Here is a 46,966-nt window from a genome sequence, read left to right on the forward strand (position 1 = left end):
TTTAAAAGAAAAATGGTGCTGGATATAACACCCAACACCAAGTTTGTCTACAGTCTGAGGCATCTAACAGATACAAATTCTGTCAGATGCTTTTTAGGTTCTTATTTAGTTGCCCTAATAGTATTCTTATGCGTTCTGTGCCTCTAACGCTGCGCGACAGGCTTTGGCAAGCTGATCACCACAGGAAGTCGGACGACCGGAACATGAAATACCGGAAAGTTTTTCTTCTACCTGTTCTACGGTAAGTCCCTGAACAAGTTTCGGGATTGCTTTCAGGTTACCGTTGCAGCCGCCGGTGAATTTTACATCTTTTACAACGTGTCCATCCAGCTCTACTTCGATCATAGTGGAACAGGTTCCTTTAGTTTTGTATAAATAACTCATAATGAAATCCTCCTTTTGTATATTCAATTGACAAGTATAGCATAAAGAAAGCAAATTTGTATACAAAAAACGGTTCGTTTATAAAAAGTTCACAAATCGTTTACTGCTTTGTGTATTGTGTGAAAATCTATTCAGTGGTAAAATAAGAGAGTATGTTTGACGGTTTTGACCGTAGAGAAAGAAAGGTACAGGATAAATACATGAGTATTATAGAAAAAATTTTTGGAACCCACAGTGACAGAGAGCTGAAGTCTGTCAATGCGATTGCTGACAAGATTGAAGCACTTCGCCCACAGATGCAGGCATTATCTGATGAGGAGCTGCGTGGAAAGACAAAAGAATATAAAGAAAGACTTGCAAAAGGAGAGTCTCTGGACGATCTGCTTCCGGAGGCATTTGCAACCGTTCGTGAAGCTGCAAAACGTGTGCTTGGTATGGAGCATTACCGTGTACAGCTCATCGGTGGAATCGTTCTTCATCAGGGACGTATCGCTGAGATGAAGACTGGTGAAGGTAAGACACTTGTTTCCACATCTCCGGCATATCTGAATGCGTTGGAAGGAAAAGGTGTTCACATCGTTACAGTCAACGACTATCTGGCAAAGCGTGATGCTGAGTGGATGGGAAAAGTACATGAGTTCCTTGGACTTACCGTTGGCGTTGTTTTAAATGATATGGATCATGATGAGCGTAAGAAAGCATATGAGTGCGATATTACTTACGTTACCAATAATGAACTTGGTTTCGATTATCTGCGTGACAACATGGTTATTTACAAAGAGCAGCTGGTTCAGCGTGATCTGCATTATGCGATCATCGATGAGGTTGACTCTGTTTTGATCGATGAGGCACGTACACCGTTAATTATTTCCGGTCAGAGTGGCAAATCCACAAAGCTGTACGAAGCATGTGATATTCTGGCAAGACAGATGAAACGTGGTGAGGCAAGTCAGGAATTTTCCAAAATGGATGCCATTATGGGTATTGAGATCGAGGAGACTGGTGATTTCATCGTAAATGAGAAAGATAAAGTGATCAATCTGACACAGGAAGGTGTCGAGAAGGTTGAGAAATTCTTCAAGATCGACAACCTTGCAGATGCAGAGAATCTTGAGATTCAGCATAATATTATCCTTGCCCTGCGTGCGCACAACTTAATGCACCGTGATCAGGATTACGTTGTTGCAGATGACCAGATCCTGATCGTTGATGAGTTTACCGGACGTATCATGCCGGGACGTCGTTATTCTGACGGTCTGCATCAGGCAATTGAGGCAAAAGAGCATGTAAAAGTAAAACGTGAGAGCAAGACACTTGCAACCATCACATTCCAGAACTTCTTTAATAAATATAAGAAAAAAGCCGGTATGACAGGTACTGCCCTGACAGAAGAAAAAGAGTTCCGTGATATCTATGGCATGGACGTTATCGAGATTCCGACCAACCGTCCGATCGCACGTATTGACAGAGAAGATGCTGTATATAAGACAAAACAGGAAAAATTCGAAGCTGTTGTAAAGGAAGTTGTGAAAGCGCATGCAACCGGTCAGCCGGTTCTGGTTGGTACGATTACCATTGAGACTTCCGAACTTTTAAGCAGAATGTTGAAAAAAGAAGGCATTCAGCACAGCGTATTGAATGCGAAATTCCATGAACTTGAGGCAGAGATCGTTGCTCAGGCCGGTGTACATGGTGCGGTTACCATCGCAACCAACATGGCAGGTCGTGGTACGGATATCAAGCTGGATGATGAGGCAAAAGCTGCCGGCGGTCTGAAGATCATCGGTACAGAGCGTCATGAGTCCCGTCGTATCGATAACCAGCTGCGTGGTCGTTCCGGTCGACAGGGAGATCCGGGTGAGTCCCGTTTCTACATTTCTCTGGAAGATGACCTGATGCGTCTGTTTGGATCTGAGAAACTGATCAACATGTTCAATGCCATCGGTGTTCCTTATGGTGAACAGATTGAGCATAAGATGCTTTCCAACGCGATTGAGAAAGCGCAGGAGAAGATCGAGGGTAACAACTTTGGTATTCGTAAAAACCTGCTGGAGTACGATCAGGTTATGAATGATCAGAGAGAGATCATTTACGGTGAGCGTCGTCGAGTACTGGATGGAGAAAACATGCGCAATGCCATCTACAAGATGATCACAGACCGTGTAGAAAATACAGTAGATCGCTGTGTATCAGATGAAGAGGATAAGAACTGGGATGTTGTAGAATTAAATGAATTACTGATCCCGGTAATTCCTATGCAGCCGTTAGCAGATGATGAGATCCAGAGCCTGAACGCAAATGAGTTAAAACATATGCTCAAAGAGCGTGCAGTAAAATTATACGAAGCAAAAGAAGCTGAGTTCCCGGAGGCAGAGATGATCCGTGAGCTGGAGCGTGTTGTTCTGCTGAAAACTATCGACCGTAAATGGATGGATCACATTGATGATATGGAGATCCTTCGTGAAGGTATCGGTCTGCAGGCTTATGGACAGAGAGATCCGCTGGTTGAGTACAAAATGGCAGGATTTGAAATGTTTGACGATATGACCGCAAGCATTCAGGAAGAAACGATTCAGATGCTGTTCCATGTAAAAGTTGAGCAGAAGGTAGAGCGTGAGGAGGTTGCCAAAGTAACCGGAACAAACAAAGATGATTCCACACAGAGAGCACCAAAGACACGTGAAGCGAAGAAAGTATATCCGAATGATCCGTGCCCATGCGGAAGTGGTAAAAAATACAAACAGTGTTGCGGAAGAAAAGCATAAATACATCGTTGCTTTGAGTGGCTTTTATACATCTGTAAATGATAGACAATAATAGATTGTTTTCAGAGTGAGTGCTAACAATGTGGCAGTTGTATGAACTGTATAAAATTGCAGAATAATATGTGAAATAGGAAAATGGCATCTGATAGTTGTATCATCAGGTGCCATTTTTGTGCGAAAACACAGGAAGCGTTACGCTCACGATAAATTGTTTTTCATCTGTTTGACGGAAAGCCAGTGTGCCATGATGCAGTTCGGCAATTTTTTCTGCACTTTTCAAACCGATCCGATTACTTTCAATGTCGGAATGAACCGGTTTTACCGCGTTAGAAAGTATGATCTGACAGGCGCTATTTCTCACAAAAAACTGCAAAGTAACCGGTTCTGATTTGTCTCCATATTTTAAGATATTGGAAAACAGATTTTGAAATAATCGTTTCAGGGATGTTTCGTCCCCATTAATTTGCCCGGATATGGGGGCAAAGGTTTCCAATGTCTGAAATCCTGCAAGGTGAAGAAAATCCAGATGTTCCGTGAGGGTAAGCTGAAGATCCGTGAGAGGAATCGGTGTCAAAACAGGGGATTGTGGTGGTTCATAAACCAGTGAGTATTCAAACATACGGTCAGTGAGCTGCTGGATGTCCTCTGTTTTTTGCAGACAGCGTCGGATGTATTCCGATTGCTGATCCGGATTGCGCCCAAGAGCCAGAATATCCAGGTAACCGTGCAAAATAGTCAGCGGTGTGCGCAAGTCGTGGGACATGGCGGTGATGAGATCCTGATTGGCACGGCGGCTTTCTGTTTCCTGCTGTATGTTGGTGTACAGCGTACTGCGCATCTGGTCCAGTTCCCGTGCCAGAATGCCAAGTTCATCATTTCCCATGGGACGGATTGGTTGATGTAAGTCACCACCGGACATTTGCAAAATGTGGTCTTTTAGAATCCCGATGTCCTGCACTTTTTTTCGTAAAAACAAAAGTGGCAGCAGCAACAGCAGAAAGAGAGCAACTCCGATGGAAAACAGGAACCATGGAATGGTCAGCTTGGAGTTATGGAAACTGGAAACATAAAGTTTGCCGGTTTCATTTTTGAAATCGATATCTATTTCGAAATAATCTTCAATCCCATTCAGTGGTACCACCTTTGCATAATTACTATATGTGATCTGAAAGATCATCTGGGTAAAGAAGTTCCAGTTTTTATTGTGAATGATGTCAGCGGTATGCTGTGTGCGAAAGTATTCGTCATCACTACCGTAAATGGCAATGCCGGTGTAGGAATCCAGAGAATCAAAAAATGATGCGAACGCATCCTGTTCCTGTTTATTGTTTTCGGAAGAGGGCAGATCATAGTTTTTTGCACGTTCTGTAAGATCTTTTTTCAGTGCATCCCGATCCAGATCCATACCAGGGATATGACGGACAATTTTCCATGCACAGGGCATCATATGCCAGGTCAGGGAGAATCCGCCAATTGCAAGCAGGAAGGAAAGCAGGATGGTTACAAGAAACTGCAGGCGGATCCGTGGAATTTTCCAGAGCGGATTTTTGTCGTGGAGGATAGAAAAATGGTTTGCATGAGATAGTATCTTTTTTCGGTTAACTTTCTTTGTCACAGCGGTAGCCCCTTCCCCAGACAGTTTTGATCAACGTTGGATTTTTCGGATCATCTTCAATTTTTCGCCGCAGATTTCGAATATGAACCATGATGACGTTATTTGCTCCATAGTAATAAGGTTCGTTCCAGATGGATTCGTAGAGATGCTCCGTGGAAAAAATCTGACCCTGATGCGTCAGCAATAAGCGCAGGATGGAATATTCCGTATCTGTCAAATCTACAGGAATCTCATTTTTCGTAACTTCCTGAGTCTGTTCTTTCAGTATCAGCTGCGCATACGTGATGGTGGAAGTCTGTGTGAGAACTGTTGGTTTTCCCTGATATACCTGATATCTGCGAAGCAGGGCTTTTGCACGGCTTACCAGTTCGGCATAAGAAAACGGTTTTGCCAGATAATCGTCGCCACCGCTGGAAAACCCAAGGGTTTTGTCACTTTCCTGTGTGCGGGCACTTAAGAAAAGAATCGGTGCATTGCTTATTTTGCGTATTTCCAGACAAGTCTGATAGCCGTTGAGTCCCGGCATCATAATGTCCAGAATGATCAGATCAAAAGAAGTCTGCCTTAATAACATAAGTGCCTGATGGCCGTTGGCAGCTTCGTGAACCTGATAGCCTTCACCGGAGAGGAGAATCTGTATGATTTCCCGGATTTCAGGATTGTCATCGACGATTAAAATATCTGCTTGTTCCATGATGGTAGTTGTCCTTTGAAAAATATTTTTATGTAATGGTTAAAATCAATAAGATAATTATAGCATAGTATAGGAGGACATCGTGTTTTCTTAAGAAAGATTCAGAAAAAAATGTCCTAGACAAGATAGCTGAAAATAGATAAAATAATAATTAGGTAAGACCAGCAGACCAAAAAACAAAATGTCAGCTGGCAAAAAGGAGAAAAGATTATGAGTGAAACTGTAAAATATGTAGCAAACGGCGGACAGACTTATCTGCCATGTCAAGACAATGTAAACGTACCCTTTGTAGCATACGAGAAACCGGAAAAACCAAACCCATTACTGCCGGAACTGGAATTAAATCAGGATGCCATTGACAAAGGTTATGTACTTCCGTCACAGAAGCAGCATTTTCTTCCGGGTATAACATCCGAGATGATGGACTGGTTCTGGGCAAACATGGAGAAAGGTTACTATCTGTGGGCTCCGGGTTCTCACAAGAAATTTACATGGGTAAAAACTCCGGTAGAGTATGGTATGGAAGCTTCTGTCCATATGATCTCTGAGGCATGTGAGCCGGGCGCAGCTGTATTTGGCGGCGAAGGCGTAGAGATTCACAGACTGGCATTGAAAGATTTCTTCCCATTTACTACATGTCTGAAACATGTAATCTGCGAGGGTGTATTCAATGATCTTGGTGAATTGGTAGATTCTACGGTTCATATGTGGGAAGATGTAGAAGGCGGCTGCGTACATATCACAGCAACAGTACAGAACTCCAAAGTATCTGCACCGCCATCATTTATCATTGATATTTTGAAAAAAGATCCGAATGCGAAGATCGTACCGAATTTCCTGACAGAGCATGAGGATTTTGAGGCAAGCCAGTGGCCGGTATTTTTACCGAAATTATATGATCTGTGGAAAAATCATCCGGATCCGTCCCAGAACGTACAGTGCTGTCTGGAAGTAGAGAAAACAGCAGAGGGATGGCGTTACATCAAAGAAAATGGTCCGGTGAAATTATAAAATATATCTGTAAAAATGCTTTTCTGTGGATATTTGAAGCCGTAAATGCTATAGTATAATTTAACCGAATCAAGTAAGTCCCCTGCTTCAATTGCGAAAAGCAATAAGCAGTGGGTGGGGACTTGCTTGTATCAGGAGGAGTGCATGCTCCTTCTGATAAACTGCGGAGCAGTTATTCGGTTATGAGCAAGTAGCGAAGCGGATTGCGAATATCCGCTTGACCAGAATGGAAAGAACATTATATAAACAGGATTGAGGCAGAATATGAGTGAAAAGCAGAAACGCACAGGATCAAATTGCGAATACTGTATGAATTATGAATATGACGAAGATTATGAGTACTATGTCTGTACCCAGGATCTGGATCAGGATGAGATGTATCGGTTCATCATCGGGCAGTTTCGGGAATGTCCGTATTATCGCCCGGGAGACGAGTACAGTATTGTAAGAAAACAGATGTAGTCCGAATAATAGTAAGGAATACAACGATATGTAAAAAATAAGACAGTTGTACGCTGAGAAATACTCAGTATACAGCTGTCTTTTTATATGATTTTGTTTGCTTTTTGTAGAAACAAATTTTATCATCCTGTTGTACTTATTAATCATGTAGTCATGATGAATGGCGTATGTTTTTTAAATTATATGCAGTACATGGATCAGCAGCAGCCATGCAAGTCCGTAGTAAGTAACAACGGCAACCAGATCGTTGACAGTTGTGATCAACGGACCGGAAGCAACTGCCGGATCGATTTTGATCTTGTGAAAGAACATCGGGATCAATGTGCCGACCATGCTGGAGATCACCATGGCTACCATCAGGGAAAATCCAACGCAGCCGGAGATCAGGAATGCATGTCCCATCGGATAATTTTTTAACACACAGATGTACAGACCGATGAATACGAAGGAGAGGATTCCAAGGAAAAGTCCATTTAAGAATCCGACTTTCATCTCCTTCAAAACAAGACCAAATTTTTGTTTTGCAGTTAATGTTTCATCAACCAGTACACGGATGGTAACAGCCAGAGACTGGGTACCAACGTTTCCAGCCATATCAAGAATCAGGGATTGGAAACACATAACGATCGGCAGTACAGCTACGACTGTTTCAAATACGCCGACCACGGAAGATACTGCCATTCCGAGAAAAAGCAGGATGATCAGCCATGGCAGACGTTTTTTGATACTGGTGGATGTTTTCTCATGCAGATCTTCTTCAGCAGTCAAACCAGCCAGTTTTGCGTAGTCCTCACCCATTTCATCATCGACTGCTTCTACGATATCCTGAGCAGTCAGAATACCGATCAGTTCTCCAGTTTCGGTCAGAACTGGCAGAGAATCTTCGGCGTAATCTTTAATCGTTTCGATGCAGTTTTCAATTTTTTCATGATCTGTTACATATGGATAAGAAGTACTGATGATGTCTTCCAGTTCATCGTTTTCTCTGGCGATGATCAGATCCTTCAGATCAATGGCGCCGTAAAATTTATCGGCATCATCTACTACGTAAACTGTGGAAATATTGTCATTTTCGCCTGCCTGTTCTACCAGTTCACGCATAGCCTGACGGACAGACAGTTCTTTTCTGATGGCAACAAAGTTCGTTGTCATCATACTTCCGATTTCATCCTCATCGTAGGAGAGAATCAAATGGATGTCATGACTGGAATCAGCATCCAGCAATTTTACGATTTTTTCTTTTGCGGATGCTTCCATCTGTTCCAGTACATCTACCGCATCATCAGAATCCATGTAGGATACGATTTTTGCAGCCTGATTGACACTGAGCTCTGACAGATACTGTGTCGGTGTCTCCAAGTAGGAAAAAATTTCCGCAAGACGTTTGGCACCAAGCACCGGATACAGTTTCTTGCGCTGCTGTGGTGACAGCAGTTCTAACGCATCTGCAATATCTCTTTCATGATAATCATTCAGCCGATCCAACAGGACCTCATTTTTTAACGGGCTCTGAATGATTTTCAGTAATTCTTCTGCGTAGTTTGGTTTGATGTTTAATGTTTTTTTCATCTCATTTCCTCCTGACAGCCCTCAGATACTTAGATACATTTGTCAACTTTTAAAGGCAAAATGGTAATGCACTGGTAATAAAGTTGTGTACCTCTGAAAAAAGGGCATAAAAAATCACCGCTTTACGAAAGTCCGAAAGCAAACGTTACAGTTACTACTGTGCAGTATAGGAATCCTTTGTGCGGTGGGAGTAAATTGAATAAAGTTATAGGGATTAATACGCAGTTCAAGTGAGAAAATGAATATGTAACATATATAAATTAAATTAAAATGAACTGACGTTCCGTATAGTTTTATATCAATCTTATATTCGGTTGGAAATGAAAATGCAGGGATCAGTGAATTACATGGAACAGCTGCATAATCAGTTTCCATTGTCTGCCACCGCAGATCATACTTCGTCCTGTACTATCACAATTGTCCATGATCACACCTCCTGTTAAAATTTCAGAATGTTTTCTGTGGATGATACCAGTGTTTATTTGCCTGTTTATTATGTGGCAAAATTGAACCGTGTTTTATAAAAAACTTTTAGAAAACATAAATCTGATGTATTATGAATCAAGGTTGTTTGAAAGGTCATCCTCTCAAAACCTTGGTCAGTTTAATACGAAAAAATGCATTCGTCAAGAGAAAAAAATAAATTTACGGAATTTTTACAACAATTTTAAGAAATGATGGGTATGAAAAAATTAAGATTGTTGAGATTGACTAAAAAAGAATTAGCAGACAGGAAAGGAAAAGAAAATGAGAAAGAAGAAAAGCAGAAAAAGATTAAAAAGGGCAAGTTTGATCGGCCTGATTGTGATAGTGGCTTTGGTCATCGTGTCCCTTGTTTATGTAAGCAATTATTATCATGTGCAGGATCGGCAGGCGGCGCTGGAGAGCACAGATGATGTAAAGGTAGAGGAAGCTGAGTACGGCTACTTTTTCGATGGACCGGGCAATGATACAGCCCTGATTTTTTATCCGGGAGCAAAGGTGGAAGATTTAGCGTACGCAAGTTTGCTGAAACAGCTGGCTGTGGACGGAATTGATTGTTATCTGGTGCATATGCCGGGCAATCTGGCGTTTATGGGGATGAATCGTGCAGATAAAATTATGGAAACTTACAGTTATGATCACTGGTATCTGGCAGGGCATTCTCTGGGAGGGGCGATGGCAGCCGTTTATGCAGATAAGAACAGTGAAAAGCTGGATGGACTGATATTTTTGGCTGCGTATTCCACAAAAGATTTGTCAGACACAGATCTGAAAGTGTTGTCTATTTATGGAAGCAACGATGGAGTTGTGAATATGGATAAGGTGACGGAAGGACGAAAGTTGATGCCGTCTGTTTATGAAGAATTCTGCATCCAGGGCGGTAATCATGCGGGATATGGAGATTATGGTGCGCAGAAAGGCGATGGAGAAGCGGATATTTCGGCAAAAGAGCAGCAGGAAGAGACTGCGGAGAAGATCGTGGAGTTTTGCGAGTAGAGTAGGTGGAATATGAGAAAAAAGTACAGAACAAACATTCGATTTGCTCTGTACTTTTTTCTATATGAATGATATACTAATCGGGTAACAGTACTAAGAAAGTAAAAACATGACAGCTATTTACGATATAAATCAGATTTACTCAGGAGGTCTGCATGGATCATTTTGAATTAGTCTCACAATACAAACCAACCGGCGATCAGCCGCAGGCAATCGCGGAACTGGTGAAAGGTTTCAAGGAAGGAAATCAGTTTGAAACCCTGCTTGGTGTCACCGGCTCTGGAAAGACATTTACCATGGCGAACGTCATTCAGCAGTTGAACAAACCGACGTTGATCATTGCACATAATAAGACATTGGCGGCACAGCTTTACGGGGAAATGAAAGAATTTTTTCCGAACAATGCCGTTGAGTATTTCGTCTCCTACTATGATTATTACCAACCGGAAGCCTATGTTCCGTCTACAGACACATATATTGCAAAAGATTCAGCAATTAACGAAGAAATTGACAAGCTGCGTTTGTCTGCTACAGCCGCACTGACGGAGCGCAGCGACGTCATCATCGTATCTAGTGTTTCCTGTATTTATGGTCTGGGAAGTCCGGTGGACTATCAGAACATGATGGTTTCCCTGCGACCGGGCATGGAGCGTGACCGGGATGATGTGATCCGTCAGCTCATTGACATTCAGTATATGAGAAATGATATGGATTTTCATCGTGGTACGTTTCGTGTGCGCGGCGATGTTCTGGAGATTTTTCCGGCAAACAATACGGATACGGCAGTTCGGGTAGAGTTTTTCGGAGATGAGATTGACCGAATCACGGAAATCGATGTGCTGACCGGAGAGATCAAGAGTCGACTGGAGCACTGCGCGATTTTCCCGGCTTCTCATTACGTTGTTCCACAGGAAAAAATCAATCAGGCAACGGTCGAGATTGAAAAAGAGATGGAAGAGCGTGTGCGTTATTTTAAAGGGGAAGATAAGCTGATCGAAGCACAGCGTATCGCAGAACGTACGAATTTTGATATTGAAATGTTACGTGAAACGGGATTTTGCAGCGGTATTGAGAATTATTCGAGACATTTGGCAGGACTGAAGCCGGGAGTTCCACCTTATACGCTGATCGACTATTTCCCGGATGAATTTCTGATCATTGTGGATGAGTCACATATTACGATTCCACAGGTGCGAGGCATGTATGCGGGTGACCAGTCGAGAAAATCGACGCTGGTTGATTATGGTTTCCGTCTGCCATCGGCAAAGGATAACCGTCCGTTGAACTTTGAAGAGTTTGAGAGCAAGATTGATCAGATGCTGTTTGTTTCCGCAACGCCGAATGTATATGAGAAAGAGCATGAATTGCTGCGTGCGGAGCAGATTATCCGTCCGACCGGTCTGCTGGATCCGTATGTAGAGGTTCGGCCGGTAGAGGGACAGATTGATGATCTGATTGGTGAGGTAAATAAGGAAACTTCGGCAGGTCATAAAGTTCTGATCACGACATTGACGAAGAAAATGGCAGAGGATCTGACGGATTATATGCGAGAAATCGGTATCCGTGTCAAATATCTGCATTCTGATATTGATACTTTGGAGCGTGCGGAGATTATCCGTGATCTGCGTCTGGATGTGTTTGATGTACTGGTGGGAATCAACCTTCTGCGAGAAGGACTGGATATTCCGGAGATTACGCTGGTAGCAATTTTGGATGCGGACAAGGAAGGATTCCTGCGTTCTGAGACATCTCTGATTCAGACGATTGGACGTGCAGCGCGAAACAGCGAAGGACACGTTATCATGTATGCGGATACGATCACGGATTCCATGCGTTTGGCTCTGGATGAAACGGAGCGTCGTCGTGCGATCCAGATGGCATATAATGAAGAACATGGAATTACACCGAAGACGATTCAGAAATCTGTGCGTGATCTGATCAGTATTTCTAAAAAGGTTGCTCAGGAAGAGGTACGGTTTAAGAAAGATCCAGAATCCATGAGTAAGAAGGAACTGGAAAAACTGATCAAAGATGTGGAGAAGAAGATGAAAAAGGCAGCAGCAGAACTGAATTTTGAAGCTGCCGCGCAGCTGCGTGATCAGATGGTGGATCTGAAGAAAATGCTTCAGAATGCTTAAGATTCCTAAAATACAAATAGTATTTTTGCAGAATTACATTTTATGAAACGAATTATGAGTAATCTATGAAAAATAGTTATGATACATGTAGCATAAAGAAATAAAAAACGTGAATACTAGAAAGCGAAAGAAAAGAGAACAACAACTATGGCACAACAATACATTAAGATCAAAGGAGCCAATGAGCATAACCTAAAAAATATTGATGTCACGCTGCCAAGAGATAAGTTTATCGTATTGACCGGTCTGTCCGGTTCCGGTAAATCCTCTCTGGCATTTGACACGATTTATGCAGAGGGACAGCGTCGCTATATGGAATCCCTGTCCTCCTATGCCCGTCAGTTCCTTGGACAGATGGAAAAACCGAATGTGGAGAAAATCGAAGGACTGTCTCCGGCAATTTCCATCGATCAGAAATCAACAAACCGAAATCCGCGTTCTACTGTTGGAACCGTGACGGAAATATATGATTACTTCCGATTACTGTATGCAAGAATCGGTATTCCGCATTGCCCAAAATGCGGAAAAGAAATTAAAAAACAGACCGTTGATCAGATGGCAGATCAGATCATGCAGCTTCCGGAACGGACGAAAATCCAGCTTCTGGCGCCGGTAGTTCGTGGCAGAAAGGGTACGCATCAGAAACTGTTAGACAGCATCAAACGCAGTGGTTATGTACGTGTACAGATTGACGGGAGTGTGTATGAACTGACAGAGGAGATCAGTCTGGATAAAAATAAAAAGCACAATATCGAGGTTGTAGTAGACCGTCTGGTAGTAAAGGAAGGCATTGAAAAACGTCTGGTGGATTCCATTGAAAATGTACTGGAACTGGCGGACGGACTGATGACCGTGGATGTGATCGGTGGAGAGCAGATCCAGTTTTCCCAGAGTTTTTCCTGCCCGGACTGCGGCATCAGTATTGGTGAGATAGAACCGAGAAGTTTTTCCTTTAACAATCCCTTTGGCGCCTGCCCGGAGTGTTTCGGACTTGGCTACAAGATGGAATTTGACGAGGATCTGATGATTCCGGATAAACATTTATCATTGGCAGAAGGTGCGATTCAAGTGATGGGATGGCAGTCTTCCAATGATCCGTCCAGCTACACTTACGCGATTTTGAAAGCATTGTCAGAAGAATATGATTTTGACCTGAATACACCATACGAGGAATTGCCGGAATCTGTGCGTAATGTGATCTTACATGGAACGGATGGAAAAAAATTAGTGGTACATTATCGAGGACAGCGCGGCGTCGGTGTTTATGATGTGGCATTTGAGGGACTGATCCGCAACGTGGAACGCCGCTACCGTGAGACCGGATCGGATCTGACCAAGCAGGAATATGAGACATTTATGCGGATCACACCGTGTAAAGCCTGCCATGGACAGCGTCTGAAAAAAGAATCTCTGGCAGTTACCGTTGCAGATAAAAATATCCATGAGATTACTTCCATGTCCGTAAAAGACCTGTGCGCATTTTTGGAAGATTTACAATTGACCGAGCAGCAGCATCTGATCGGTGACCAGATTTTAAAGGAAATCCGTGCCCGTGTTGGATTTTTGAAAGAAGTAGGACTGGAATATCTGACCTTGTCGAGAGCAACGGGTACTTTGTCCGGCGGTGAGGCACAGCGTATCCGTCTGGCAACCCAAATCGGTTCCGGTCTGGTTGGTGTGGCTTATATTCTGGATGAGCCGAGTATCGGTCTGCATCAGCGTGATAACGATAAACTGCTGGCAGCGTTGAAGAATCTGAAAGATCTTGGAAATACATTAATTGTAGTAGAACATGACGAAGATACCATGCGTGCGGCGGACTATATCGTGGATATCGGGCCGGGAGCCGGAGAGCATGGCGGAGAAGTAGTGGCAGCCGGTACGGTTGACGATATTATGGCATGTGAAAAGTCTCTGACGGGAGCGTACTTAAGCGGCAGACTGGTGATCCCGGTGCCGAAGGAACGTAAGCAGCCGACAGGATTTATCACAGTACGCGGAGCGCAGGAAAACAACCTGAAAAATATCGATGTAAAAGTACCGCTGGGCGTTATGACCTGCGTGACAGGTGTGTCCGGTTCCGGTAAAAGTTCTCTGGTTAATGAGATTTTATACAAACATCTGGCAAGAAGCTTAAATCGTGCAAGATGCATTCCGGGAAAACACAAAGGCATTGATGGATTAGAGCAGCTTGATAAAGTCATCTGCATCGATCAGTCTCCGATCGGAAGAACTCCGCGTTCCAATCCGGCAACTTATACCGGTGTGTTTGACCAGATCCGTGATCTGTTTGCGGCAACACCGGATGCTAAGGCAAGAGGATACAAAAAGGGCAGATTCAGCTTTAACGTCAAGGGCGGACGATGCGAGGCATGCTCCGGAGACGGAATTTTAAAGATTGAAATGCACTTTTTACCGGATGTGTATGTTCCGTGTGAAGTGTGCCAGGGGAAACGCTATAACCGTGAAACTCTGGAAATTAAATATAAAGGAAAAAGCATTTATGATGTGCTGGATATGACAGTGGAGGAGGCATTGACATTTTTTGAGAATGTCCCTTCCATTCAGCGTAAGATTCAGACGTTATATGATGTAGGACTTTCCTATGTGCGTCTGGGACAGCCATCCACAACGTTATCTGGAGGCGAGGCACAGCGAATCAAACTGGCAACAGAGCTGAGCAAGCGTAGCACCGGAAAGACCATCTACATTCTGGATGAGCCGACGACGGGATTGCATTTTGCAGATGTACACAAATTGATCGAGATCCTGCATCGTCTGACAGACGGCGGCAATACGGTGGTTGTTATTGAACATAATCTGGACGTGATCAAGACAGCGGATTATATCATTGATATGGGACCGGAAGGTGGCGATGGCGGTGGAACTGTCATTGCGGAGGGGACACCGGAGCAGGTGGCAGAAAATTCGATTTCCTATACCGGAAAATACGTGAAGAAATATCTGAAATAATAAACGAATAAATAAAATCAAGAAACTGTGCTGCCATATATTTTCGTAATGAAGACTTTAAACAGCACAGTTTTCTTGTTTGCGCGAGTATGATTGCGAAGCAATAATTTCTTTGCATGCGAGTATGCATAAAAAGGCACCGCGTTTTGCGGTGCCTGAACTTTCGGGGAGTACTTCCCGGACTTGGGGAATCCGGGAAGCTTGAGTTATGAAAAATTTATTATAAAAAGCAAAAGCCTTTTATAATCGATTACGAGTGTTAGTATAAAAAGAGAATGTGTCCATTCTGTGATTAAATTGCGAACATTTTAGAAAAAAAGAATTACTTTTCCTAAAAAACTATTAAGAATTGGTTAATTCATCGTGGATTTCTCTGAAAAGGAAAAAAAGGCTTTGAAAAATGCAATTATTTGTATATAATAAAAACACGTATGCCGGTTCATATTTCGAAAGACGATTTAGTTTGGTTAAATTAGAAATAGAACTTTATTATAGAGACAGATAAAATACGAGGATGAAAAGGGAAAGGAGACAAAAAGATGATTTCAACAGATATTGGAATTGATTTAGGTACAGCAAGTATTCTTGTTTATGTCAAAGGCAAAGGCGTTGTTTTAAAAGAGCCATCCGTTGTTGCATTTGACCGCGATACAAATAAAATTAAAGCAATTGGTGAGGAAGCAAGACTGATGCTTGGTAGAACACCGGGAAATATCGTAGCAGTCAGACCGTTGCGTCAGGGTGTTATTTCTGATTATACAGTAACAGAGAAAATGATGAAATATTTCATTCAGAAAGCAGTTGGCAAAAAGAGCTTTCGTAAACCACTGATTAGCGTCTGCGTACCGAGTGGTGTCACAGAAGTTGAGAAAAAAGCAGTAGAAGATGCGACATTTCAGGCAGGAGCAAGAGATGTAAAAATTATTGAGGAGCCGATCGCAGCTGCAATCGGAGCCGGAATCGATATTTCCAGACCATGTGGAAACATGATCGTAGATATCGGTGGTGGTACTGCAGATATTGCAGTTATTTCACTTGGCGGAACCGTAGTAAGTACTTCTATCAAAATTGCCGGAGACGATTTTGATGAAGCGCTGGTTCGTTATATGAGAAAGAAACATAACCTTCTGATCGGTGAGCGTACCGCAGAAGATATCAAAATTAAAATCGGTACATGTTATCCGCTTCCGGAGCCGATGACTCTGGACGTAAGAGGACGAAATCTTGTCACAGGTTTACCAAAGACCGTAACTGTTTCTTCTGAGGAGACAGAGGAAGCATTACGCGAGGCAACGATGCAGATCGTTGATGCAGTGCACAGTGTTTTGGAGAAGACACCGCCTGAGCTGGCAGCCGATGTTGCAGATCGTGGAATCGTCCTGACCGGTGGTGGAGCATTACTTCGCGGTCTGGAGGAATTGATTGAGTCACATACTGGCATTAATACAATGACAGCGGAAGATCCGATGACCTGTGTGGCAATCGGAACCGGAAAGTATGTAGAATTTCTTTCAGGTAAGAGAGACGAGCAGTAAGTAAGAGATAGAGAGGGAGACAGTCAGCAGGTGCAGACTGTCTCTTTTTAACCGAATCAAGTAAGTCCCCTGCTTCAATTGCGAAAAGCAATAAGCAGTGGGTGGGGACTTGCCTGTATCAGGAGGAGTGCAAGCTCCTTCTGATAAACTGCGGAGCAGTTATTCGGTTATGAGCAAGTAGCGAAGCGGATTGCGAATATCCGCTTGACCAAAATTGAGGAAGTCACCTGCTTTTATTGCGTAAAAATAAGCAAGCAGTGTGGACGGATTGCGAGTATCTTTGCCTGTAAAAAAGGAGAGTTATGGAGACAATTACCGGATTTGTGGAACACATTGTGTTTCGAAATGAAGAAAATGGATATACAGTTCTGAACCTTGCGGTAGAGGAAGATGAAGTGACCTGTGTCGGTGTGTTCCAATTTATCAGTGAGGGGGAAAGTGTGGAACTGAAAGGCGAATATACCGTACACCCTTCTTATGGACCGCAGTTTCAGGTGGAATCCTATGCCATCAAAGCACCACAGGATATTGTGTCGATTGAACGGTATCTTGGCTCCGGGGCAATCAAAGGAGTCGGCGCGGCTCTGGCAGCGCGGATTGTGCGAAGGTTCAAGGAAGATACCTTTCGTATTATAGAAGAAGAACCGGAGCGTCTGGCAGAGATTAAGGGAATCAGTGAGCGGAAAGCACAGGAGATTGCAGAGCAGACAGAGGAAAAAAGAGAACTGCGGCAGGCAATGATCTTTTTACAGAATTATGGCATTTCACTGACTCTGGCAGTCAAAATTTATCAGACCTATCAGCTTGATATGTACCGCATCATACAGGAAAATCCATACAAACTGGCAGAAGATGTAACCGGTGTAGGTTTCAAAATTGCGGATGAGATCGCACATAAAGTAGGAATTCATATGGATTCAGATTTTCGTATCCGAAGCGGTATTTTATATGTGTTGCAGCAGGCATCTTTGGAGGGGCATACGTATCTGCCAAAGGAATTGCTGACGCGGCGGGCATGTGAATTGCTGGAAGTAGATGCCGATGCAGTGGAAAAACATTATATGGATATGACAATTGACCGGAAACTGGTGATGAAACAGACCGAAGATCAGGTACAAATCTATGCATCTACTTTTTATTATATGGAATTAAATGTGGCAGTTATGCTGCGGGAATTGAATGTGAAATATGATTTTTCAGAAACAGCAGTAGAGCAGAGAATCCGTAAAATTGAGGAATTGTCTGACCTGAAATTAGATGAAATGCAGCATATTGCGGTGGTAGAGGCAGTGCGCAGTGGTCTGCTGGTTATTACAGGTGGACCTGGTACCGGAAAAACCACAACGATTAATACGATCATTCAGTTTTTTGAATCTGAAGGGATGGATATTTCACTGGCAGCGCCGACGGGACGTGCAGCAAAGCGTATGAGTGAAACCACAGGTTATGAAGCAAAGACGATTCACCGTCTGCTGGAACTTTCCGGTGGTATGGATGAGCATGCTGGTTTTGAACGGAATGAGCAGAATCCATTGGAGACAGATGTTCTGATCATTGATGAGATGTCTATGGTGGATATTACACTGATCCACAATCTGTTAAAAGCCGTTGTTGCGGGAACGAGAGTTATTTTGGTTGGTGATGTGAACCAGCTTCCGAGTGTCGGACCGGGATGTGTGTTAAAGGATATTATCGATTCCCATGCCTGCAATGTAGTGCGTCTAAATCGGATTTTTCGTCAGGCATCGGAAAGTGACATTATTGTCAATGCACATAAGATTAACCGTGGCGAGCCGGTTGTTTTAGATAATAAGAGCCGGGATTTCTTTTTTCTGAAACGGTATGATGCGAATGTGATCATCAGTATCTGTATTCAGCTGATCCAGCAGAAACTGCCAAAATATGTCAATGCGGAACCGTTTGATATTCAGGTGCTGACACCTATGCGAAAAGGATTACTTGGTGTGGAACGTCTGAATACGATCCTACAGCAGTATCTGAATCCACCGGATGCGAAGAAAGCGGAGCATGAGCATGGACAGACGATTTTCCGTGTCGGGGATAAAGTCATGCAGATCAAAAATAACTATCAGGCAGAATGGGAAGTGCGAAGCCGCTACAACATACCGATTGAAAAAGGTCTTGGAGTATTTAACGGAGATATGGGGCTTGTCCGTGAAATCAATACTTTTTCTGAGACCTTGACCGTAGAATATGAGGAAGGACGAATGGTGGAGTATCCATTTAAGGAACTGGATCAGCTGGAACTGGCGTATGCAATTACGATACATAAGTCTCAGGGAAGCGAATATCCGGCAGTCATTATTCCACTACTGACCGGTCCGCGGATGCTAATGAACCGGAATCTTTTGTATACTGCGGTGACCAGAGCACGCAAATGTGTGACTTTGGTAGGCGATGAGAAGGCATTTTACAATATGGAAGCAAATGTAAATGAACAGAAGCGTTACAGCGGTTTAAGAGACCGGTTGGAGGAGTTATAAGTTGGAGGAATTATAATTTGAATTGGGGGAAATGGTTAGATTATCTGTATCCGCCGCGCTGCCCGGTGTGCGACCGGATTTATGCGGATGGCATTTGTGCAGACTGCAGAAAAAAACTTTTTGTGATCACAGAAGATTTTTGTATGAAATGTGGGAAACCGCTGGAGGATACACAGCGGGAATATTGCCCGGATTGCAGCAGAAAGCGGCATGTATTCCGGCAAAATCGTGCGCTGCTGTCCTATCGGGGACCGGTAAAATTGTCATTGTATCGGATGAAATATGCAAACCGTCGGGATTATGCAGAAATTTACGGCAGGGAAATGGCAGTTCGACTGGGACCATGGATTCGCAGGTGCAAGATTACAAGGATCATACCGGTGCCGCTGCACAGAAAACGGCAGCGAAAACGCGGGTACAATCAAGCGGCAGTAATTGCGAAATCTATGGGGCGGGAATTACATCTTCCTGTAGATGAAAAAACGCTTTTTCGTGTGCGAAATACCGTGCCACAGAAAGCATTGAATGACAGAGAACGCCGCCGGAATTTGAGCGGCGCATTCCAGATTCGGAAAGGCGCAGAACTGCCGGAGGGAGAATGTGTATTGCTGATCGATGATATCTATACGACAGGGAGTACACTGGATGCAGCGGCACTGTGCCTGAGACAAAGCACAAAATGCACAGTGTATGCGGCATCGATTGCAATCGGAGGATAAAAAACTTTTCTTGCATGGTAATTTGTGATATACTTTTTCTGTAGTATGAGCAAAAATAGGTGGGTTATTATGATTAATCAGGACAGAGTACGGGAAATGAATAAGATGGCAATACTGGAGTCCGGTGCGGGAGAAAAAGAACTCAAGATCAGCACCTATCGACGGGCAGACTTTGTCATTTTACAGCTGGTAAAAGGATTTGTAGCCGGTACGGTTTGTTTTGCTGCGATCGTGATGCTTTGGCTGTGTTCCAAATGGGATGATTTAAACCAATATTTTGCAAATGTAGATTATATGCAGCTACTGAAACAGGCAGCAATTTTTTATATCATTTTTATGGCAGGGTATCTGGTGCTGTGTGCGTTGGTGGCAGTTTATCAGCATAAAAAGTGCAGAGAACGGCGGGATCAGTATCTGCGGTATCTGCATCGGTTAAATAAGTCTTATCTTGCGGAGGAGAAGGCGCGGGAGGACGCATAGAGTTTCTGCGGGACTGCACAGGCAGAAACGCCGGAAAAACAGGAGGTATGCATGGTTCAATTATTAAAAATAAAAGAACATATTTATCGGTTTATCGGTAAATATGAGATCTATACAATCGCTGTGTTCCGATTTTTAGTGGCATTTGCAGCATTTACACTGATCAATCAGAAAATAGGCTATATGGATTTGCTGAAGGAATATCCGATTCCACTGTTATTTGCATTACTGTGTTCCTTTTTGCCTTCCGGAATGATGCTGTTTTTAGGAGCAGTTCTGATCCTGCTGAACTGTTACGCATTATCATTGGAATTGTGCGGGATCGTGGCATTGATTTTTGTGATTCTTTTCTGCATCTATTTCCGTTTTTCCAGAAAAAAAGGAATGTATGCGGTGTTGACGCCGGTGCTTGGCGTGGCAGGAATCCCATACGTTGTTCCGGTGGCATCGGGACTGCTGAGCCGGGTGTACGCTGTTGTTTCTGTAGTATGTGGAGAGATGGTATTCTTTTTATTGAAGAATATCAATGAAAATGCAGCGTTATTTTCAGCGAAAGATGGAATTACTAAGAAAAGTGTTGTGACACTGGCAGTGACAGAGATTTTTACAGATAAGGAAATGTACATTTTCCTTGGTGGATTTGCAGCAGCAGCCATCGTTGTCTCCTGTATCCGAAAACTGACCGTGGATCATGGACGTACCATTGCAGCAGTGATTGGTATTGCCGTGGAGATGGGAATCATTTGCAGCGGTGAGATCTATATCGGTGAGAGCGGACGGATTGTTAAGGTGATTACAGGATGTATCATTTCTCTACTGATCGTTCTGGTATTGGATTTTATGACACTGAGCGTGGATTACAGCCGTGTGGAACATACACAGTTTGAAGACGATGAATATTATTACTATGTCAAAGCGGTTCCGAAGGCATTTGTACCGGTAGAAGATAAGCAGGTGAAAAAGATTAATGCAAAACGGGCAAAGAACCGCAAGATTACACGAGGAAAAAAGGTGAATTCAGTACATGTGGGACATCCGGATGATTCGGAAAAGGATGATTTGGAGACACAGATTATGAATGAACTTCATGACGATAAATAAGAAACGACTGTTTGAGAGGAAGTGAACAAATGCGGGAGATAGGATCAGCATTGTATGCCTTTATGGATAAATACCTTTCCTGGATAGACAAACCAAAGATCGGCGTTACAGACGTGATAGAGATCATCATTATTGCGTTTGTGCTGTACCATATCATGGTATGGGTTAAAAATACGCGTGCATGGATGCTTTTTAAAGGAATTATTGTTATTTTGATTTTTCTTTTGATCGCAGCTTTGTTCCAGATGAACACGATCCTATGGTTGTCGGGAAAAGTAGTAAATATAGCAGCCATCGCGCTTGTTATCATATTTCAGCCGGAGCTGCGGAATGCGCTGGAGCGACTGGGACGTAAGAATTTCCTGACGGCATTTTTTAGCTTTGATTTTCAGAAAGCAAGCACTGTTCGCTTTTCCGAAAAGACGATTACAGAGATTGTAAAAGCCTGCTATGAGATGGGAAAAGTAAAGACCGGTGCGCTGATCGTAATTGAACGTGATGTCATGCTGAATGAATATATCAGAACCGGAATCCCATTGGATTCTCTGGTTTCCAGCCAGCTTCTGATCAATATTTTTGAACATAATACGCCGTTACATGACGGTGCTATCATTGTGCGCGGAGACCGTATTGTGGCAGCCACCTGTTATCTGCCGCTGTCAGATAATATGGAGCTGAGTAAGGAACTGGGAACCAGACATCGTGCGGCGGTAGGTGTCAGCGAAGTGAGCGATTCCATGACGATTATTGTGTCGGAGGAAACCGGTGCGGTATCTCTGGCGGTAGAAGGAACTTTGTATCGTAATATTGATGCTGATTTCCTGAAAAGTAAACTGCGATTTGCGGCGAAATTGTCCCAGACCACAGAACCGTATTTGGAAAAACTGAAAAGGAGGCTAAAACATGTTACGAAAACTGACAAAGCGGATAACAAATAATTTTGGCCTCAAAATACTGGCAGCAGTATTTGCAATTATTTTGTGGATGGTAGTGGTAAATATTGAAGATCCGGAAAAGACAAAAGGATTTACGATACCGGTTACCATCGAAAATAATGAATATCTGTCAGATATGGGTAAGACCTATGAGATTTTAAACAATACTGACAAGATCTCGTTCACGGTTACCGGAAAGCGTTCGATCATCGAGGAATTGTCTGAATCAGATTTTACCGCTGTGGCAAATCTGGAAAATATTAATGATGATATGACAACGATACCGGTCAGTGTCAGTGCTTCCCGTTATGCAAGCCAGATTGAAATTAACAAGCGGGATGCTACGTTAAAGGTAAGTGTTGAAAATCTGCAAACGGAACGTTTCTCTGTGAAAGTTGCAACGAAGGGAACACCAGCTGCGTATTGTTATGTAGAATCGACTTCTTCTGCACCGGGTAAGATCACGGTTACGGGACCGGAGTCTGTAGTGTCTCAGATTAAGACGGCTCAGGCAGTGGTTGATATCAGTAATGCAGAAGAAAATGTGGCAACCAGCAGTCCAATCGTTTTGCTGGATGCAGATGGAAATGAGATACCTCAGGACCGGCTGAGCCTGAATCGGACATCAGTTGATGTGGATGTTGAGATTTCCATGGGAAAATCGGTTCCACTGAAATTTACTACGAATGGAACACCGGCAGACGGTTATCGTTTCGTGGAGGCAAAATGCAGTGAATCTACCGTAAAACTGACTGGCGACAGTGATCTGTTAAGCAGTATCAGTGAACTGGAGATTAGCGGATCGCAGATGAATGTTTCCGATGCAACTGCCGATGTGACAGCAAATATTGAACTGAGTAAATATCTTCCGGATGGAATAACACTTGCGTCGGATCAGTCTAAGCAGATCAGTGTGACGTTAGTGATCGAAGGGGAAAATTCCCGGGCATTTGCAGTTCCGGTTGGAAATATCACCGTAAAGAATCTGCCAGACAATTTGTCACTGGCATTTAATGCGGATACCGTGACGGTCAATCTGAAAGGATTTGATGAGGTACTAGCTGAGATCAATCCGAATGATATTACTGGCTCGATAGATGCTTCCAATTTTACGGCGGGAACTTTGACCGCAACTGTCACATTGGATGGTTCATATAAGACCGCCGACACAGTGACGACATCTGTTACCGTTACAGACAAAAACGGACAGACAACAAACGGTTCTTCAGGAACCGGGGGAGAAAATTCCGATGAAACAGATTCCTCTGAGAGTCAGAATTAAACGAGAAGCTGTTTCACAAGTAATAGAAATACCAAAGATGTATTTTGGAGGGGATACAACATGGTTTGTCAGAAAGTAAAAATTAAAAATCCTGCGGGACTGCATCTGCGTCCGGCAGGAAAGTTATGCGATGAGGCAATTAAGTACCGGGCAAAGATTTCATTCCAGAAGGGAAATGCAACGACAAATGCAAAAAGCCTGTTAAGTGTACTTGCAGCAAGTGTCAAGTACAATGATGAGGTGGAAATTGTCTGTGAAGGCGAGGATGAAAAGGAAGCACTGGAAGGAGTTGTGGCTCTGATCCAGTCAGGTCTGGGAGAATAACAGGAAAAGAGGACAAAAAATATGGATCACTTGGATGAACTGGAAGCAGAAGCGATATATATTATGCGGGAAGTGGCAGCACAGTGTGAGAAGCCGGTGATGCTTTATTCCATCGGAAAAGATTCTTCCGTTATGCTGCACCTTGCATTGAAAGCATTTTATCCGGAGAAACCGCCATTTCCATTCTTACATGTAAATACTACATGGAAATTCAAAGAAATGATTGCGTTTCGTGATAAAGTTGCAGAGAAATACGGCATTGAGATGTTGGAATATATCAATGAGGAAGGTGTTCGTCAGGGAATCAATCCCTTTGACCATGGAGCAGCCTACACGGATATTATGAAGACACAGGCATTAAAACAGGCTTTGAATAAATATGGTTTTACCGCAGCTTTTGGCGGCGGCAGACGTGATGAGGAAAAGAGCCGTGCCAAGGAGCGTATTTTCTCTTTCCGTAATGCAGAACATGCATGGGATCCGAAGAACCAGCGCCCGGAGATGTGGAAGCTGTTCAATACGGAGATCAATAAAGGCGAAAGTATTCGCGTATTTCCGATTTCCAACTGGACAGAAAAGGATATCTGGCAGTATATCAAGAGGGAAAACATTGATATCGTGCCGCTGTATTTTGCAGCAGAGCGCCCTGTCGTAGAGCGTGACGGTAATCTGATCATGGTAGATGATGACCGTATGCGGCTGCTTCCGGGAGAAAAACCGATGATGAAAAAAGTCCGTTTCCGTACCCTTGGATGTTATCCGCTTTCCGGCGGTGTGGAGTCCGATGCGGATACACTGGATGCGATCATTCAGGAAACCTTAAGTGCGGTATCTTCGGAACGTACCAGCCGTGTGATTGACAAAGATGGCGGTGCAGCCAGCATGGAGAAACGGAAAAGGGAGGGCTACTTCTAGATGAACGCATTATTGAAATTTATTACATGTGGAAGTGTGGATGATGGAAAATCCACCTTAATCGGACATATGCTCTATGATGCAAAATTATTGTTTGCGGATCAGGAGCGCGCACTGGAACTGGATTCCAAAGTTGGATCCAGAGGCGGGGCAATTGATTACAGCCTTCTTTTAGATGGTCTGATGGCAGAGCGTGAACAGGGAATTACCATTGATGTGGCATATCGTTATTTTACGACAGAACGCCGCTCCTTTATCGTGGCAGATACACCTGGTCATGAAGAATATACAAGAAATATGGCAGTTGGAGCTTCTTTTGCAGATCTGGCAGTCATTCTGGTAGATGCAAGTCAGGGAGTTCTGACACAGACAAGACGGCATACACGGATCTGTTCCCTGATGGGAATCAAGCATTTTGTGTTTGCTATTAACAAAATGGATCTGATTGATTATCAGCAGGATAAATTCAAAAAGATTCAAAAAGACATTAAAGTGCTACTGGCAGAATTTGACTACAGTACCGCACAGATGATCCCGGTATCAGCAACCGAAGGGGATAATATCACCAAACGGTCGAACCATATGCCATGGTATAAAGGCAAGACCTTACTGGATTATCTGGAGACCATCGATGTCAAAGAGAACCCGACAGAAACCGGATTTACGATGCCGGTACAACGTGTCTGCAGACCGGATCATACGTTTCGCGGTTTTCAGGGACAGATCGAGAGCGGCAGCGTGTCTGTGGGTGATACGATTCAGGTATTGCCAAGTGGAGAGACTGCGTCAGTAAAACTGATTTACGAAGGTGATAAAGAAGTACAGACAAGTTCTGTCGGTCATGCGGTGACGATTCAGTTAGATACAGAGATTGATATTTCCAGAGGATGCGTTTTAGTGGAGAATACGACGTTGAATGTAAATTCCATGTTTTCTGCAACGCTGCTTTGGATGGACGATACAAAACTGGTGGAAGGAAAGAATTTTCTGTTAAAGCTTGGAACGCAGAGTGTTCCGGCAACCATCATGAATATCAGATATAAAATTGATGTCAATTCCGGGGAGGAAGTTTATGCGGATGCAATTTATAAAAACGAGATTGCCCGCTGTGAGATTTCAACTGCTTCCAAACTGGTTTTCGATAAATTTGAGAAGAATAATGCGTTAGGTTCCCTGATTTTGATCGATCGTGTCAGCCACATGACTTCAGCATGTGGTGTAGTGGAGCAGACATTGAACCGTGAGCATCAGCTTACCTGGCATAATATGGACATTACCCGGGATTTCCGTGAAAAACAGTTAGGACAGAGTGCAAAGACAATCTGGTTCACCGGTCTGTCCGGTTCCGGCAAATCCACACTGGCAAATGAGCTGGAGAAACGTCTGGTGGCAATGGGCAAACATACAATGCTGCTGGATGGCGACAATGTCCGTATGGGCTTAAATAAAAACCTTGGTTTCCGTGAAGCAGACCGTATTGAAAATATTCGAAGAATTGCTGAAGTTTCCAAGTTGATGAATGATGCGGGATTGATCGTTTTAACATCCTTCATTTCTCCATTTGCACAGGATCGTCAGAATGCCCGTGAGATTATCGGAGATGCTTTTATGGAAGTATATGTAAGCACACCGATCGAGGAATGTGAACGCCGGGACATCAAGGGCTTATACCAGATGGCACGAAAAGGCGAGCTGGATTATTTTACCGGTGTGACAAGCCCATATGAAGCGCCGGAACATCCGGATGCGGTAATCGATACCAGTCAGCACAGTGTAGAAGAATGTGTAGATCTGATCCTGCAGCAGTTACAGGATAAGCTGTAAAACATTTGAAAAACAAAATTGTAATATACGGGAACACAAAGGTAGATTTTTAACTAGTCTACATAAAAATGGAAAGGAATTAGAATGGGAAGATATTTTGGAACAGACGGCTTCCGTGGAGAAGCTAACAAGAATTTAACAGTAGAGCATGCATACAAAGTAGGACGTTTTATCGGATGGTATTATCATCAGATTACAGGAAAAAAATGCAAAGTCGTAATTGGAAAAGACACAAGACGTTCCAGTTACATGTTAGAGTATTCTCTGGTTGCAGGACTGACTGCTTCAGGTGCAGATGCATACCTGCTTCATGTAACCACAACTCCGTCTGTATCTTATGTAACAAGAACAGAGGATTTTGACTGTGGTATTATGATCTCCGCAAGCCACAATCCATTTTATGATAACGGTATCAAACTGATCAATGGCAACGGCGAGAAGATGGATGAGAAAACCATTTCCTACATCGAGGATTACATTGACGGAAAATTAAATCTCTTTGGAGAAGAAATGGAAGATGTACCGTTTGCTGTCCGCGAGGAGATTGGATGCACGGTAGATTATGCAGCAGGAAGAAACCGTTATGTTGGATATCTGATCTCACTGGCTACCTATTCTTACAAAAATGTCCGTGTTGGTCTTGACTGTGCAAACGGAAGTGCATGGATGATCGCAAAGAGTGTATTTGATGCCCTTGGCGCAAAAACATATGTCATCAACGCAGAGCCGGATGGAACAAACATTAATAATCATGCAGGTTCCACACACATTGAAGTACTTCAGAAATTTGTAAAAGACAACAATCTGGATGTTGGATTTGCTTACGATGGAGATGCAGATCGTTGTATCGCAGTAGACGAAAAAGGAAATGTCATTGATGGAGATCTGATCTTATATATTTATGGTAAATATATGAAAGAGAGAGGAAAACTGCTGAACAATACGGTTGTAACAACAATTATGTCAAACTTTGGTCTGTACAAAGCGTTTGATGAAGCTGGCATCAACTACGAAAAAACTGCAGTTGGCGATAAATATGTATATGAGAACATGGTTCAGAATGGTCATCGTATCGGTGGGGAGCAGTCCGGACACATTATTTTCAGCAAATATGCAACCACAGGTGATGGTATCTTAACATCCATGAAAATGATGGAAGTTATGCTGGCAAAGAAACTGCCGTTAAGTAAACTGGCTGAGCCGGTGACCATTTACCCACAGGTACTCAAAAATGTAAGAGTAAAGAGTAAACCAGAAGCACAGAATGATGCTGATGTACAGCAGGCAGTAGCAAAAGTGGCAGAAGCATTGGGTGATACCGGACGTATTCTTGTTCGTGAGAGTGGAACTGAGCCGGTGATCCGTGTCATGGTGGAAGCAGAGACAGAAAGTCTTTGTGAGAAATATGTAGATCAGGTCATTGATGTGATCAAAGCAAAAGGACATACCGTATAAATATCATATAAGTATGTGAAAGAGAGACAGAAATGGATCCAACGCAGTTCTGGTTCATTTCTGTTGATTTATAGACAGGATGAAACATCCTGATCAAGAGAAAGAGGTGATTTCGGTGGTTGAATTAGACCAGTTCAAAACAACATTGAACGCATACAAACACCCGCTCCAGGAAGTAAGGGATTCACTTTGACCTCGCTAACAAAGAGCAGAGGATTCAGGAGTTAGAGCGGAAGATGGAGGAGCCGGATTTCTGGAATGATCCGGAGCGTTCCCAGGAGCTTATGAAAGAGCTCAAAAGTAAAAAAGATGATGTGGAGATTTATCGTCAGCTGACCTCCCAGATGGAAGACATGGAACTCATGATCGAGATGGGATATGAAGAAAATGATCCGGAAGTCATTCCGGAGATTCAGGAATTGCTGGATGAATTTGAAACAAGTTTTGAAAATATTCGTATGAAGACATTGCTTTCCGGCGAGTATGACAGAGACGATGCAATTGTGACGCTGCATGCAGGAGCAGGCGGCACCGAGTCCTGTGACTGGGCAAGCATGTTGTACCGTATGTATACCAGATGGGCTTCTTCCAAAGGATTTGAAGTGGAAGTGCTGGATTATCTGGATGGTGAGGAAGCAGGTATCAAATCTGTAACATTCCAGGTACATGGCGAAAATGCCTATGGTTACCTGAAATCAGAAAAAGGTGTCCACAGACTGGTTCGTATTTCTCCATTCAATGCGGCAGGAAAACGTCAGACTTCCTTTGTATCCTGTGATGTTATGCCGGATATCGAAGAAGATGTGGAAGTAGAGATCAACGACGATGATCTGCGTATCGATACCTACCGTTCCAGTGGAGCCGGTGGTCAGCATATCAACAAGACATCTTCTGCCATCCGTATTACGCATTTACCGACAGGTATCGTGGTGCAGTGCCAGAATGAGCGGTCTCAGCATATGAATAAAGATAAAGCAATGCAGATGCTGAAAGCAAAACTGTATTTGTTAAAACAGCAGGAAAATGCAGAAAAAGCGGCAGACATTCGTGGTGATGTGACAGAGATTGGTTGGGGAAATCAGATCCGTTCCTATGTTATGCAGCCGTATACGATGGTAAAAGATCATCGTACCAATGCAGAAACCGGAAATGTGGACAGTGTCATGGATGGAAATATCGATCTGTTTATCAACGCATATCTGAAATGGATCACATTGTCCAAAAACGACCAGGAAGCATAGAATTGTACGCTCAGTATTTTTTGTTTTGAAGATCTTGTTTTGGAGATTCTGAGCATACATAAAAGCAAAAAGGAGAAATTACCATGGGAATCATTCGAGCAGCAGTAAAAAGTATCAGTTCAGGTCTGGCAGATCAGTGGTTAGAAGTAATCGAACCGGCAGATATGGGCGCGCAGACATTGATGACACCGGGCGTTTTGATGAATAAAAAATCCCAGAACCGGAAAGGCAGCAGAAATGTGATTTCGGATGGTTCTGTCATTCATGTGTATGATAATCAGTTTATGATCCTGACCGATGGCGGCAAGATTATTGACTATACGGCAGAGCCGGGATATTTTGAAGTAAAAAATGACATGGAACCTTCTTTGTTTAACGGAGATTTTTCCAGTGCCATGGAGGCTACATTTGAGCGTATCAAATATGGCGGACAGTCCCCGACAGAGCAGAAAGTATATTATTTGAACCTGCAGGAGATGAAAGGCATCAAATTCGGTACAAGAAATCCAATCAATTATTTTGATAACTTTTATAATGCAGAGCTGTTTTTACGGACACATGGAACCTATTCCATCCGTATCAGTGATCCGCTGAAATTCTATGCGGAAGTAATTCCGCGGAATATGGCACAGGTAGAAGTGTCAGATGTAAATGAGCAGTTTCTGGATGAATTTTTAGAGGCACTGCAGTCAGCTATCAATCAGATGTCTGCGGACGGCACAAGAATTTCCTTTGTGACATCCAAAGGACGGGAACTTGGCAAATACATGTCCAATATTTTGGATGAGGACTGGAAGCAGAACCGTGGCGTGGAGATTGCATCCGTTGGTATTGCAAGCATTTCCTATGATGATGCATCTACAAAACTGATTAATATGCGAAATCAGGGCGCAATGCTCTCTGATCCGACGATCCGTGAAGGCTATGTACAGGGTTCCGTAGCGCGCGGAATGGAAGCAGCAGGTTCCAATGCAGCAGGTTCCGTATCCGGATTTATGGGCATGGGTATGGGAATGCAGGCAGGAGCAGGTGTCATGGGCGCTGCATCTGAGGCAAATATCCGCCAGATGGAGATGAATCGTCAGCAGGCACAGGCAGCACAGCAGAACACAGCTTCCAATGGCTGGACTTGTAGCTGCGGGGCAGTAAATACCGGAAAATTCTGTTCTGAGTGCGGCAAACCGATACCGACCACATGGACCTGTAGTTGTGGTGCAGTAAACAGTGGCAAATTCTGCACCGAATGTGGAAAACCGGCACCGGAAGCACCATGGACCTGTAGCTGCGGGGCAGTAAATACCGGAAAATTCTGCTCTGAGTGTGGCAAACCGAAAGCGTAAGAGGAAATATATGTCAACCATCAGTATAAAATGCCCCAATTGTGGCGGCGAGTTGATTTTTGACCCGAAAAGTCAGAAATATAAATGTGAATATTGCGGTTCCGATTTCGCTTTGGATGAGATCGAAACCGAAGATACTAAGGCGCAGGACACTTCGGATTCTGCACAGACTGCAGAATCCGGAGCTGGCACGGAAGCATTTGAACAGGCTGCTTCTGATGATGCAGAAGCGGCAGATCAGGGTGCGTCTGCTGTTGTGTATACCTGCCCAAGCTGTGGTGCTCAGATTGTAACAGATCAGACCACAGCGGCAACTTTTTGTTATTATTGTCACAATCCGGTGCTTCTCTCAGAACAATTGACGGGAGAATTTCATCCGGATCAGATCATTCCGTTTGAAATTGACCGGAAACAGGCAGAAGATCATTTCTTGGATTTTGTACAGAAAAAGAAATTTGTGCCGAATGCATTCTTTCAGAAGAACCAGATTGAAAAGCTGACCGGTATCTATTTCCCTTACTGGGTATACAATGCCGAGGTGGATGGTGCACTGAGTGCCGAGGGAAGTAAAATCCGTGTCTGGGTATCTGGAGACGAAGAATTTACGGAGACACGTATTTTCCGGATGGAACGGGAAGGAAGGGTTTCCCTGAATGAGATTACGAAGCATGCGCTGAAAAAATCAGATCAGGTGCTGGCAGAAGGCGTGTTACCGTATGATTTTTCCAAAGCGGAACCGTTTCATATGGGATATCTGTCCGGCTTCTATGCAGAAAAACGTGATATCGAGTATTGCGAATTGCAGGACGAAGTACGAGGTGAGGTGCAAAAATATACACGGGATATGCTGGAAGATACGATTCAGGGCTATACCGGTGTACATGTTCTGTCAGATCATATCCGCACGGTGGATGAACATTGGGCTTATACGCTGCTTCCGGTGTGGACTGTGACTTACAAAGGCGCCAATGGAAAGATTTATTACTATTCCATGAATGGTCAGAATGGAAAAACTTTTGGTGAACTTCCGATTGACCGTAAGAAAGTGTTATCCATCGGTATTTTGATCGGAGCAATTGTTTTTGTGATCATGCTTATTGTTGGTTATCTTTTCTTTACATAGCCTATAAAAGCAGGAAAAGGATCAGCACACAGGTAAGACAGGGGATGAAAATGAAACAGAAGCAGAATAGAAACAGAAAGTGGCGTTATGTACTGAGCGCAGTTTTTGGTGCAGTATTTTGCCTGACAACGCTGCATCCTGCCTATGCATCGGAACGACAGGTTTATGATGCTGCAGGAATACTGTCAGAGGATGAGATCGATGAGATCACAAAAGTGGCAGATGAGGTAGAAGATAAAACCGGATGGGATCTGATTATTTTGACGGTGAACGATGCATCGGTTACATCAGATCGGGATTATGCAGAGGAGCAGTTTAATGAATGTACGGAAAGTGATGACGGTATAGCGTATCTGCTCAACATGGATAGTCGGTCTTTTTACATCGCAACTGCTGGCGAAGCCTATGAGTATGTCGGTGACAGTCAGATTGATGAAATGCTGGATGATGCAGTAACGTATGCCGGAGAGGGCGACTATACACAGGCAATGATCGCAATGCTTGAAGATACGGAAAGCTATTATACTTCCAACACAGCGAAAAATATGACAATCTATGATGAGGATCAGGGCATTTACTATGCAAGCTCTACCAATCATCGTTTTCTTTCCTATGGAGAGATCGCGATTGCCGCAGTGCTTGGTGTGGCAGCATGCCTGATCTTCTGTCTGGTCATTACAGGAAAGTATCGGTTAAAATTTGGCAGATACCATTACAATGCCAGAGAGCATGCACAGATCAATCTGCGCAGAAATGAAGATCACTTTGTACGCCAGTTTGTGACCCGAAGAAAGATTCCGAAAGATCCACCGAAAAACGGTGGTGGAGGCGGCGGTACCAGTACCATTCATCAGGGAGCCGGTGGACGTTCCTTTGGCGGTGGTGGACGCAGTTTTTAGCATTTTAACAGGCACAGACAAATGAAAAATCTCCTGCTTCCTTTTCATGGAAACATGGAGAGTGGGAGATATGATCAGAAGTAAAATAATAAAGAGAAAGGTGTGTATTTGCGAGGAGCGAATACACACCTTTTTTGGGTAAGTGTTCTGCGAGGATGTGCATTGATTCTGAAAAGAATAAGTCAGTTTATGTGAGTTAGAATCATGCACTAAATTTTACAAGCATTCGATTTGAATTGTGCCATTCGTAAAATTGTGAAAAAAACTTCAAAGTCAGGCTTGCATACAATGTGCGATTATGATACTATATCCTTACTGTGAGAACAGATGTATCTCTGGGAAGAACACAGGAGGAATAAGATGGCAGAAAAAACAAAATATTTTGTCCTGAAGAAAAAGGCGGTACCGGAGGTTTTATTGAAGGTAGTTGAAGCAAAGAGACTGCTGGATTCAGGAAAAGCGGCTTCTGTTCAAGAAGCAGCAGAAAATGTCGGCATCAGCCGCAGCTCTTTTTATAAATACAAAGATGATATTTTTCCGTTCCATGATAATGCAAAAGGAAAGACGATCACCATGGTGATTCAGTTAGATGATGAACCGGGACTTTTGTCTGTGGTATTGCGTATTGTGGCGGACTATCATGCAAATATCCTTACCATTCATCAGAGTATTCCGGTCAATGGCATTGCATCATTGACACTCAGTGTGGATGTGTTAAACGAAACCGGTGATATTTCACAGATGGTAAATACGATTGAGGAACAGCAGGGCATTCATTATTTAAAAATATTAGCCAGGGAGTGAACAAACGATGATTCAAATTGCAGTATTAGGCTACGGAACAATCGGTTCCGGTGTAGTAGAAGTTTTAAAAGTAAACAAAGACAGTATCACAAAACGTGTAGGAGACGAGATTTCCGTCAAATATATCTTAGATCTGCGTGAGTTTCCGGGTGATCCGATGGAGGATAAGATCGTACATGATTATGCAGTGATCCAGAACGATCCGGAAGTTGCCATTGTGGTAGAAGCCATGGGTGGTGTAGAGCCTGCATATACATTTGCAAAACAGGCAATTGAGAGCGGCAAGCATTTTGCTACTTCCAATAAAGCTCTGATTGCAGAGAAAGGAGCGGAGTTGATCCGCCTTGCAAAAGAGCATAACGTGAACTGCATGTTTGAGGCAAGTGTAGGCGGTGGAATCCCGATCATCCGTCCGTTAAATTCCTGCCTGACCGCAGATGTGATCGAAGAAGTATCCGGTATCTTAAACGGAACCACAAACTATATGATGACAAAAATGTCTGAAGAAGGTTCCGAATTTGAAGATGTATTAAAGGATGCACAGCAGAAAGGATATGCAGAGGCAGATCCGACCGCTGATATCGAGGGACATGATGCCTGCAGAAAAATCGCAATCCTGACATCTCTGGTATGCGGACAGCAGGTTGATTTCCAGGATATCCATACCGAGGGAATCACAAAGATCACAGCAACTGATATCAAATATGCAAAAGCACTTGGAAGAAGTATCAAACTTCTTGCATCCAGCTATCAGACAGGTGACAGCTACTGTGCTCTGGTAGCACCGTTTATGCTGGAGCCGACACATCCGCTGTACAATGTAAATGACGTATTCAACGCAGTATTTGTACATGGAAATGTCCTTGGCGATGCAATGTTCTACGGCAGTGGAGCTGGAAAACTTCCGACCGCAAGTGCAGTTGTTGCAGATATCGTTGAGATCGCAAAACATCTGGATGAGAATATTCCGGTGGAATGGCGCAAGGAAAAACTGGAGCTTGCTGATTACAGACAGCTCAAAAATAAATATTTTGTCCGTACAACAGCAGACAAAGCTGCAATCGAGAAAGCTTTTGGAAGCGTTTCCTATGTACAGGCAGAGGGTGTGACAGGCGAGAACGCATTTGTTACAGCAGAAATGGATGGCTTTGCATATGATAAAGCAGAGGCAGAACTTGGTGAAGTGCTTCAGTGCATTCGTGTAAAATAAAAAACATTCTGTTTGCATGTGCAAATAAAATGTGAAAAAGTGTTTGTGAGAGTAAAAAAATAAAAATAAACAGAGGTAAAAAGTGATGAAATACGTGGTGGTTTTAGGAGATGGAATGGCAGACCGTCCGATCGCCGAACTTGGCGATCAGACCCCGCTTGCCTATGCAGAGACGCCGACAATGGATCAGCTGGCAGCAGTATCAGAGATTGGAATGGTACACACGATCCCGGATGGAATGAAACCGGGCAGTGATACCGCAAACCTCTCCGTACTGGGCTACAATCCGAGAATTTATTATTCCGGTCGTTCTCCGTTGGAGGCACTCAGCATTGGTGTGGATATGAAGGATACAGATATTGCACTTCGCTGTAATCTGGTCACCCTGTCCGAAGAGGAAGAAAATTATGAGGACCGTACGATCATCGATCACAGTTCCGGTGAGATTAGTACCGCAGATGCAGCCGTTTTACTGGATGCAGTCAGAGAAGGACTGGAAAATGAGACCTATAAATTTTATGTAGGAACCAGCTACCGTCATCTGTTGATCTGGGATCGCGGAGAAGTGGTAGAACTGACACAGCCGCATGATGTGCTTGGTCAGACGATTGGTCAGTATCTTCCGGAGGATGCCGTACTTCGTGAAATGATGAAGAAAAGTTATGACATTCTGGTAAACCATCCGATTAATGTGGAACGTAAGAAAAAAGGACTCAATCCGGCAAACTCCTGCTGGTTCTGGGGCGCAGGTACAAAACCGGCACTTTCTTCCTTTGAAGAGAAAACACATCTGAAAGGTGCGATGATCTCAGCAGTGGATCTGTTAAAAGGAATTGCAGTGGGCGCATCCATGAAAGTAATTGAAGTAGAGGGCGCAAATGGTGGATTGAATACAAATTATGAAGGAAAAGCACAGGCAGCGATTGACGTATTGACCAAAGAAGGGTATGATTTTGCATATATCCACGTCGAGGCTCCGGATGAGATGGGTCATCAGGGCAGCGTTGAGCGTAAGGTAAAAGCAATTGAGTATCTGGATTCCAGAGTCATTAAGCCGGTGAAGGAAGGACTGGAAGCAGCGGGAGAGGATTTCCGTATGCTGGTACTCCCGGATCACCCGACGCCAATCTGCATGCGGACACATTCATCCGACAGTGTGCCATATCTGTTATATGACAGCACAGATCTTCAGCAGCATGACTGGAAGTACAATGAAGCTGAGGGCGAGTCGAGTGGAAACTACGTGGCGTGTGGCCATGAAATCATAGATTACTTATTTGGGAGGAAGACATGCTAATAGTAAAGAAATTCGGCGGCAGTTCTGTAGCTGATAAAGAAAGAATTTTTAATGTAGCAAAAAGATGTATCGAAGATTATGAAGCAGGAAATGACGTGGTTGTTGTTCTGTCCGCAATGGGAAAGACAACAGATCATCTGATCGAGATGGCACATGACATTAATCCGAAAGCTTCCAAAAGAGAGATGGATATGCTTCTGGCAACCGGTGAGCAGACTTCTGTTGCACTGATGTCTATGGCAATGCAGGCACTTGGTGTTTCTGCGGTATCCCTGAATGCATTTCAGGTAATTATGCATACAACTTCTGCATATAGCAATGCAAAATTCAAACGTATCGATACCGAGCGTATTTTCAATGAGCTGGAGCAGCGTAAGATCGTTATCATTACTGGTTTTCAGGGTGTTAATAAATACGACGATATCACAACTCTGGGACGTGGAGGTTCTGATACCACTGCTGTTGCACTGGCAGCAGCCCTGCATGCAGATGCCTGCGAGATCTACACCGATGTAGAGGGTGTATACACAGCAGATCCGCGTGTGGTTCCAAACGCAAAGAAAATGAAAGAAATCACATACGATGAGATGCTTGAACTGGCAACACTTGGAGCAAAAGTTCTTCATAACCGTTCTGTTGAGCTTGCAAAAAAATATGGTGTGCAGTTAGTCGTACGTTCAAGTTTAAACAGAGCAGAAGGAACAGTTGTTAAGGAGGAAACAGAAATGGAAGGCATGCTTGTTAGTGGAGTAGCAGTAGATAAAAACGCAGCGAGAATCGCAATTATTGGTATTAAAGATGAGCCGGGAATGGCATTTAAGATTTTTGATCTTCTTGCAAAGAAGAACATCAACGTAGATATTATTTTACAGTCTATCGGTCGTGACGGCACAAAAGATATTTCCTTTACCGTATCCCGTGACCAGATGGATGAGGCAGTAAAAGTTCTGAAAGACAATGCAGCACGCGTAAAAGCACAGAAAATCGAGGCAGATCCGACTGTTGCAAAATTATCCATCGTTGGTGCTGGTATGCAGACACATCCGGGCGTTGCAGCAGGTATGTTTGAGGCACTTTACAATGTAGGTGTTAATATCCGTATGATCGGAACATCTGAGATCCGTGTAACCGTTCTGGTAGACGAGAAAGATGTAGATAAAGCAATGCGCGCAGCACATGATAAATTTATCGAGGACTAATCAGGAAAACAGGTTAAGAAGTTTAAGATAGAAAGAAGATATAAAAAACAGGACCGTTCGAAAGAATTGGTCCTGTTTTTATGCTTAGAAAATAGTTTATATAGCAGGGAACGCTGCATCTTACAAGTATTACATGTAAACATTCTGTTCTGTCTGCTGCTGTGTCAGATCCAGATAAAATTGTGTATTTGTCTGGGTCATATATGGAAGAATCCATAAGAGACCGATTCCCAGTGTCAGGCATCCTAACAGGATCCATCCGATGAAGGAAAGCTCCAGCAGAAAATAGCGCATTTTACGTCCCTTCATCAACCGCATACTTTCGCTCATTGCTTCGATCACACGCAGATTCGGATGATCGATCAGCAGATACAGAGACTGTGAAAGCGAAATCGTAAGAACAATCAGGATAATACAGCCGATTGCCAGTAAAGCCATTCCAACGATCAGTAACACGGAAATATCACTTGTTGTGTAAACTGCTGCAATGATGGATACAATTGTGCCCGGAAGGGTGCATACAAAGGAAATCAGAATCAGCAAAAACTGACAGCCAATGAATTTGTCCGGACGGTTTTTAAATGGAAACAGAAGATCTGCAAGCACAGGTCTGTTATTTTTTGCTGCTTTTACATGCATGTACATTGTTCCAATGGTAAATAATGCACCGACCAGACTGACAAAGACCATACCGGTATATCCCCAGATGATGCGGATGAAACGGGTGTAATAGACACCTTCCTGAAGCATTCTGGAAAATGGCGTTTCAAGCAGGGCGGAGATCAGCCAGCTGATCAGACCGGCACCGATCAGGGTGCTGTAGCGTCCAAGCAAAGCAGCTCTGGCATTTGCTTTTAAATCTGCAAAAGATTTCATATTGATATCATGCTCCAATCTGTTAAAATAGTGAGAGAACAAGGAGGAAGCACATATGAAGAAACAGGAAACAACGTTAGAAACCCAGTTATATCACTGGGGATGGATCGTACTGATTACAGTAGCAGCGTTAATCGCTGGAAAACGTATCTTTTTTCCTGATTTTTCTATTTCCGGGCAGATGCCCCCATGTGTTTTTCATCGCCTGACCGGATATTTTTGCCCGGGGTGCGGTGGAACCAGATCTGTGAAAGCACTGCTTTCTGGCAGATTTCTGGTATGTGCCGTAGATTATCCGATGGTTTTTTATGCGGTGGCAGTATATTTCTGGTTTATGTTCAGCCAGAGTGTTGACCGGATCAGCCATCATCGGATTCCCATTGGGATGAAGTATCGGCATGCATGGATTTATGCTTCACTTGTTATCGTGATCATACATTTTATATTAAAAAATCTGTTTTATATGAAAACGGGGATTGAACCGTTTTTATAAAGCTTCCTGTGAACCATTCAGGTCAAAAATGGAATCACTTCCGGAATTATTATTACCGTTATCTGTGTTGGAATCGCTTCCATTCGGGTTCAGATCGATGCCGAAGTTGTGTTCCAGCGTGTAAGTATAACGTTCCAGAAACTTGTCAAAGCCACCATACTGACGACTGACAGAGATAAAACTTCCGATTGTGATCACTACACTGATGAGAACACCTGCGGTGCCCAGCAACAATGCGGTACGAGCTGGTCCGGCAGCTTTTTTTCTGGAGCCTCTGGAGAGCAGGGCAAAAATAATTGCCAGTCCGCCAAAGACGAAAGCACCGTACAGGCAGCAAACGGATACAATACTCAGAATGGAACAGATCAGTGCAGCCACAGCCAGTCCGTTGGATGCATTTCCCGGTGCGGGATTGCGGCGAAACGGTTCCTGTTGATTCTGCTGGTTTTGCGAATCGTTCCAGGGATTTTCATTTTGTTCGTACATATTATAATTTGCCTCCTTTAAGACATGATTCTAACATGTGCATCAGAAAATGACAACCGGAAGAATGTATGATATGATACGATAGAAAATGACGCGAAGTTACAGATATGTCCAGAATGGATGTTTTGCAAATGGAGCGTGTGAGCTGTAACGAGATAGCGCGTATGAGCGGAGAAATATAAAAAAGATAGAAAGGATCACCGAATATGGATATCATAAAAAAACTTGCGGAGGAATTACAGATCCGTCCGGGGCAGGCGCAGGCAGCGGTCAAACTGATCGATGAGGGAAATACGATTCCATTCATTTCCCGTTACCGAAAAGAAGCCACCGGCGCATTGAACGACGAAGTACTCAGAAATCTGTATGAACGGTTAAATTACCTTCGCAACTTAGAAGAAAAGAAGAAACAGGTGCTTTCTTCCATTGAAGAACAGGGAAAACTGACCGAGGAACTGAAAAAACAGATTCTGGCAGCAGATACCCTGGTGGCAGTGGATGATCTGTACCGTCCGTACCGTCCGAAACGCCGTACCCGTGCAACAATTGCGAAAGAAAAAGGACTGGAACCGCTGGCAAATCTGTTGTCCTTGCAGCAGTTAGATCATTCTGCCGAGGAAGAAGCAGAAGCTTATATTTCTGAAGAAAAAGGTGTCGCATCCGCCGAGGAAGCGTTACAGGGAGCCATGGATATCGTGGCAGAAGCAATTGCGGATGAGGCAGATTACAGAACTTATATCAGAGAAAAGACGATGAAAAAAGGTACACTGACTTCCACTGCAAAAGATGAAAAAGCGGAATCCGTGTACGAAATGTATTATAATTTTGAAGAGCCTGTGGCAAAACTGGCAGGACACCGGATTTTAGCGTTAAACCGTGGAGAAAAGGAAAAAATTCTGACAGTGAAGCTGGAAGCCCCGGAGGAGGAAATTATCCGCTATCTGGAGAAAAAGACGATCCGCAGAGAAAATCCGTATACAACTCCATATTTAAAAGAAGCGGTAGCAGACAGTTATCAGAGACTGATCGCACCGGCAATTGAGCGTGAGATTCGAAACAGTCTGACAGAGGAAGCGCAGGAAGGTGCGATTCGTGTCTTTGGAAAAAATTTGGAGCAGCTTCTGATGCAGCCGCCAATTCGTGGACAGGTGGTGCTTGGATGGGATCCGGCGTTCCGTACAGGATGTAAGTTAGCTGTGGTAGATGCCACCGGCAAAGTGCTGGATACGGTGGTAATCTTCCCTACTGCGCCACAGAATAAAGTGGCAGAAGCCAAAGCTGTTTTGAAGAAACTGATCGCAAAATACCATATTACACTGATCTCTGTTGGAAACGGAACTGCTTCCAGAGAGTCGGAACAGGTGATCGTGGAACTGCTCAAAGAACTTCCGGTTCCAGTACAGTATGTGATCGTGAATGAAGCCGGAGCAAGTGTATATTCTGCAAGTAAACTTGCAACAGAAGAATTCCCGAACTTTGACGTGGGACAGCGAAGTGCCGCATCTATTGCAAGACGTCTGCAGGATCCGCTGGCAGAACTGGTAAAAATAGATCCGAAATCTATCGGTGTTGGTCAGTATCAGCACGACATGAACCAGAAACGTCTGGGAGAAGCACTGGAAGGTGTCGTAGAAGATTGTGTAAACAAAGTAGGTGTGGATCTGAACACCGCTTCGGTACCGCTTCTGGAGCATGTGTCCGGCATTAATAAGACCATTGCAAAAAATATCGTTGCATATCGGGAAGAAAATGGTATATTTAAGAATCGAAAAGCATTATTAAAAGTTGCAAAGCTTGGACCGAAAGCATTTGAACAGTGTGCCGGTTTCCTGCGTATCAGCGACGGTACTCAGCCGTTAGATGCTACCAGTGTACATCCGGAGAGTTACGGAGTGGCAGAAGCCTTATTAAAACGTTTGGGTTATTCTGAGGATGAATTGAAAAAAGGTGCAATTCCGGGACTTCATAAGAAAATCAGTGATTATAAGAAACTGGCAGAAGAACTTGGAACCGGAGAACTGACACTGCGTGATATTGTGAGCGAACTGGAAAAACCGGGCAGAGATCCGCGTGAGGACATGCCAAAACCGATCCTTCGTACCGATGTACTTGAGATGAAGGACTTAAAACCGGGCATGATCCTGAAAGGTACCGTTCGAAATGTTATTGATTTTGGCGCTTTTGTGGATATCGGTGTGCATCAGGACGGTTTGGTACACATTTCACAGATCTGTGATCGCTTTATCAAACATCCATTGGAGGCAGTATCTGTTGGAGATATTGTGGATGTGCAGGTACTCAGCGTGGATGTGGCGAAAAAACGAATTGCGCTGACGATGAAGATTCAGGACCAGAATCAGTTAGCAGAAAAGCAGAACAAAAATGTTCAGAAGAAAAAATAACTTGCGGATTTTATGAAAATGTAATCTGCAGGTTGATCAATAGTCTGAAGTTTTGTTAAGAAGATAAGCTGTAGAAGATAAACAATTTAAAATGCTACACGCAGACTGACAAATTAATTGAGGAACATGAATTATGAATATGAAGATAGAGTCGTTTTCAGCAGAAGAAACCTATGAATTAGGAAAAAAACTAGGAAGCGAGGCAAATCCGGGAGATGTGTTAACACTCATCGGTGACCTTGGAGTCGGAAAAACTGTATTTACCCAGGGATTTGCAGATGGACTTGGAATTACGGAGCCGATCAGCAGCCCGACATTTACCATTGTGCAGGTATATGAGGAAGGCAGACTGCCATTTTATCATTTTGATGTATACCGCATCGGCGATATCGAAGAAATGGATGAGATCGGTTACGAGGACTATTTTTACGGAAATGGTGTGACCATGATCGAGTGGGCGAATCTGATCGAGGAGATTCTGCCGGAGACATATCGGGAAGTTCAGATTGAAAAAGATCTGGAAAAAGGATTTGATTATCGTACAATAACCATCAGGGAGGTGCATCGCGCATGAAAATTTTAGCCTTAGACAGTTCAGGGCTTGTTGCCAGCGTAGCCATCGTGGAAGATGACAATATGCTGGGAGAATATACCGTAAATTATAAAAAGACACATTCACAGACACTGCTTCCGATGTTGGATGAAGTGGCAAAAATGATCGAACTGGATCTGAACAGCATCGATGCCATTGCGGTTGCAGCAGGACCGGGTTCTTTTACCGGACTCCGTATTGGTTCCGCTACCGCAAAAGGACTTGGACTGGCGCTGGACAAACCGCTGATCCATATTCCGACCGTAGATGCCTTAGCCTGCAATCTGTGGGGACATCAGTCTTTGATCTGTCCTTTAATGGACGCGAGACGGCAGCAGACCTATACCGGTATTTATGAATTAAAAAATGGTGCACTGGAAATTTTACAGCAGCAGTGTGCGGTTGGAATCAATGAAATAATTGCGCAGATCAATGAAATTGGCAGACCGGTAACATTCCTTGGAGATGGTGTGGCAGTATTCCATGATTATATCGAGGAAAATTGTACGGTGGCACACGATTATGCGCCGGCACATATGAACAAACAACGTGCAGGTGCTGTGGCATGGCTTGGTCTTCAGTACGCAAAAGAAGGAAAATTAGAGACAGCAGCGGAGCATTGCCCGGATTATCTGCGTCTGTCACAGGCAGAGCGTGAGCGTCAGGAAATGCTGGAGAAGCAGAATGCCGGAAAATAATATGGATCATGCTTTGAAAAATATGGTAAAAAATGCTGACTTACTTGATAAAAAGGATGGTATTTCCGGGAATGCAAATGGAGAAGAACCGAAGCATGGGATTTCCGAAAGTGTAGATGGAAAAGAACAAAGGTTTGGTGTTCCTGAAGTAGGAAGTGGCAGAGGCCAGAAACTCATTATTCGTGAAATGCAGCCGGAAGATGTCCCTGCGGTAGCTGCGTTAGAAGCAGCGTGTTTTTCAGAGCCATGGAGTGAGCAGGCATTTCTGGATGCGCTAAAGCAGCCGGAAGCACTCATGATGGCAGCCATCGGTATGGGTAACAATCCAATGGGTTACTGTGGAATTTATCTGTCGGCAGACGAGGGCGAGATCACAAATGTGGCAGTGCGCCCGGATCACAGAAAAAAGGGGATTGCCGATGCAATTTTGACAGATGTGCTATCAGAATCGCAAAAGCGTGGCGCTCGGACCATTTATCTGGAAGTGCGGGAGAGTAATCTGCCTGCGCAGAAGTTGTATGAGAAACATGGCTTTGTATCCTGCGGCATCAGAAAGAATTTTTACCGGAAACCGACAGAGCATGCCATTGTGATGAGCTGTGATCTGACACGGAGGATAAGCGAGTGAGAAAAGCAGGCGTATTATATTGTAATTGTTGTGGAAAAACGATTTCAGAGAGCTGTGGAGCTGATCGGGAAGAATTTTTTCATTTTGAAAAGACTTGGGGCTATTTTTCGGAAAAAGATGGAACCAGTCAGACTGCGGATATCTGTGAATCCTGTTTTGAACAGTGGATGTCACAGTTTCGAATTCCGCCACAGACCGTGGAAAGGACGGAAATATTTGAATGTTAGATGTATGTTTACTAGGTACGGGAGGCATGATGCCATTGCCGTATCGAAAATTAACTGCGTTGATGACACGATATAACGGAAGTAATCTGCTCATTGACTGCGGAGAGGGCACACAGGTTGCCATCCGGGAAAAGGGATGGAGCGTGCATGATCTGGACGTGATCTGTTTTACGCACTATCATGCAGACCATATCAGCGGTCTTCCGGGACTTTTGCTGACCCTTGGGAACGCAGACCGCACAAAACCGGTGCACATGATCGGTCCGAAAGGACTGGAGCGTGTGGTAAATGCCCTGCGCACCATTGCGCCGGAACTGCCGTTTCCGATTGAATATCATGAAATAACAGAAAAAGAGCAGGATTTTGAGATGAATGGATATTGTATCCATGCCTTTCGTGTAAATCACAATGTAACCTGCTACGGCTATACCCTGGAAATCAAACGTCAGGGCAGATTTGACGTGGAGCGTGCCCGTAGACAGGAGATTCCACAGAAATTCTGGAGCCGTCTGCAAAAAGGAGAAATCATCGAGGATGGAGACCGTGTGCTGACACCTGAAATGGTACTTGGTCCGCAGCGAAAAGGGATCAAGCTGACCTATTGCACGGATACCAGACCAGTTCCGATCATTGCAGAATGCGCGAAACATGCGGATCTGTTTATCTGTGAAGGCATGTATGCGGAAAAAGAGAAAGAAGCAAAAGCCCGTCAGTACAAGCATATGACTTTTTATGAGGCAGCAGATCTTGCAAAGAGAGCGGAAGTGACAGAAATGTGGTTGACACATTACAGTCCGTCTCTGACCAGAGCCGAGAGCTATATGGATGAGGTGCACAAGATTTTTCCGGCAGCTTCCCTTGGAAAAGACGGACGCAGCGTAGAACTTGAATTTGAAGAAGTCTAATAATAGAACATATGAAAGTAGTGCAGACAGATTGAAAATGTTTGTTTGATCTATATTAAGTTTGGAAAATAGATAAATGCCGTATGGAATACGGTAGATGGGAGAATATTATGGCAGAGAAAGATGTACTGATTCTTGCAATTGAAAGCTCCTGTGATGAGACAGCAGCAGCTGTCGTAAAAAACGGCAGAGAGGTATTGTCCAATGTGATTTCATCACAGATTGCATTGCATACATTATATGGGGGCGTTGTTCCTGAGATCGCCTCCAGAAAACATATTGAGAAGATCAATCAGGTTATTCAGGAAGCGTTAGACGAAGCGCATGTGACCTTAGATGACATTGATGCCATCGGTGTAACTTACGGCCCGGGATTAGTAGGTGCCCTGCTGGTTGGCGTAGCAGCAGCCAAAGCCATCAGCTATGCGAAAAAGATTCCGTTGGTAGGAGTGCATCATATTGAAGGACACATCAGTGCCAATTATATTGAAAACAAAGACCTTGAACCGCCATTTTTATGCCTTGTGGTATCAGGCGGTCACACACACCTTGTAAAAGTGGCAGATTACGGAAAATACGAAATCCTTGGAAGAACCAGAGATGATGCAGCCGGGGAAGCTTTTGATAAAGTAGCCCGTGCCATCGGCCTTGGTTATCCAGGCGGCCCGAAAATTGAAAAAGCAGCCCGGGAGGGAGATCCTATGGCAATTCCGTTCCCGAAAGCAAAAGTCAACGATAATCCGTATGACTTTAGTTTCAGTGGCGTAAAATCCGCAGTATTGAACTATATCAACGGATGCAAGATGAAAAATATTGAGATCGTGCCGGAAGATATCGCTGCATCTTTCCAGAAAGCAGTGACAGACGTGCTGATCGCACATGCTATGCATGCGGCAGAAGAATTTAAAATTGATAAACTTGCGATTGCAGGCGGCGTGGCTTCCAACAGTGTGCTGCGGGAAGGTATGAGAGCAGCATGCGAGAAACGCGGAATCTCTTTTTATCATCCGTCACCGATTTTCTGTACAGACAACGCGGCAATGATCGGTGCAGCAGCATATTATGAGTATCTGGCAGGAACCCGTCACGGATGGGATCTGAATGCAGTTCCGAATCTGAAACTGGGAGAACGCTGATATGAGTGAAAAGAAACGGCATGCAGCCATTGTGCTGGCAGCAGGAAAAGGTTCCCGGATGAAAAGCGATGTTCCGAAGCAATACCTGATATTAAATGGAAAACCGGTGCTGTATTATGCACTCCGGGCATTTGAGGACAGTTTTGTGGATGAAATCGTGCTGGTGACAGGTGCAGGTCAGGAGTCCTATTGCCAGAAAGAGATTGTAGAAAAATATGGATTTCAGAAAGTGACGCATGTCATAGCAGGTGGAAAAGAGCGCTATGATTCTGTCTATCGGGGAATCTGCGCGCTGGATGGGGCAGATTATGTCTATATCCATGACGGCGCACGTCCATTTATTGATGATGCCCTTTTATTAAGAGCAAAAGAAAACGTGGAGCAGTATCACGCATGTGCAGCCGGTATGCCGAGCAAAGATACCATCAAAATCGTAGATAAGGATGGCTTTGTGGCAGACACACCACAGAGAAAGTATACTTGGATGATACAGACGCCACAGGTGTTTGACTATCTATTGATTCGTGATGCTTATGAACAGCTGTATCAGCATATGCCTGAAGTACAGATCACGGATGATGCTATGGTAGTAGAGACGATGCTTCAGACTCCAGTTAAGTTATATGAAGGAAGTTATAATAATATAAAGATTACCACACCGGAAGATCTGGTGATTGCAGAGTCTTTTCTTCATGTATAGACAGCTTTTTTGTCTGCTTATGTAAGAGAGAAAGATACATATATAGCCCTGCTAATTGAACATGTGAAAAAAATGTAAAAAAATGAAAAAAACTTGTTGACAAGGCAGGGGGTTATATGTATAATAATCCTTGCGCTGGTCAAATAGCGCAAAACAAAATTGGAGAGATATCGAAGTGGTCATAACGAGGCGGTCTTGAAAACCGTTTGTCCGCAAGGGCGCGTGGGTTCGAATCCCACTCTCTCCGTTATCGACTAAGTCGATGATCATATATTATTTTAATTCGGAGAAGTACCCAAGCTGGCCGAAGGGACACCCCTGGAAAGGGTGCAGGTCGTTAACAGCGGCGCGAGGGTTCAAATCCCTCCTTCTCCGTTCGCAGTTATAAAAAATGAAAAAAGTTGTTGACAAGCACTTGAATACATGATAATATAACTGAGCTGTTGAAAAAACAGCAAGAAAAAAATTGTTGACAAAGCCGATCGCCGGTGATAAGATAAACAGGCTGTCGCTTGAAACGACAACAAAGAAAAATAAAAAAGTTGT

At 43.7% G+C, this 46,966-nt stretch carries 40 protein-coding genes and 2 tRNA genes; 36 read left to right on the top strand and 6 right to left on the bottom strand.

Annotated elements, in window-relative coordinates; all coding sequences use genetic code 11:
- Positions 1-126 precede the first annotated feature (126 nt).
- The gene (locus tag DXB15_RS13830) at positions 127-384 is read right to left on the bottom strand and encodes a TIGR03905 family TSCPD domain-containing protein (protein WP_109215326.1); all 258 of its coding nucleotides are present in this window, start codon (positions 382-384) and stop codon (positions 127-129) included.
- Between the two features lie 200 nt (positions 385-584).
- On the opposite strand from DXB15_RS13830, the gene secA reads away from it, so the two are divergent.
- Positions 585-3,149: a preprotein translocase subunit SecA gene (gene secA, locus DXB15_RS13835; protein ID WP_109215328.1), complete on the top strand. Its 2,565-nt coding sequence runs from the start codon at positions 585-587 to the stop codon at positions 3,147-3,149.
- Between the two features lie 157 nt (positions 3,150-3,306).
- Here secA and DXB15_RS13840 read toward each other — a convergent pair whose 3' ends face one another.
- On the bottom strand, positions 3,307-4,764 hold the full coding sequence (locus tag DXB15_RS13840; RefSeq protein ID WP_118703284.1) for a HAMP domain-containing sensor histidine kinase: 1,458 nt from the start codon (positions 4,762-4,764) through the stop codon (positions 3,307-3,309).
- Positions 4,748-5,458 carry a response regulator transcription factor gene (locus DXB15_RS13845; RefSeq protein ID WP_118703285.1) on the bottom strand — a complete coding sequence of 237 codons (711 nt, stop codon included), beginning with the start codon at positions 5,456-5,458 and terminating at the stop codon, positions 4,748-4,750. The genes DXB15_RS13840 and DXB15_RS13845 overlap by 17 nt, the downstream gene beginning before the upstream one ends.
- 210 nt (positions 5,459-5,668) lie before the next feature.
- Between DXB15_RS13845 and DXB15_RS13850 the strand changes: the two genes are divergently transcribed.
- Complete coding sequence (locus DXB15_RS13850; RefSeq protein WP_118703286.1) at positions 5,669-6,469, top strand: glycogen debranching protein; 801 nt, start codon at positions 5,669-5,671, stop codon at positions 6,467-6,469.
- Positions 6,470-6,733: 264 nt separating this feature from the next.
- The gene (locus DXB15_RS13855; RefSeq protein ID WP_109215329.1) at positions 6,734-6,931 is read left to right on the top strand and encodes a DUF6472 family protein; all 198 of its coding nucleotides are present in this window, start codon (positions 6,734-6,736) and stop codon (positions 6,929-6,931) included.
- Positions 6,932-7,105: 174 nt separating this feature from the next.
- On the opposite strand, the gene mgtE is transcribed toward DXB15_RS13855, so the two are convergent.
- Positions 7,106-8,500 (bottom strand): magnesium transporter, encoded by a 1,395-nt coding sequence (mgtE, locus tag DXB15_RS13860; RefSeq protein WP_118703287.1) that lies wholly within the window; start codon positions 8,498-8,500, stop codon positions 7,106-7,108.
- A gap of 747 nt (positions 8,501-9,247) precedes the next feature.
- On the opposite strand from mgtE, the gene DXB15_RS13865 reads away from it, so the two are divergent.
- From DXB15_RS13865 to DXB15_RS13970, 22 genes are all read left to right on the top strand, one after another.
- A complete protein-coding gene (locus DXB15_RS13865) occupies positions 9,248-9,979 on the top strand; it encodes an alpha/beta fold hydrolase (RefSeq protein WP_118703288.1) in 732 nt (243 codons plus the stop codon).
- 155 nt (positions 9,980-10,134) lie between these two features.
- On the top strand, positions 10,135-12,117 hold the full coding sequence (gene uvrB, locus DXB15_RS13870; protein WP_118703289.1) for an excinuclease ABC subunit UvrB: 1,983 nt from the start codon (positions 10,135-10,137) through the stop codon (positions 12,115-12,117).
- A gap of 147 nt (positions 12,118-12,264) precedes the next feature.
- Positions 12,265-15,090: an excinuclease ABC subunit UvrA gene (gene uvrA / locus DXB15_RS13875; protein WP_118703290.1), complete on the top strand. Its 2,826-nt coding sequence runs from the start codon at positions 12,265-12,267 to the stop codon at positions 15,088-15,090.
- A 539-nt stretch (positions 15,091-15,629) separates the two neighbouring features.
- On the top strand, positions 15,630-16,625 hold the full coding sequence (locus DXB15_RS13880; protein WP_021740650.1) for a rod shape-determining protein: 996 nt from the start codon (positions 15,630-15,632) through the stop codon (positions 16,623-16,625).
- Positions 16,626-16,927: 302 nt separating this feature from the next.
- On the top strand, positions 16,928-19,129 hold the full coding sequence (gene recD2, locus DXB15_RS13885; protein ID WP_118703291.1) for an SF1B family DNA helicase RecD2: 2,202 nt from the start codon (positions 16,928-16,930) through the stop codon (positions 19,127-19,129).
- Between the two features lie 17 nt (positions 19,130-19,146).
- Entirely contained in the window at positions 19,147-19,848 is a 702-nt protein-coding gene (locus tag DXB15_RS13890) for a ComF family protein (protein ID WP_243115656.1), read from the top strand.
- 69 nt (positions 19,849-19,917) lie between these two features.
- On the top strand, positions 19,918-20,328 hold the full coding sequence (locus DXB15_RS13895) for a hypothetical protein (protein WP_118703293.1): 411 nt from the start codon (positions 19,918-19,920) through the stop codon (positions 20,326-20,328).
- A 51-nt stretch (positions 20,329-20,379) separates the two neighbouring features.
- Positions 20,380-21,429, top strand: a complete 1,050-nt coding sequence (locus DXB15_RS13900) for a hypothetical protein (protein WP_118703294.1) — start codon at positions 20,380-20,382, stop codon at positions 21,427-21,429.
- 29 nt (positions 21,430-21,458) lie between these two features.
- Positions 21,459-22,367, top strand: a complete 909-nt coding sequence (gene cdaA, locus DXB15_RS13905) for a diadenylate cyclase CdaA (RefSeq protein ID WP_109215338.1) — start codon at positions 21,459-21,461, stop codon at positions 22,365-22,367.
- Positions 22,333-23,646: a CdaR family protein gene (locus tag DXB15_RS13910; protein ID WP_118703295.1), complete on the top strand. Its 1,314-nt coding sequence runs from the start codon at positions 22,333-22,335 to the stop codon at positions 23,644-23,646. Before cdaA ends, DXB15_RS13910 begins: the two co-directional genes overlap by 35 nt.
- Positions 23,647-23,706: 60 nt before the next feature.
- Entirely contained in the window at positions 23,707-23,970 is a 264-nt protein-coding gene (locus DXB15_RS13915) for an HPr family phosphocarrier protein (protein WP_109215340.1), read from the top strand.
- Positions 23,971-23,991: 21 nt separating this feature from the next.
- The gene (cysD, locus tag DXB15_RS13920; RefSeq protein ID WP_118703296.1) at positions 23,992-24,885 is read left to right on the top strand and encodes a sulfate adenylyltransferase subunit CysD; all 894 of its coding nucleotides are present in this window, start codon (positions 23,992-23,994) and stop codon (positions 24,883-24,885) included.
- Positions 24,886-26,709, top strand: a complete 1,824-nt coding sequence (gene cysC, locus DXB15_RS13925) for an adenylyl-sulfate kinase (protein WP_118703297.1) — start codon at positions 24,886-24,888, stop codon at positions 26,707-26,709. It begins immediately after the preceding gene.
- Between the two features lie 84 nt (positions 26,710-26,793).
- On the top strand, positions 26,794-28,164 hold the full coding sequence (gene glmM, locus DXB15_RS13930; protein ID WP_109214933.1) for a phosphoglucosamine mutase: 1,371 nt from the start codon (positions 26,794-26,796) through the stop codon (positions 28,162-28,164).
- A gap of 115 nt (positions 28,165-28,279) precedes the next feature.
- Positions 28,280-29,405, top strand: a protein-coding gene (gene prfB, locus DXB15_RS13935) for a peptide chain release factor 2 (RefSeq protein WP_109214934.1) whose coding sequence is annotated in 2 segments (ribosomal slippage) — positions 28,280-28,354 and positions 28,356-29,405 — 1,125 coding nt in all. Because the reading frame shifts where the segments join, the coding sequence is not laid out codon by codon here.
- An 83-nt stretch (positions 29,406-29,488) separates the two neighbouring features.
- A complete protein-coding gene (locus DXB15_RS13940; protein ID WP_118703298.1) occupies positions 29,489-30,745 on the top strand; it encodes an SPFH domain-containing protein in 1,257 nt (418 codons plus the stop codon).
- Positions 30,746-30,755: 10 nt separating this feature from the next.
- On the top strand, positions 30,756-31,868 hold the full coding sequence (locus DXB15_RS13945; protein ID WP_109214936.1) for a TFIIB-type zinc ribbon-containing protein: 1,113 nt from the start codon (positions 30,756-30,758) through the stop codon (positions 31,866-31,868).
- Positions 31,869-31,918: 50 nt separating this feature from the next.
- On the top strand, positions 31,919-32,767 hold the full coding sequence (locus DXB15_RS13950; RefSeq protein WP_158582277.1) for a TPM domain-containing protein: 849 nt from the start codon (positions 31,919-31,921) through the stop codon (positions 32,765-32,767).
- A 360-nt stretch (positions 32,768-33,127) separates the two neighbouring features.
- Positions 33,128-33,571, top strand: a complete 444-nt coding sequence (locus DXB15_RS13955; protein WP_109214938.1) for an ACT domain-containing protein — start codon at positions 33,128-33,130, stop codon at positions 33,569-33,571.
- A 7-nt stretch (positions 33,572-33,578) separates the two neighbouring features.
- Complete coding sequence (locus DXB15_RS13960) at positions 33,579-34,781, top strand: homoserine dehydrogenase (RefSeq protein WP_187119662.1); 1,203 nt, start codon at positions 33,579-33,581, stop codon at positions 34,779-34,781.
- 85 nt (positions 34,782-34,866) lie between these two features.
- Positions 34,867-36,078 (top strand): cofactor-independent phosphoglycerate mutase, encoded by a 1,212-nt coding sequence (locus DXB15_RS13965; protein ID WP_118703299.1) that lies wholly within the window; start codon positions 34,867-34,869, stop codon positions 36,076-36,078.
- On the top strand, positions 36,072-37,277 hold the full coding sequence (locus tag DXB15_RS13970) for an aspartate kinase (RefSeq protein WP_109214940.1): 1,206 nt from the start codon (positions 36,072-36,074) through the stop codon (positions 37,275-37,277). Before DXB15_RS13965 ends, DXB15_RS13970 begins: the two co-directional genes overlap by 7 nt.
- A gap of 129 nt (positions 37,278-37,406) precedes the next feature.
- Here DXB15_RS13970 and DXB15_RS13975 read toward each other — a convergent pair whose 3' ends face one another.
- Positions 37,407-38,153, bottom strand: a complete 747-nt coding sequence (locus tag DXB15_RS13975) for a DUF975 family protein (RefSeq protein ID WP_109214941.1) — start codon at positions 38,151-38,153, stop codon at positions 37,407-37,409.
- Positions 38,154-38,208: 55 nt separating this feature from the next.
- On the opposite strand from DXB15_RS13975, the gene DXB15_RS13980 reads away from it, so the two are divergent.
- The gene (locus tag DXB15_RS13980; RefSeq protein ID WP_109214942.1) at positions 38,209-38,646 is read left to right on the top strand and encodes a DUF2752 domain-containing protein; all 438 of its coding nucleotides are present in this window, start codon (positions 38,209-38,211) and stop codon (positions 38,644-38,646) included.
- On the opposite strand, the gene DXB15_RS13985 is transcribed toward DXB15_RS13980, so the two are convergent.
- A complete protein-coding gene (locus DXB15_RS13985; RefSeq protein WP_109214943.1) occupies positions 38,641-39,132 on the bottom strand; it encodes a DUF4190 domain-containing protein in 492 nt (163 codons plus the stop codon). The genes DXB15_RS13980 and DXB15_RS13985 overlap by 6 nt on opposite strands.
- A 206-nt stretch (positions 39,133-39,338) precedes the next feature.
- Here DXB15_RS13985 and DXB15_RS13990 point away from each other — a divergent pair, with 206 nt between their 5' ends.
- The 10 genes from DXB15_RS13990 to DXB15_RS14035 all read left to right on the top strand — a co-directional run bounded on the left by DXB15_RS13990 (position 39,339) and on the right by DXB15_RS14035 (position 46,795).
- Positions 39,339-41,534, top strand: a complete 2,196-nt coding sequence (locus DXB15_RS13990; RefSeq protein ID WP_118703300.1) for a Tex family protein — start codon at positions 39,339-39,341, stop codon at positions 41,532-41,534.
- A 139-nt stretch (positions 41,535-41,673) separates the two neighbouring features.
- A complete protein-coding gene (tsaE, locus tag DXB15_RS13995) occupies positions 41,674-42,108 on the top strand; it encodes a tRNA (adenosine(37)-N6)-threonylcarbamoyltransferase complex ATPase subunit type 1 TsaE (RefSeq protein WP_109214950.1) in 435 nt (144 codons plus the stop codon).
- Positions 42,105-42,824 (top strand): tRNA (adenosine(37)-N6)-threonylcarbamoyltransferase complex dimerization subunit type 1 TsaB, encoded by a 720-nt coding sequence (gene tsaB / locus DXB15_RS14000; RefSeq protein WP_109214945.1) that lies wholly within the window; start codon positions 42,105-42,107, stop codon positions 42,822-42,824. Before tsaE ends, tsaB begins: the two co-directional genes overlap by 4 nt.
- Positions 42,811-43,452: a ribosomal protein S18-alanine N-acetyltransferase gene (gene rimI, locus DXB15_RS14005; RefSeq protein ID WP_242979795.1), complete on the top strand. Its 642-nt coding sequence runs from the start codon at positions 42,811-42,813 to the stop codon at positions 43,450-43,452. Before tsaB ends, rimI begins: the two co-directional genes overlap by 14 nt.
- Complete coding sequence (locus DXB15_RS14010; protein ID WP_118703301.1) at positions 43,449-43,679, top strand: hypothetical protein; 231 nt, start codon at positions 43,449-43,451, stop codon at positions 43,677-43,679. The genes rimI and DXB15_RS14010 overlap by 4 nt, the downstream gene beginning before the upstream one ends.
- Complete coding sequence (locus DXB15_RS14015) at positions 43,673-44,584, top strand: ribonuclease Z (protein ID WP_109214946.1); 912 nt, start codon at positions 43,673-43,675, stop codon at positions 44,582-44,584. Before DXB15_RS14010 ends, DXB15_RS14015 begins: the two co-directional genes overlap by 7 nt.
- A gap of 110 nt (positions 44,585-44,694) precedes the next feature.
- Entirely contained in the window at positions 44,695-45,720 is a 1,026-nt protein-coding gene (gene tsaD, locus DXB15_RS14020; protein ID WP_109214947.1) for a tRNA (adenosine(37)-N6)-threonylcarbamoyltransferase complex transferase subunit TsaD, read from the top strand.
- Position 45,721: 1 nt separating this feature from the next.
- A complete protein-coding gene (ispD, locus tag DXB15_RS14025; RefSeq protein WP_118703302.1) occupies positions 45,722-46,420 on the top strand; it encodes a 2-C-methyl-D-erythritol 4-phosphate cytidylyltransferase in 699 nt (232 codons plus the stop codon).
- Positions 46,421-46,581: 161 nt separating this feature from the next.
- Positions 46,582-46,667 (top strand) — tRNA-Ser (locus DXB15_RS14030).
- A gap of 38 nt (positions 46,668-46,705) precedes the next feature.
- Positions 46,706-46,795: transfer RNA gene (locus tag DXB15_RS14035), tRNA-Ser, on the top strand.
- Positions 46,796-46,966 lie beyond the last annotated feature (171 nt).

Source organism: Roseburia sp. OM02-15, from assembly GCF_003481835.1.
GTDB lineage: Bacteria > Bacillota > Clostridia > Lachnospirales > Lachnospiraceae > Eubacterium_I > Eubacterium_I ramulus_A.

What these genes read in the sequence shown, in the direction of transcription:
- DXB15_RS13830 (WP_109215326.1), bottom strand. Translation starts at nt 384, where the DNA reads ATGAGTTATTTATACAAAACTAAAGGAACCTGTTCCACTATGATCGAA.
- secA (WP_109215328.1), top strand. Translation starts at nt 585, where the DNA reads ATGAGTATTATAGAAAAAATTTTTGGAACCCACAGTGACAGAGAGCTG.
- DXB15_RS13845 (WP_118703285.1), bottom strand. Translation starts at nt 5,458, where the DNA reads ATGGAACAAGCAGATATTTTAATCGTCGATGACAATCCTGAAATCCGG.
- DXB15_RS13850 (WP_118703286.1), top strand. Translation starts at nt 5,669, where the DNA reads ATGAGTGAAACTGTAAAATATGTAGCAAACGGCGGACAGACTTATCTG.
- DXB15_RS13855 (WP_109215329.1), top strand. Translation starts at nt 6,734, where the DNA reads ATGAGTGAAAAGCAGAAACGCACAGGATCAAATTGCGAATACTGTATG.
- mgtE (WP_118703287.1), bottom strand. Translation starts at nt 8,500, where the DNA reads ATGAAAAAAACATTAAACATCAAACCAAACTACGCAGAAGAATTACTG.
- DXB15_RS13865 (WP_118703288.1), top strand. Translation starts at nt 9,248, where the DNA reads ATGAGAAAGAAGAAAAGCAGAAAAAGATTAAAAAGGGCAAGTTTGATC.
- uvrB (WP_118703289.1), top strand. Translation starts at nt 10,135, where the DNA reads ATGGATCATTTTGAATTAGTCTCACAATACAAACCAACCGGCGATCAG.
- uvrA (WP_118703290.1), top strand. Translation starts at nt 12,265, where the DNA reads ATGGCACAACAATACATTAAGATCAAAGGAGCCAATGAGCATAACCTA.
- DXB15_RS13880 (WP_021740650.1), top strand. Translation starts at nt 15,630, where the DNA reads ATGATTTCAACAGATATTGGAATTGATTTAGGTACAGCAAGTATTCTT.
- recD2 (WP_118703291.1), top strand. Translation starts at nt 16,928, where the DNA reads ATGGAGACAATTACCGGATTTGTGGAACACATTGTGTTTCGAAATGAA.
- DXB15_RS13895 (WP_118703293.1), top strand. Translation starts at nt 19,918, where the DNA reads ATGATTAATCAGGACAGAGTACGGGAAATGAATAAGATGGCAATACTG.
- DXB15_RS13900 (WP_118703294.1), top strand. Translation starts at nt 20,380, where the DNA reads ATGGTTCAATTATTAAAAATAAAAGAACATATTTATCGGTTTATCGGT.
- cdaA (WP_109215338.1), top strand. Translation starts at nt 21,459, where the DNA reads ATGCGGGAGATAGGATCAGCATTGTATGCCTTTATGGATAAATACCTT.
- DXB15_RS13910 (WP_118703295.1), top strand. Translation starts at nt 22,333, where the DNA reads ATGTTACGAAAACTGACAAAGCGGATAACAAATAATTTTGGCCTCAAA.
- DXB15_RS13915 (WP_109215340.1), top strand. Translation starts at nt 23,707, where the DNA reads ATGGTTTGTCAGAAAGTAAAAATTAAAAATCCTGCGGGACTGCATCTG.
- cysD (WP_118703296.1), top strand. Translation starts at nt 23,992, where the DNA reads ATGGATCACTTGGATGAACTGGAAGCAGAAGCGATATATATTATGCGG.
- cysC (WP_118703297.1), top strand. Translation starts at nt 24,886, where the DNA reads ATGAACGCATTATTGAAATTTATTACATGTGGAAGTGTGGATGATGGA.
- glmM (WP_109214933.1), top strand. Translation starts at nt 26,794, where the DNA reads ATGGGAAGATATTTTGGAACAGACGGCTTCCGTGGAGAAGCTAACAAG.
- DXB15_RS13940 (WP_118703298.1), top strand. Translation starts at nt 29,489, where the DNA reads ATGGGAATCATTCGAGCAGCAGTAAAAAGTATCAGTTCAGGTCTGGCA.
- DXB15_RS13945 (WP_109214936.1), top strand. Translation starts at nt 30,756, where the DNA reads ATGTCAACCATCAGTATAAAATGCCCCAATTGTGGCGGCGAGTTGATT.
- DXB15_RS13950 (WP_158582277.1), top strand. Translation starts at nt 31,919, where the DNA reads ATGAAACAGAAGCAGAATAGAAACAGAAAGTGGCGTTATGTACTGAGC.
- DXB15_RS13955 (WP_109214938.1), top strand. Translation starts at nt 33,128, where the DNA reads ATGGCAGAAAAAACAAAATATTTTGTCCTGAAGAAAAAGGCGGTACCG.
- DXB15_RS13960 (WP_187119662.1), top strand. Translation starts at nt 33,579, where the DNA reads ATGATTCAAATTGCAGTATTAGGCTACGGAACAATCGGTTCCGGTGTA.
- DXB15_RS13965 (WP_118703299.1), top strand. Translation starts at nt 34,867, where the DNA reads ATGAAATACGTGGTGGTTTTAGGAGATGGAATGGCAGACCGTCCGATC.
- DXB15_RS13970 (WP_109214940.1), top strand. Translation starts at nt 36,072, where the DNA reads ATGCTAATAGTAAAGAAATTCGGCGGCAGTTCTGTAGCTGATAAAGAA.
- DXB15_RS13975 (WP_109214941.1), bottom strand. Translation starts at nt 38,153, where the DNA reads ATGAAATCTTTTGCAGATTTAAAAGCAAATGCCAGAGCTGCTTTGCTT.
- DXB15_RS13980 (WP_109214942.1), top strand. Translation starts at nt 38,209, where the DNA reads ATGAAGAAACAGGAAACAACGTTAGAAACCCAGTTATATCACTGGGGA.
- DXB15_RS13985 (WP_109214943.1), bottom strand. Translation starts at nt 39,132, where the DNA reads ATGTACGAACAAAATGAAAATCCCTGGAACGATTCGCAAAACCAGCAG.
- DXB15_RS13990 (WP_118703300.1), top strand. Translation starts at nt 39,339, where the DNA reads ATGGATATCATAAAAAAACTTGCGGAGGAATTACAGATCCGTCCGGGG.
- tsaE (WP_109214950.1), top strand. Translation starts at nt 41,674, where the DNA reads ATGAAGATAGAGTCGTTTTCAGCAGAAGAAACCTATGAATTAGGAAAA.
- tsaB (WP_109214945.1), top strand. Translation starts at nt 42,105, where the DNA reads ATGAAAATTTTAGCCTTAGACAGTTCAGGGCTTGTTGCCAGCGTAGCC.
- rimI (WP_242979795.1), top strand. Translation starts at nt 42,811, where the DNA reads ATGCCGGAAAATAATATGGATCATGCTTTGAAAAATATGGTAAAAAAT.
- DXB15_RS14015 (WP_109214946.1), top strand. Translation starts at nt 43,673, where the DNA reads ATGTTAGATGTATGTTTACTAGGTACGGGAGGCATGATGCCATTGCCG.
- tsaD (WP_109214947.1), top strand. Translation starts at nt 44,695, where the DNA reads ATGGCAGAGAAAGATGTACTGATTCTTGCAATTGAAAGCTCCTGTGAT.
- ispD (WP_118703302.1), top strand. Translation starts at nt 45,722, where the DNA reads ATGAGTGAAAAGAAACGGCATGCAGCCATTGTGCTGGCAGCAGGAAAA.